The organism is Azospirillum rugosum, from assembly GCF_017876155.1.
GTDB classification, from domain to species: domain Bacteria; phylum Pseudomonadota; class Alphaproteobacteria; order Azospirillales; family Azospirillaceae; genus Azospirillum; species Azospirillum rugosum.
On the sequence record NZ_JAGINP010000035.1, the window covers coordinates 1 to 55,694 of the forward strand.

Annotated in this window: 55 protein-coding genes and 1 pseudogene (1 of these 56 running past the window's edge); 28 read left to right on the forward strand and 28 right to left on the reverse strand. The window is 67.8% G+C overall.

Annotated features, from left to right (window positions below; all coding sequences use genetic code 11):
- Positions 1 to 234 precede the first annotated feature (234 nt).
- Positions 235 to 381: a RebB family R body protein gene (locus J2851_RS36780; protein ID WP_209772304.1), complete on the forward strand. Its 147-nt coding sequence runs from the start codon at positions 235 to 237 to the stop codon at positions 379 to 381.
- Positions 382 to 466: 85 nt separating this feature from the next.
- On the opposite strand, the gene J2851_RS32620 is transcribed toward J2851_RS36780, so the two are convergent.
- The 3 genes from J2851_RS32620 to J2851_RS32630 are packed head-to-tail and all read right to left on the reverse strand — an operon-like array spanning position 467 to position 2,081.
- Positions 467 to 703, reverse strand: a complete 237-nt coding sequence (locus J2851_RS32620; RefSeq protein WP_209772307.1) for a thioredoxin family protein — start codon at positions 701 to 703, stop codon at positions 467 to 469.
- Between the two features lie 14 nt (positions 704 to 717).
- A complete protein-coding gene (locus tag J2851_RS32625; RefSeq protein WP_209772310.1) occupies positions 718 to 1,782 on the reverse strand; it encodes a permease in 1,065 nt (354 codons plus the stop codon).
- Entirely contained in the window at positions 1,779 to 2,081 is a 303-nt protein-coding gene (locus J2851_RS32630; protein WP_209772312.1) for an ArsR/SmtB family transcription factor, read from the reverse strand. The genes J2851_RS32625 and J2851_RS32630 overlap by 4 nt, the downstream gene beginning before the upstream one ends.
- Before the next feature lie 314 nt (positions 2,082 to 2,395).
- Between J2851_RS32630 and J2851_RS32635 the strand changes: the two genes are divergently transcribed.
- From J2851_RS32635 to J2851_RS32665, 7 genes are all read left to right on the forward strand, one after another.
- On the forward strand, positions 2,396 to 4,651 hold the full coding sequence (locus tag J2851_RS32635; protein WP_209772314.1) for a PBP1A family penicillin-binding protein: 2,256 nt from the start codon (positions 2,396 to 2,398) through the stop codon (positions 4,649 to 4,651).
- A 36-nt stretch (positions 4,652 to 4,687) separates the two neighbouring features.
- Positions 4,688 to 5,062: a hypothetical protein gene (locus J2851_RS32640; protein WP_209772317.1), complete on the forward strand. Its 375-nt coding sequence runs from the start codon at positions 4,688 to 4,690 to the stop codon at positions 5,060 to 5,062.
- Between the two features lie 210 nt (positions 5,063 to 5,272).
- Entirely contained in the window at positions 5,273 to 7,726 is a 2,454-nt protein-coding gene (ppsA, locus tag J2851_RS32645) for a phosphoenolpyruvate synthase (RefSeq protein ID WP_209772320.1), read from the forward strand.
- Positions 7,723 to 8,301, forward strand: a complete 579-nt coding sequence (locus tag J2851_RS32650; RefSeq protein ID WP_209772323.1) for an NAD(P)H-dependent oxidoreductase — start codon at positions 7,723 to 7,725, stop codon at positions 8,299 to 8,301. Before ppsA ends, J2851_RS32650 begins: the two co-directional genes overlap by 4 nt.
- 255 nt (positions 8,302 to 8,556) lie before the next feature.
- The gene (locus J2851_RS32655; protein WP_209772326.1) at positions 8,557 to 9,117 is read left to right on the forward strand and encodes a BCAM0308 family protein; all 561 of its coding nucleotides are present in this window, start codon (positions 8,557 to 8,559) and stop codon (positions 9,115 to 9,117) included.
- Positions 9,118 to 9,211: 94 nt separating this feature from the next.
- Entirely contained in the window at positions 9,212 to 9,445 is a 234-nt protein-coding gene (locus J2851_RS32660) for a DUF2188 domain-containing protein (RefSeq protein WP_209772341.1), read from the forward strand.
- Between the two features lie 26 nt (positions 9,446 to 9,471).
- On the forward strand, positions 9,472 to 10,458 hold the full coding sequence (locus tag J2851_RS32665; protein WP_209772343.1) for a ribose-phosphate diphosphokinase: 987 nt from the start codon (positions 9,472 to 9,474) through the stop codon (positions 10,456 to 10,458).
- Here J2851_RS32665 and J2851_RS32670 read toward each other — a convergent pair.
- From J2851_RS32670 to J2851_RS32680, 3 genes are all read right to left on the reverse strand, one after another.
- On the reverse strand, positions 10,436 to 12,175 hold the full coding sequence (locus J2851_RS32670) for a long-chain-fatty-acid--CoA ligase (RefSeq protein WP_209772345.1): 1,740 nt from the start codon (positions 12,173 to 12,175) through the stop codon (positions 10,436 to 10,438). The genes J2851_RS32665 and J2851_RS32670 overlap by 23 nt on opposite strands.
- Before the next feature lie 113 nt (positions 12,176 to 12,288).
- Positions 12,289 to 12,825, reverse strand: a complete 537-nt coding sequence (locus tag J2851_RS32675; RefSeq protein ID WP_209772347.1) for a hypothetical protein — start codon at positions 12,823 to 12,825, stop codon at positions 12,289 to 12,291.
- Between the two features lie 77 nt (positions 12,826 to 12,902).
- A complete protein-coding gene (locus tag J2851_RS32680; RefSeq protein WP_209772349.1) occupies positions 12,903 to 13,703 on the reverse strand; it encodes a universal stress protein in 801 nt (266 codons plus the stop codon).
- Between the two features lie 321 nt (positions 13,704 to 14,024).
- Between J2851_RS32680 and J2851_RS32685 the strand changes: the two genes are divergently transcribed.
- The 3 genes from J2851_RS32685 to J2851_RS32695 all read left to right on the forward strand — a co-directional run bounded on the left by J2851_RS32685 (position 14,025) and on the right by J2851_RS32695 (position 17,090).
- Positions 14,025 to 14,726, forward strand: a complete 702-nt coding sequence (locus tag J2851_RS32685; protein ID WP_209772351.1) for a DUF3313 domain-containing protein — start codon at positions 14,025 to 14,027, stop codon at positions 14,724 to 14,726.
- Positions 14,727 to 14,823: 97 nt separating this feature from the next.
- On the forward strand, positions 14,824 to 15,339 hold the full coding sequence (locus J2851_RS32690) for a hypothetical protein (RefSeq protein ID WP_209772353.1): 516 nt from the start codon (positions 14,824 to 14,826) through the stop codon (positions 15,337 to 15,339).
- Positions 15,340 to 15,404: 65 nt separating this feature from the next.
- Complete coding sequence (locus J2851_RS32695) at positions 15,405 to 17,090, forward strand: mechanosensitive ion channel family protein (RefSeq protein WP_209772356.1); 1,686 nt, start codon at positions 15,405 to 15,407, stop codon at positions 17,088 to 17,090.
- A gap of 10 nt (positions 17,091 to 17,100) precedes the next feature.
- Here J2851_RS32695 and J2851_RS32700 read toward each other — a convergent pair whose 3' ends face one another.
- The 6 genes from J2851_RS32700 to J2851_RS32725 form a co-directional block, all read right to left on the reverse strand.
- Positions 17,101 to 18,402 carry a paraquat-inducible protein A gene (locus tag J2851_RS32700; RefSeq protein ID WP_209772358.1) on the reverse strand — a complete coding sequence of 434 codons (1,302 nt, stop codon included), beginning with the start codon at positions 18,400 to 18,402 and terminating at the stop codon, positions 17,101 to 17,103.
- Positions 18,399 to 19,094, reverse strand: coding sequence for a PqiC family protein (locus J2851_RS32705; RefSeq protein WP_209772360.1), 696 nt, complete (start codon positions 19,092 to 19,094; stop codon positions 18,399 to 18,401). Before J2851_RS32705 ends, J2851_RS32700 begins: the two co-directional genes overlap by 4 nt.
- Positions 19,091 to 20,815 (reverse strand): PqiB family protein, encoded by a 1,725-nt coding sequence (locus J2851_RS32710; RefSeq protein ID WP_209772363.1) that lies wholly within the window; start codon positions 20,813 to 20,815, stop codon positions 19,091 to 19,093. The genes J2851_RS32705 and J2851_RS32710 overlap by 4 nt, the downstream gene beginning before the upstream one ends.
- 413 nt (positions 20,816 to 21,228) lie before the next feature.
- A complete protein-coding gene (locus J2851_RS32715; protein WP_209772365.1) occupies positions 21,229 to 21,561 on the reverse strand; it encodes a hypothetical protein in 333 nt (110 codons plus the stop codon).
- Positions 21,562 to 21,593: 32 nt separating this feature from the next.
- Positions 21,594 to 23,030 (reverse strand): DUF1254 domain-containing protein, encoded by a 1,437-nt coding sequence (locus tag J2851_RS32720; RefSeq protein ID WP_209772367.1) that lies wholly within the window; start codon positions 23,028 to 23,030, stop codon positions 21,594 to 21,596.
- 143 nt (positions 23,031 to 23,173) lie between these two features.
- Complete coding sequence (locus J2851_RS32725) at positions 23,174 to 23,806, reverse strand: hypothetical protein (RefSeq protein WP_209772370.1); 633 nt, start codon at positions 23,804 to 23,806, stop codon at positions 23,174 to 23,176.
- Positions 23,807 to 25,314: 1,508 nt separating this feature from the next.
- On the opposite strand from J2851_RS32725, the gene J2851_RS36470 reads away from it, so the two are divergent.
- On the forward strand, positions 25,315 to 25,872 hold the full coding sequence (locus tag J2851_RS36470) for an OmpA family protein (protein ID WP_209772373.1): 558 nt from the start codon (positions 25,315 to 25,317) through the stop codon (positions 25,870 to 25,872).
- Between the two features lie 106 nt (positions 25,873 to 25,978).
- Here the strand turns inward: J2851_RS36470 and J2851_RS32735 are convergent, their stop codons facing one another.
- Complete coding sequence (locus tag J2851_RS32735; RefSeq protein WP_307420819.1) at positions 25,979 to 26,935, reverse strand: F0F1 ATP synthase subunit beta; 957 nt, start codon at positions 26,933 to 26,935, stop codon at positions 25,979 to 25,981.
- Positions 26,936 to 27,025: 90 nt separating this feature from the next.
- A complete protein-coding gene (locus tag J2851_RS32740) occupies positions 27,026 to 27,937 on the reverse strand; it encodes a universal stress protein (RefSeq protein ID WP_209772379.1) in 912 nt (303 codons plus the stop codon).
- A 146-nt stretch (positions 27,938 to 28,083) separates the two neighbouring features.
- Here J2851_RS32740 and J2851_RS32745 point away from each other — a divergent pair.
- Positions 28,084 to 28,293: pseudogene (locus J2851_RS32745) on the forward strand (IS5/IS1182 family transposase); the annotation flags it as partial.
- A 174-nt stretch (positions 28,294 to 28,467) separates the two neighbouring features.
- On the opposite strand, the gene J2851_RS32750 reads toward J2851_RS32745, so the two are convergent.
- Positions 28,468 to 30,054 (reverse strand): ABC transporter substrate-binding protein, encoded by a 1,587-nt coding sequence (locus J2851_RS32750; protein ID WP_209772380.1) that lies wholly within the window; start codon positions 30,052 to 30,054, stop codon positions 28,468 to 28,470.
- A gap of 677 nt (positions 30,055 to 30,731) precedes the next feature.
- On the opposite strand from J2851_RS32750, the gene J2851_RS32755 reads away from it, so the two are divergent.
- From J2851_RS32755 to J2851_RS32790, 8 genes are all read left to right on the forward strand, one after another.
- Positions 30,732 to 31,700, forward strand: a complete 969-nt coding sequence (locus tag J2851_RS32755; RefSeq protein ID WP_209772381.1) for a LysR family transcriptional regulator — start codon at positions 30,732 to 30,734, stop codon at positions 31,698 to 31,700.
- Between the two features lie 43 nt (positions 31,701 to 31,743).
- Entirely contained in the window at positions 31,744 to 31,908 is a 165-nt protein-coding gene (locus tag J2851_RS32760) for a Rieske 2Fe-2S domain-containing protein (protein ID WP_209772382.1), read from the forward strand.
- Positions 31,865 to 32,053: a Rieske (2Fe-2S) protein gene (locus J2851_RS36800; protein ID WP_209772383.1), complete on the forward strand. Its 189-nt coding sequence runs from the start codon at positions 31,865 to 31,867 to the stop codon at positions 32,051 to 32,053. Before J2851_RS32760 ends, J2851_RS36800 begins: the two co-directional genes overlap by 44 nt.
- Positions 32,054 to 32,090: 37 nt before the next feature.
- Positions 32,091 to 32,666, forward strand: coding sequence for a peptide deformylase (locus tag J2851_RS32770; protein WP_209772384.1), 576 nt, complete (start codon positions 32,091 to 32,093; stop codon positions 32,664 to 32,666).
- 618 nt (positions 32,667 to 33,284) lie between these two features.
- The gene (locus tag J2851_RS32775; RefSeq protein ID WP_209772385.1) at positions 33,285 to 33,725 is read left to right on the forward strand and encodes a DJ-1/PfpI family protein; all 441 of its coding nucleotides are present in this window, start codon (positions 33,285 to 33,287) and stop codon (positions 33,723 to 33,725) included.
- A gap of 18 nt (positions 33,726 to 33,743) precedes the next feature.
- On the forward strand, positions 33,744 to 34,772 hold the full coding sequence (locus J2851_RS32780; protein WP_209772386.1) for a phosphotriesterase family protein: 1,029 nt from the start codon (positions 33,744 to 33,746) through the stop codon (positions 34,770 to 34,772).
- A 53-nt stretch (positions 34,773 to 34,825) separates the two neighbouring features.
- Complete coding sequence (locus J2851_RS32785) at positions 34,826 to 35,500, forward strand: type 1 glutamine amidotransferase domain-containing protein (RefSeq protein ID WP_209772388.1); 675 nt, start codon at positions 34,826 to 34,828, stop codon at positions 35,498 to 35,500.
- 17 nt (positions 35,501 to 35,517) lie between these two features.
- Entirely contained in the window at positions 35,518 to 36,366 is an 849-nt protein-coding gene (locus J2851_RS32790; RefSeq protein ID WP_209772390.1) for an alpha/beta fold hydrolase, read from the forward strand.
- 243 nt (positions 36,367 to 36,609) lie between these two features.
- On the opposite strand, the gene J2851_RS32795 is transcribed toward J2851_RS32790, so the two are convergent.
- The 8 genes from J2851_RS32795 to J2851_RS32830 all read right to left on the reverse strand — a co-directional run bounded on the left by J2851_RS32795 (position 36,610) and on the right by J2851_RS32830 (position 43,450).
- The gene (locus tag J2851_RS32795) at positions 36,610 to 37,104 is read right to left on the reverse strand and encodes a hypothetical protein (protein WP_209772462.1); all 495 of its coding nucleotides are present in this window, start codon (positions 37,102 to 37,104) and stop codon (positions 36,610 to 36,612) included.
- Positions 37,105 to 37,291: 187 nt separating this feature from the next.
- Positions 37,292 to 37,945: an RraA family protein gene (locus J2851_RS32800; RefSeq protein ID WP_209772392.1), complete on the reverse strand. Its 654-nt coding sequence runs from the start codon at positions 37,943 to 37,945 to the stop codon at positions 37,292 to 37,294.
- 68 nt (positions 37,946 to 38,013) lie between these two features.
- Complete coding sequence (locus J2851_RS32805; protein ID WP_209772393.1) at positions 38,014 to 39,039, reverse strand: C-terminal binding protein; 1,026 nt, start codon at positions 39,037 to 39,039, stop codon at positions 38,014 to 38,016.
- Between the two features lie 52 nt (positions 39,040 to 39,091).
- Complete coding sequence (locus J2851_RS32810; RefSeq protein ID WP_209772394.1) at positions 39,092 to 39,847, reverse strand: amino acid ABC transporter ATP-binding protein; 756 nt, start codon at positions 39,845 to 39,847, stop codon at positions 39,092 to 39,094.
- The gene (locus J2851_RS32815) at positions 39,844 to 40,644 is read right to left on the reverse strand and encodes an amino acid ABC transporter permease (protein ID WP_209772396.1); all 801 of its coding nucleotides are present in this window, start codon (positions 40,642 to 40,644) and stop codon (positions 39,844 to 39,846) included. The genes J2851_RS32810 and J2851_RS32815 overlap by 4 nt, the downstream gene beginning before the upstream one ends.
- A 5-nt stretch (positions 40,645 to 40,649) precedes the next feature.
- Complete coding sequence (locus J2851_RS32820) at positions 40,650 to 41,357, reverse strand: amino acid ABC transporter permease (RefSeq protein ID WP_209772398.1); 708 nt, start codon at positions 41,355 to 41,357, stop codon at positions 40,650 to 40,652.
- Complete coding sequence (locus tag J2851_RS32825; protein ID WP_209772400.1) at positions 41,354 to 42,568, reverse strand: alpha-hydroxy acid oxidase; 1,215 nt, start codon at positions 42,566 to 42,568, stop codon at positions 41,354 to 41,356. Before J2851_RS32825 ends, J2851_RS32820 begins: the two co-directional genes overlap by 4 nt.
- A gap of 39 nt (positions 42,569 to 42,607) precedes the next feature.
- Positions 42,608 to 43,450 carry a transporter substrate-binding domain-containing protein gene (locus J2851_RS32830; RefSeq protein ID WP_209772403.1) on the reverse strand — a complete coding sequence of 281 codons (843 nt, stop codon included), beginning with the start codon at positions 43,448 to 43,450 and terminating at the stop codon, positions 42,608 to 42,610.
- Positions 43,451 to 43,584: 134 nt separating this feature from the next.
- On the opposite strand from J2851_RS32830, the gene J2851_RS32835 reads away from it, so the two are divergent.
- From J2851_RS32835 to J2851_RS32850, 4 genes are all read left to right on the forward strand, one after another.
- Positions 43,585 to 44,490: a LysR substrate-binding domain-containing protein gene (locus J2851_RS32835; RefSeq protein WP_209772406.1), complete on the forward strand. Its 906-nt coding sequence runs from the start codon at positions 43,585 to 43,587 to the stop codon at positions 44,488 to 44,490.
- A 31-nt stretch (positions 44,491 to 44,521) separates the two neighbouring features.
- On the forward strand, positions 44,522 to 45,451 hold the full coding sequence (locus J2851_RS32840; protein ID WP_209772409.1) for a LysR substrate-binding domain-containing protein: 930 nt from the start codon (positions 44,522 to 44,524) through the stop codon (positions 45,449 to 45,451).
- A gap of 93 nt (positions 45,452 to 45,544) precedes the next feature.
- The gene (locus J2851_RS32845) at positions 45,545 to 46,888 is read left to right on the forward strand and encodes an acyclic terpene utilization AtuA family protein (RefSeq protein ID WP_209772412.1); all 1,344 of its coding nucleotides are present in this window, start codon (positions 45,545 to 45,547) and stop codon (positions 46,886 to 46,888) included.
- Position 46,889: 1 nt separating this feature from the next.
- Positions 46,890 to 47,213 (forward strand): DUF4387 domain-containing protein, encoded by a 324-nt coding sequence (locus tag J2851_RS32850; protein ID WP_209772414.1) that lies wholly within the window; start codon positions 46,890 to 46,892, stop codon positions 47,211 to 47,213.
- Between the two features lie 68 nt (positions 47,214 to 47,281).
- Here the strand turns inward: J2851_RS32850 and J2851_RS32855 are convergent, their stop codons facing one another.
- The 5 genes from J2851_RS32855 to J2851_RS32875 all read right to left on the reverse strand — a co-directional run bounded on the left by J2851_RS32855 (position 47,282) and on the right by J2851_RS32875 (position 52,686).
- Positions 47,282 to 48,163 (reverse strand): hypothetical protein, encoded by an 882-nt coding sequence (locus J2851_RS32855; RefSeq protein WP_209772416.1) that lies wholly within the window; start codon positions 48,161 to 48,163, stop codon positions 47,282 to 47,284.
- A complete protein-coding gene (locus J2851_RS32860) occupies positions 48,160 to 49,059 on the reverse strand; it encodes a CoA transferase subunit A (RefSeq protein ID WP_209772418.1) in 900 nt (299 codons plus the stop codon). The genes J2851_RS32855 and J2851_RS32860 overlap by 4 nt, the downstream gene beginning before the upstream one ends.
- Before the next feature lie 74 nt (positions 49,060 to 49,133).
- Positions 49,134 to 50,147 carry a substrate-binding domain-containing protein gene (locus J2851_RS32865; protein WP_209772420.1) on the reverse strand — a complete coding sequence of 338 codons (1,014 nt, stop codon included), beginning with the start codon at positions 50,145 to 50,147 and terminating at the stop codon, positions 49,134 to 49,136.
- 29 nt (positions 50,148 to 50,176) lie between these two features.
- On the reverse strand, positions 50,177 to 51,175 hold the full coding sequence (locus tag J2851_RS32870; RefSeq protein ID WP_209772422.1) for an ABC transporter permease: 999 nt from the start codon (positions 51,173 to 51,175) through the stop codon (positions 50,177 to 50,179).
- A complete protein-coding gene (locus J2851_RS32875) occupies positions 51,172 to 52,686 on the reverse strand; it encodes a sugar ABC transporter ATP-binding protein (RefSeq protein WP_209772424.1) in 1,515 nt (504 codons plus the stop codon). The genes J2851_RS32870 and J2851_RS32875 overlap by 4 nt, the downstream gene beginning before the upstream one ends.
- Before the next feature lie 133 nt (positions 52,687 to 52,819).
- On the opposite strand from J2851_RS32875, the gene J2851_RS32880 reads away from it, so the two are divergent.
- The 3 genes from J2851_RS32880 to J2851_RS32890 all read left to right on the forward strand — a co-directional run.
- Complete coding sequence (locus J2851_RS32880) at positions 52,820 to 53,986, forward strand: LacI family DNA-binding transcriptional regulator (protein WP_209772426.1); 1,167 nt, start codon at positions 52,820 to 52,822, stop codon at positions 53,984 to 53,986.
- A 110-nt stretch (positions 53,987 to 54,096) separates the two neighbouring features.
- On the forward strand, positions 54,097 to 55,002 hold the full coding sequence (locus J2851_RS32885) for a CoA transferase subunit A (RefSeq protein ID WP_209772429.1): 906 nt from the start codon (positions 54,097 to 54,099) through the stop codon (positions 55,000 to 55,002).
- Positions 54,995 to 55,694 carry the 5' portion of a CoA-transferase subunit beta gene (locus J2851_RS32890; RefSeq protein WP_209772432.1) on the forward strand. The gene runs 131 nt beyond the window's last position, so 700 of the gene's 831 nt are visible here — the first part of the coding sequence; it begins with the start codon at positions 54,995 to 54,997; its stop codon lies beyond the right edge, outside the window. Before J2851_RS32885 ends, J2851_RS32890 begins: the two co-directional genes overlap by 8 nt.

The following is a 55,694-nucleotide window of genomic DNA, read 5'->3' on the forward strand; positions in this document are numbered from 1 at the left end:
AACTGGATCAGGGCCCAGCGGGCCGGTCCTGGCTATCGATCGGGGCGAGCGGTCGGGCGGGAGAGCCGGCCCTCCGGTCGCCGTGCCGCCATCCACGGGGAAACTTGACTGATTTGCTCGGCCACTCCTTGACGGCGGTCAAGCGCGTGCGTTTGTAACGCTGGCGTGTTGATGGTGCCGTTGCAAAGTTTGACGGTGGTCTGAACCAGCACGCTTTCCCCTGCGCCCGTTCCGTTGTTTCGGCGGGGTACTTTTCACCAGGCCGCTGGGCAGGCGTTCTCGCTGACCATGCAGAATGCAGCCTCCAATCAGCAGAACCTCAACGCGCTGACCCCTTCCCTCGTGGCCAACGCACCAACCCGGATAATTCACCAGAGCTGAAGCCGGGGCGGTGGGCGCTCGGCAGGCTGCATCGAGGATTCCCCCGCGCGCATGTTTTTGAGCGCCAGCGCAATGCGGACGCTGATCACGCCGTCAGCCACTTGGCGATGTCGTCCGCCTTGGGCAGGCCACCGGCATGCACGACCTTGCCGTCGACGACGACACCGGGCGTGGAGGCGATGCCGTACCCGGCGATCGCCGCGTAGTCGGTCACCTTCTCCACATGGACGGAAACGCCCAACCGCTCGGCTTCGGTCCGCACCAGCTGTTCGGTCGCTTGGCAGCGCTTGCATCCAGGACCGAGAATTTTCACGTCCTTCATGGCTTTGCTCCTTCTCAGACGAACAGCGCGTTGAACAGGAAGCCAACGGCGAGGATGCCGAGCCCGACGACACCGACGAACACGGCGATCAGCCGCAGCGTCAGCACCTTGCGCAGGATGATCATTTCCGGCAGCGACAGCGCGATGACCGACATCATAAAGGCGAGCACGGTGCCGAGCGCGGCGCCCTTGCCGATCAGCGCCTCGACGACCGGGATGATCCCGGCGGCGTTCGAGTACATCGGGATGCCCAGCAGCACCGCGGCCGGGACCGACCACCAGGCGTCCCGGCCCATGATGGTGGCGAGGAGGTCGGCTGGCACGTAACCGTGGATGAAGGCCCCGGCCGCGATGCCCGCGATGATCCACACCCAGACCCGGCCGACGACGTCCTTGACCGCCTCGATCCCGGCCTTGATGCGGTCCACGACCGTGACCTCCTCGACCGGCAGGTCGGCGACGCCCGAGCGGAGGTTGCGCACCCACTCCTCCAGCCAGCCCTCCAGGTGCAGACGGCCGATGGCCCAGCCCGCGACGATGGCGACGGCGAGCCCGAAGGCGAGATAGGTCAGCGCCACCTTCCAGCCGAGCAGCGCGAACAGCAGGCCGAGCGCCACCTCGTTGACCATCGGCGCGGCGATCAGGAACGAAAAGGTCACCCCGAGCGGCACGCCCGCCGAGACGAAGCCGATGAACAGCGGCACGGCGGAGCAGGAGCAGAACGGCGTGACGATGCCGAGACCGGCGGCCGCCACGTTCCCCACTCCCTCGCGCCGCCCGGCCAGCACCGCACGCGTCCGCTCGGGCGAGAAGAAGCTCCGCACGATGCCCATGGCGAACACGACCAGGGTGAGCAGCATCAGCACCTTGGGCGTGTCGTAGACGAAGAACCGGATGGCCTCCTCCAGCTGGCTGCCGCGCTCAAGCGGCAGCAGCGCCACAACCCGGTTCGAAACGGGAACGAGTTGGCCGTACAGGGCGAACCAGAGCAGGACGAAGGCTGTCGTTCCGGCAATCCAGGGCCAGGGGCTCAGCCGTTGCGGCCCCGCTTTCGGGGCCACGGAGGTCTCGATGGTCATGCCGCCTCCTTTCGCTCCTCAGCCATCGCGGCGATCACCGCGTCGATGATGGCAGCGATCTGAGGGGCCAGCGCGGGATTGCGGCGGTAACGGACCCATTGGGCGTCGCGGCGATCGACGACAAGGCCGGCACTCTTGAGGGCCGCCATGTGGCGGGACATCCGGGACTGCGTGGCCGCGAGACGGTCCATCAGCTCGCAGACGCAGTGCTCCCGGCCATCCCACAGCAGGCGCACGGCGCCGAGCCGGGTCGGATCGGAGAGAACGGACATCAGGGAGGTCACCGCTTCGGTCTGCATGCGTAGCCCCGCTTATGCGCGTAGGCGCATTATCGCTCCGGGTGAGCAAAGGCCGTCAATCAGCCACCGCTGGGACATCTTGTCGCGGGAAGGCGGAGGCGCGCCCCGTCCGCGTCTCCTCCGTTTCCTCCACGTCCATAAGATTTATGCAATAAACCGCCCCTGTAACAAGTTGCGGCACGACGTGCCGGCGGAGGCCTTTCTGGTCTATGGCTAAGCCCAAGGAATTGCCCGCCGGAGCGTTCGATGTGCTGCGTGTGTCCAACAGCCGGTCCTTCGGGACCGCCCCTTGTCCTGTGTGCCGTGGGCGCATCATGAACATCATGCTGCCGGTTCGGCTCCGGGCGGCGTTGGACCGCGTGCCCCGGGCGCGGGTGCGACGGCTGCTTCCCTATGCGGCCGTCGGCGTGTTGGCGATTTCCGCCGCCGGGCTGACGGTCGCTGCCTACCAGATCGCGTCGCTCCCGTTGCCCGCCGCCTACGACAACCCGAGCCGTGGGGCGACGGTCCTGAAGGCGGCGAGCGGCGAGGTGTTCGCGAGCCGCGGCGCCGCCCGCGGCGGGCACGTCGACCGGAAGGAGCTTCCGAAGCACCTGGTCGATGCCCTGCTGGCCACCGAGGACCGCCGCTTCTACGAGCATGGCGGGCTCGACCTGCGCGGCATCCTGCGCGCGGCGGTCACCAACCTGTTCGCCGGCGGTGTCCGCCAGGGCGGCAGCACGATCACGCAGCAGCTGGTCAAGAACAGCTTCCTGACGCCCGAGCGCACCTTCGGCCGCAAGATCCAGGAAGCGCTGCTCACCGTCTGGCTTGAGCGCCGTCTCACCAAGGACCAGATCCTCGAACGCTACCTCGACACGGTCTACCTGGGAGCCGGCGCCTACGGCGTGGACGCGGCGGCCCGGCGGTACTTCGGCAAGGCCCCCGCCGACCTGACGCTGGCCGAGTCCGCGATGCTGGTCGGCCTGATCCACGCGCCGTCGCGGCTGGCCCCGACGCGCTCGCTGGAGGCGGCCCGCGCCCGCGCCGAGACGGTGCTGGCCGCCATGGTGGAGACCGGCGCCATCACCGAGGCGGAGGCCGCCAAGGCGCGTGCCGAGCCCGCCCGCCTGGCCGTCCCGCCGCGCGACACGCCGGGCAACGGCCATTTCGCCGACTGGGTGGACGCCGAAACGCAGCGCCTGCTCGGCGGCGTGATCGGCGACTTCACCGTCGAGACGACGCTCAACCCCGCTCTCCAGGCCGAAGCCGAGCGTGTCGTCGCCCACTGGCTCGGTTCGCCCGAGGCAAAAGGTGCGTCCGAAGCCGCGCTGGTCGCGATGACGCCGGACGGCGCCGTGCTGGCGATGGTCGGCGGCCGGGATTACGCCGGCAGCCAATTCAACCGCGCCGTCCAGGCGCACCGCCAGCCCGGTTCGCTGTTCAAGCTCTTCGTCTATCTGGCCGCGCTCCAGGCCGGCATGACCCCGGACAGCCCGGTCACCGACGCGCCGGTCAGGATCGGCGATTGGGAGCCCGGCAACTTCGGCGACCGCTACCGCGGGCGGACGACGCTGCGCGCCGCCTTCGCCGAGTCCTTGAACTCGGTGGCGGTGCGGCTGGCCGAGCAGGTCGGGCGCGACAAGGTCATCGCGCTCGCCCGCTCCATGGGCATCGAGTCGCCGTTGGCGCCGGACCCGAGCCTGGCGCTGGGCACCTCCGAGGTCACGCTGCTGGAGATCACCGCCGCTTACGCCGCCGTGGACGCCGGGGTGGCCCGCGTCCAGCCCTACGGGGTGCGCCGCATCGTCGGGCCCGGCGCCGCCTTTGTTGCCCGGGAACCACTCCGTCCGGCCCCGTCCGCGTGGCCGCGGGAGGACATGCTCGACCTGCTCGGGTCGGTGGTGCGCGCGGGCACCGGAAAGGCGGCGGCCCTCGATGCCCCGGTCTTCGGCAAGACGGGCACCACCCAGGAAAGCCGCGACGCCTGGTTCGTCGGCTTCACGCGGGACCTCGTGGTCGGCGTGTGGGTCGGCAACGACGACAACACGCCGATGAACGGCATCACCGGCGGCAGCCTGCCTGCCCGCATCTGGGCGGATTTCGTCCGGGCGGCCAAGCAGGGTCCGCGGGTGGCCGAAGCCGCCGCAACGGAGCCCCAGCCGACGCCGGAACCGGCCCCGCAGCCGATACCCCTTCCGGCGCCCCAGCCGACGCCCCAGCCGATGCCAGCGCCGCCGGTCATCCGCCTGCCCACACCGGCGGTCGAACGGCCCGAGCCGGTGGTCGGCACGCCGATGGTCATCGACACCGGCACGCTGCGGATCGGAGGGCGGATCGTACGGCTCGACGGCGTTCAGGGCGAAGGCGGCCGCTTCGCGCGGGAAATGGCCCTCTACATCGGCGGCCGTGAGGTCGCCTGCGAGCCGACCGGACCGGAGCGCTTCCGGTGCGAGGTCGATGGCTGGGACCTGTCGGAGGCGGTGCTCTTCAACGGCGGGGGCCGGGCCACGCCGGACGCCCGGCCGGATCTCCGCGGCGCGGAAACCAAGGCGCGGGCGCAACGCAAGGGCCTGTGGGCGGGCCGTTGAAGGTCAAGGGGGATGGGGACGATGCGGCGGTGTGCGATGATCGTGAGCGCGCTGATGGTGGCCTGGACGCAGCCGGCAGCCGCGGACCCGTGGAAGCACGGAAAAGGCCATGGGCATCATGGCCATCACCACGCGGACGAGGATGAAGGGGAGGAGGCGTTCCGGGACGGCACCTGCGTGATCGAGCGCAAATGGAAGAAGCATGGGGAGTACAAGGACAAGTGGAAGTGCTTCCGGAGGCCGTCGCGCGTGATCGTGGAGTCCGCGCCCTACGTCATCCTCTCGGAGCCGCCCCGCCTCGCCCCGAGGGCGGTCCCGGCGCCCTTCCCCCGTGTGCCGCAGCCCGCTCCTCAGGCTCCAGCGCCGCCGGAGACGGACGCGCCGTCCGGCGGGTGGGAAAACCCCCGCTGAGACGCGGAAGGGGAAATCCGACCTGGAAATCCGACCTGGAAATCCGACTTGGGGGGGGGGGTGGCGCCGAGCGGATCGGCCCAGCGCTCCGGCTCCCGGGGATCGGGCTGCTCGGTCTGCCGGCCTAACCTGGGTTAAGGTCGGCGTCCCGCCGTCCGGCCATGCTGTGTCGTCGATGAGCTGTGTCGATGGACAATCAGGAGGCCGGCCATGCCGGACACCGCATACATCCGCTGGTTTTCCGACCTCGGCCGCGACGACGTGGCCCTGGTGGGCGGCAAGAACGCATCGCTTGGGGAGCTGTATCGGCACTTGAAGCCGCTGGGGGTCGAGGTGCCGGACGGCTTCGCCCTGACCGCGGCCGCCTTCCGCGACGCGCTGACCGCTGCCAACGCCTGGGATGGTCTGCACGCGCTGCTGGACGGGTTGGACAAGAACGATGTGGAGCGCCTTGCCCGCGCCGGCGCCGGCGCCCGCGACATCGTCTACGCCGCCGGCCTGACGCCGGCCATGGAAGCGCAATTGCGCACGGCCTTCCGTGCCCTGCTGGCCGAGTATGGGGAGGGGCTGACCGTGGCGGTGCGCAGCTCCGCCACCGCGGAGGACCTGCCGAACGCCAGCTTCGCCGGGCAGCACGAGACCTACCTGAACGTGGCGGGAGAGGCGATGCTGCTCGACGCGGTGCGCCGCTGCCACGCCTCGCTGTTCACCGACCGGGCCATTTCCTACCGGATCGACCAGGGCTTCGACCACTTCAAGGTCGCGCTGTCGGTCGGGGTGCAGAAGATGGTGCGCTCCGACCGCGCCTCGGCCGGGGTGATGTTCACGCTCGACACGGAATCGGGATTCCGCGACGCCGTGTTCATCACCGGCGCCTATGGGCTGGGGGAAACGGTCGTCCAGGGGGCGGTCGATCCCGACGAGTTCTACGTGCACAAGCCGACCTTCCGGCAGGGCCACCGCACGGTGCTGCGGCGACGCCTGGGCGAGAAGCAGGTCAAGATGGTCTACCGCCCGGGCCGCACGCGCGAGCCGACGCGCACCGTCTCCACCCCCGACGCCGACCGGGAGCGTTTCTGCCTGACCGACGCGGAGGTGCTGCGGCTTGCCGAACAGGCCATTCGGATCGAGGACCATTACGGCCGGCCCATGGACATCGAATGGGCCAAGGACGGGCTGGACGGCGGTCTTTACATCGTCCAGGCAAGGCCGGAAACGGTCGCCTCCCGGCGCGCGGCGCTGGAGTTGGAGAGCTTCGTCATTGAAGGAGCCGGGCCGGAAGGAAAAGGAGCGGTGCTCGTCTCCGGCCGCGCCGTCGGGGGACGCATGGCCACCGGGGCGGTGCGCGTGGTGACCGACGCTCACGACCTGTCCGCCTTCCGTCCGGGCGAGGTGCTGGTGGCCGACACCACGACGCCCGACTGGGAACCGGTGATGAAGACGGCCGCCGCCATCGTCACCAACCGGGGCGGCCGCACCTGCCACGCCGCCATCGTCGCCCGCGAGCTGGGCATCCCCGCCGTGGTCGGGGCCGAGCGCGCGACGGAGGCCCTGCGCGATGGCCAATCAGTGACGGTCTCCTGCGCGGAGGGCGACACCGGCAAGGTCTATGACGGCGCCGTGCCGTTCCGCGTGGAGCGCCTGGACCTCGGCCAGCTGCCGCGCCCGCAGACGCGCATCATGGTGAACCTCGGCAACCCCGACCAAGCCTTCCAGACCGGCCAGCTGCCGGTGGACGGCGTGGGCCTTGCGCGCATGGAGTTCATCGTCAACGAGGCCATCAAGGTCCACCCGATGGCGCTCGTCCACCCGGAGCGGGTCGAGGACGCCGAGGTGCGCGCCCGCATCGCCCGCCTGACCCGCAACCACCCGGACGGCAGCGCCTATTTCGTGGAGCGCCTGTCCGAGGGGATCGGCACCATCGCGGCGGCCTTTTTCCCGCGCCCGGTCATCGTCCGGCTGTCGGACTTCAAGACCAACGAATACGCCTCCCTGATCGGCGGGCGCTGGTTCGAGCCGGTCGAGGAGAATCCCATGCTCGGCTTCCGGGGCGCGTCGCGCTACGCCCATCCCGCCTACGAGGAGGGGTTCGCGCTCGAATGCCGGGCGCTGGGCCGCGTGCGCGGCGCGATGGGGCTGACCAACGTGAAGGTCATGGTGCCCTTCTGCCGCCGCCTGGAGGAGGCCGACCGGGTGATCGCCGCCATGGCCCGCCACGGGCTGGAACGCGGGCGCGACGGGCTGGAAATCTACGTGATGTGCGAGATCCCCAACAACGTCCTGCTGGTGGATGACTTCGCCCAGCGCTTCGACGGCTTCTCCATCGGATCCAACGACCTGACGCAGCTCACGCTCGGCGTGGACCGCGACAGCCCGCTGGTCGCCTTCGACTTCGACGAGCGCGATCCGGGCGTGCTGGCCTTCCTGCGCCAGGCGGTGGAGGGCGCCCGGCGCAACGGCCGGCCCTGCGGCATCTGCGGGCAGGCGCCCTCGGACTATCCGGAAGTCGCCGAGTTCCTCGTGCAACTCGGCATCACCTCGATCAGCCTCACCCCCGACAGCGTGTTGCGGACGCTGAGCGCCGTCGTGGAGCTGGAGCGGCGGCTCGGCCGCGCCCCGCGCGACCCTGAAATGGGCGACCCTGAGACGGGAGAAGCATCATGAAGCACATCGTCGTTTTCGCGCACCCGCGCTCCGGCAGCTTCATCCGGCAGGCGGCCGGGGCCTATGTGGACGAACTGGAGCAATGCGGGCACGAGGTCGAGGTGCGCGACCTCTACACCATGGGCTTCAACCCGGTCCTCTCGGAGGAGGAGCTGGCCGGGAAGGGACCGCTGCCCGAGGACATCCGGATCGAACAGGATCTTATCACCGCTTCCCAGGCGATCACCTTCCTGTTTCCGATCTGGTGGGCCGGGATGCCCGCCATGCTCAAGGGCTATGTGGACCGGGTCTTTACCCACGGCTTCGCCTGGGAAATGCGCGGCGAGGAACTCGAAGGCAAGCTGCACGGGCGCAAAGGGCTGATCGTCACCAGTTCCGGCGCTCCACTGGCCTATCTGGAATCGGTTGGGGAAATGCAGGCCTTCACGGTCACACAGGACGTCGCGATCATGGGACTGTGCGGCATCCGGGTGGTCGAGCACCTGCATTTCGACGATCTGGGGCCGCACACCACGCCCGAGCGGATCGACGACGACATCCGCCGCATCCGGACCGCCGTGCGCGACCATTTCTGACCCGCATGGCGTGTTTGCGCGCGCTTCCGGGCGGTACCCGTCACGCAGGTCGAGAGAACCCCCGGCAACAGGAGTGGCGCTACCTCCTCTTCGCTTGGCTTCCGCCTGGAGCCTGCTTGATCCAGGTTAACGTGCCCACGCGGTATCGGGTCGACAAAGGAAACGGCACACCGAGACGCACGGAGCCCGAGACGCACGGAACCATTGAGTGCCGGCCGCTGCCGGCACTTCCCTTCTTTCATCGGTAGGTTTCCCATGGGCGAGCACATCCACGAACCGCGTTCCCACGATCAGCGTCCCCAAAGCCAACGTCCGCAGCCGCCGCGCCGCGACCGGCTGATCCAGGAGCATGTCCACGACCCGTACAAGCGGGCGGCCAAGCTGTCCGATCCGACGGTCTGCCCGCAGTGCGGCGCCGTCTACCACCACGGGCGGTGGAGCTGGGGGCTGCCTGCCGTCGATGCCGTTGAGGAGCTGTGTCAAGCCTGCCACCGCACCAACGACGGCTACCCCGCCGGCACCCTGACGCTGTCCGGCGGCTTCGTCGCCCCGCACCGCGACGAGATCCTGGCGGCCGTCCGCCACCAGGAGAGCCTTGAGAAGGCTGAACACCCCCTGCACCGGATCATGGACATCAAAGGGCATGACGACAAAGAGGGAGGCGGTAAAGAGGAGGGCGGCATGACCGTCACGACCACGGACATTCATCTGCCCCGCCGCATCGGCGAGGCCCTGCACCGCGCCTATGGGGGCGACCTCGACCTTCACTACGACGAGGGTGCCTATTACGCCCGCGTCGACTGGCGGCGCGACTGAACCGGGAGGCGGACCGGACGGTCGATGCGAGGCGAAACAGAGTCACGGCTGAACGGATGGGCTGAACGGATGGGCTGAACGGATGGATGGTGTCATGGATTCGTGTTTGCACCTGAGATACATCGTGGAGCGGCAGCGGGAGGCATGGACTGTGCGCATGCAGGGTGGCGACTGCGCCGGGGCCTTCCCGTCCCGGCGCGATGCCCTGAAGGCGGCGGTTCGCGATGCGGACCGCGTGTGCGATCTCGGTCATCATGTGGAAGTGTTCGCCCGCCGGGCGGACGGCAGCCTGAAGCAGATCGCCGACCGCTCCACCGCCCGGTCATAAGCCGCTCCAGGTCGGAGGGGATGCCCATGGAAAAGGATGGCCTCGTGCTGTTCGATCTGGATCCGGCCTGGGGGCAGGGGGCACGGATCGCCGAGCATCTGGAGGTGCCGCTGAGCCCCCATGAGGAGCGGAGCTTCGAGGACGGCGAACTCAAGGTCCGCCCGCTGGTGGGCGTGCGCAACAAGGACGTCTACGTGGTGCAGTCCCTGCAGGGCGATGCCGAGCGCAGCGTGCACGACAAGCTGTGCCGGCTGCTGTTCTTCGCCGGCGCGGTGAAGGACGCCTCCGCGGCGCGCGTGACCGTCGTCGCCCCCTATCTGGCCTACGCGCGCAAGGACCGGCGGACCAAGCCGCGCGATCCGGTGACGCTGCGCTATCTGGCCAGCCTGATGGAGGCGGTCGGCGTGGACCGGGTCGTCACGGTCGATGTCCACAACCAGGCGGCCTTCGAGAACGCCTTTCGATGCCGGACGGAGCACCTGGAGGCGCGCAAACTGTTCGTGGCGCATCTGGCGCCGCTGATCGGCGAGCGTGCGGTGAGCATCGTCTCCCCGGATGTGGGCGGCGTGAAGCGCGCCGAACGGCTTCGCGAATCCCTGGAGCACGCCTTGGGTCGCGCTGTCGGTCTGGCCTTCATGGAAAAGACGCGCAGCGGCGGTGTCGTCCGCGGCGAGACGCTGGTCGGCGACGTCCGCGACCGGATGGTGGTGATCGTCGATGACCTGATCAGCACGGGCACCACCATGATGCGAGCGGCGTCGGCCAGCCGCATGGCGGGCTGCGGTCCCATCCATGTCGCCGCGACGCACGGGGTGTTCGTCGGTGGCGCCCCGGCGGTCGTTGCGTCGCCGCTCTTCGACCGGGTCGTCGTCACCGACACGCTGCCGCCGTTCCGCCTGCCGGAGAGGCTGGTGGCCCACCACGTGACCGTCCTGGGCACGGCCCCGCTGCTCGCGGAGGCCATCGTCCGCATTCACCGCGGCGGGTCCGTCAGCGAGTTGCTGGCCGACTGATCTCCCGGTCATCGCTCCCCGGCTTCTCGGGGGGCCGCTCGGGGATGAGGTCGCGTTTCAGGATTTTGCCGATCGTCGAGGTCGGCAACGCCGTGCGGAACTCGATCCGCTGCGGCTGCTCGAAGCGCGACAGGCGGTCGGCGAGGAAGGCGCGCAGTTCCGCCTCCGACAGCGTGGATCCGGGCTGCGGGACGACGAAGGCCCGGATCGTCTGCCCGCGCACCGGGTCGGGCTCGCCGACCACGGCGGCGTCGGCGATCAGGGGGTGCCGCTTGATGACGGCCTCGACGGCGCGCGGATAGACGTGCTGCCCACCGGCAACGATCAGGTCCTTCAGCCGGTCCACGATGTGCAGGTAGCCGTCCTCGTCGAGAAAGCCGATGTCGCCGGTGTGAAGATGCCCGCCGGCCATCGCCTCGGCGGTCGCCGCCGCGTCCTTCCAGTAGCCGGCCATGACCTGCGGCCCGCTCACGCAGATCTCTCCGACGCGGCCCTGCGGCTGCGGCGTGCACCGGTCGTCCAGCGAGACGATCTCCACCATGGTCCCCGGCAGGGGCGGCCCCGCCGAGCCCGGCTTGTTCAGCCCGTCGAACGGGTTGCAGGTCACCACCGGCGAGGCTTCGGTCAGGCCGTAGCCTTCGGCCAGATAGGCCCCGGTGAGCTTCTGGAAGCGCTCCAGCAGCAGCGGCGGCAGGCTGTCGCCCCCCGACACGCACAGGCGCAGCGACGACAGGTCGTACCGGCTCAGCCGGGGAAAGCCGACGATGGCCTGGAACAGGCGCGGCACGCCGCTGAAGATGGTCGGGCGCTTGCGCTGGACGGTGTCCAGGATCTCGCGCACGTCCACCCGCGGCAGCAGGATCAGCTCCGCGCCCAGCGCGAGGGCGAAGTTCATCACGCCGGTCATGCCGAACACGTGGAAGAAGGGCAGCACCGCCAGCACCCGCTCGCGGCCCGGGTCGGCCCCGGTGAACCACCGGCGGCACTGCATCGTGTTGGCGTAGAGGCCGGCGTGGGTCAGGACGGTGCCCTTGGGAACGCCGGTCGTCCCCCCGGTGTATTGCAGCACCGCGGCGTCGGCGCGCGGCTCCACCGCGACGGGCCGGGGATCGCCGCGGTTGGCGAGCAGCCGGCGGAAGGGCACATGGCGCTCGTCCTCGGGGAAGCGCGCCACGTCCCGGCGCTTGAGCAGCGGATAGAGCCAATTTTTCGGGAAGGGCAGGGCGTCGGCCATGCGCGCCACTACGACCGCCCGCAGGCGGCCCGGCCACCCGATCTGGGCGAGCTTGTCCCGGAACGGAACGAGGTCGAGCGTCACCAGCAGTTCGGTCTCGGAATCGTCGATCTGGTGCGCCAACTCGGCCGCCGGGGCGAGCGGGTTGAGGTTGACCACGGTGCCCCCGGCCTTGAGGATCGCGTGGAACGCGATCACCGAATAGGGGCAGTTCGGCAGCAGAAGCGCGACCTTGCAGCCCTTGCCCACACCACGGTCCTGGAGTCCGCGCGCCGCCCGGTCGATCAGCCGGGCGACCTGCCGGTAGGTCGTCCGCCTCCCGTAGAAGTCGAGGCAGGGGTGGTGGGGAAAGGCGGCGCACGCCTCGTCGACCAGGCTGTGCAGTGGCCGTTCGGGCACAGGCGTGCGCCAGTCCAGCCCCGCCGGATAGGACGCATCCCAGGGCAGGTCCCCGCGGACCGCCGGCGTGGTCGAACCGTCCATGGCGCTGCTCCCATCCCAATCGACCGCAACCGGGCCAGTGTAGTGGCCAGTGTGACGCCCAATCGACGGACGGCCTTAACCTGCGATAAGCGGCCGGAGCCGCGCCGGTGCCGTCACATCATGTCCTCCGCTGGCGTGTCCCCGTTGAAGGGGTTGATGCCCCGATGCCGTCGCGGCTTGCCCGTTGCGCAGTCGAGCAGGGCCGGAATGGCCGTGCGCGTTCCCGTCAACAGAATGGACACCGTGCTGCGCCGCCCGTGGACGGACAAGGTCGATCCATGCATGAGCGCATTGAGCACGTCGCGCGTGAGCGGCAGCGCAAGGTTGAACATGTCCGGCGCGGCGACCTCGACGCCGCCCCGTCCGGTCCAGCGCTCGTCGACGCTGACGGCAACGTTGTAGACGCCCCCGACGGTCAGGTCGAAGTCCGTGCGGAGGACGTGCAGTCGGACCATGCTGAAGTCGACCGTCACCGACATCGCGATGGCCGCCTCAACCTCCGGATGCCCGTCAACCCGGTATTCCGAAAAGATCAGGCAGCGGCCGGCACCGTCGCTCTCCAGGCTCCAGCCGACCACCCGGTCCCTGCCGAGGGCCAGGTCCGGAGCAAGGCACGCCGCGGTTATCGCCAGAACAAGGATGCGCCACATCGCTCCGTTCTCCCTGGCCGGCTGTTCCCATCCCGCATTCCCGCCGACCGGGCGCTGGTGCAGGGGGCCGCCACGGCTCAATGCACCATCAGGACCGGCAGCTCGGCGGTCTCCAGCACCTGCTGCGTGGCGCCCCCCAGCGCTTGTTCGAACACACGGGCGTGGCCGTAGGCCCCCATGACGAGGAGATCCACCTCCAGCACGCGGGCCTGGGCGAGGATCGCGCCGGGGGCTTCGAACGCCGTCGCGAAGTTGATCCGCGCGTCCGCGCGGATGTGGTGCGCCTCCAGATAGGCCAGGGCGCGGCGGTCGGGTGCGTCGTCGAACCCCGGCGGGTGCACGGTGAGCAGGATGGTCTCCTTGGCCCGGCGCAGGAACGGCAGCGCGCCGTGCAAGGCGCGGCCGGCCTCGCGGCGCTCGTTCCAGGCGACGAGCACGCGCCGCGGCTGGAACGGCCCCTCCGGCCCCGGCGGGACGACCAGCAGCGGCGCGCTGGCGCTGAGCACCAATTGGCCGAGCGCGCGCGGGGAGAGCCCGCCTCCGTCCCCGCCGCCACGCCCCGCCACGATCAGGTCGGCGTAGCGGCTGTAGAAGGCCAGCCGCTCGGGAAGGGAGCCCTGGTCAACGACCCAGTCGCAGCTCAGGCAGGCCGCGCTGCAACGGGCGATGAAGCTCTGCTCCGCCTCGGCCGATGACATGTCCGGCGCCGGGGGGATGGCCACCGGTGCCCCGACGTACCAGGGCAGGGCGGCCTCGGTCGGGCAGTGGAGGCCGGTGATGCGCCCTCCCGTCAGGTGGGCCACCGCGATGGCCGTTTCCAGGCCGGCGCTGGAGCGCAGGTCCTTGCCGCAGGGCACGAGGATCGACGTGATGTCCATGATGGCCTTCCTCCCTTGGTCCCGTTTTTCTTGGGTGCGGAGGGCAGTTTCGGCGCCGTCCATGGGGCGCGCCTTAACCAGAGTTAAAGCCAAGGGAAGAAAGGTGCGGCGTCGCACCGATCGGCTGGGTGTCCTTCGTGCGCGCAACAGCCTTCACCGATCCGCCCGGGCGTGCCCCGTTCGACGCGCGTTCGCTGGGATGCTGCGCGGCGTTACCGTAACTCGGGCGAACACACGCGCTTGCTACTTCACGACCGGCGCCCGGATTCGGCTGAATGGCCTGTGGATCCACCGACCAGAATCCGACCGGAGAAAACCGCCATGCATTCGAAGGACACCGCCATGGGTTCGCTGCTCCGCGGCTTGGCCATTCTGACCGGCGTTTTATCCCTCGGCACGCTGGCGGGGTGCACGTCGTCCCAATCCGTCGATAAGCCGACCAATCTGCCGGAATCCGCCAGGTTGCGTGAGGACCCCAACCAGCCGGGCGCCTGGGTCTACCGCGCTCCGAACGTCGACTTTGGAAAGTACACCCGCTTCATCGTTAATCCGGTTCAAATCTACCGTGGCCCCGACGCGGACTTTGCCGGCTTGAGCGATGCACAAGTTTACGAACTTGCGCAGCTGATGACCAGCGAGGCACGCCGTGCCCTCGGCGGTGCCAACCTGCTTGCGTCCAGCCCTGGGCCGAACACCGCGCGCATCGTCATCAAGGTCGTCCGTGTCGAACCGACCACCCCCGGGGCGGCGACTGTGTCACGCCTTCTGCCGGTCGGTGCGGTCGCCAACGTGGTCCAAGGCGCGGAAGGTGGCAGCGGCACGTTCACCGGTGCCGCGGTCCTGTCGGCCGAATTCTACGACTCCAAGACGTCGAAGCTGCTCGGCGCCGCGGTGCGTCGCTACCACCCGGCGACGTTCAACATGCAAGCGACGCTGTCGACCATGGACACGGCGCGCGCGGCCGTGCAACAGGCGGCGCAGGACCTGCTGTCAAGCCTTCAGCGCGCCCAAGCGAACCGTTGAACGCCCCGCCGAACGAGTGGTCGAACGAGTGGTCGAACGAGTGGTCGAACGAGTCGTCGAACAGGGGGGCGAACGGTTGAACGTGAGGCGCCAAAGCATGGACGCAGACCATCGACAGCCACGCTTCGGACGGCAGAGACTGGCCCATGAGCTGGAGGAGTATGCGATCGTCGCCGCGTACCTCTGTGTCTGCTTCGGGGCCATCCTGCTCTACAAGGCTTCGGTGCTGGAGGACCATGGCGTCGTCGTCCCCTATTACGGTGTCGGCCTTGCCAAGGCGTTGATCCTCGGCAAGTTCATGCTCATCGGGCAGGCGTTCCACCTTGGCGAGCGGTACCGGGACAGGCCGCTGATTCTGGCGGTCCTCTTTCAATCGGCCATCTTCCTGGTGGTGCTGGCCGCTTTGACGTACGGGGAGGAGCTCCTCGTCGGTGCGATGCGCGGGCGAACGGTGGCGCAATCGGTCTCCGACATCGCCGATGGAAAATGGCAGGAGATCGCCGCGACCTGCTTCCTTCTGTGGCTGATCCTGCTGCCGTACTTCGGCGTGCGGCAGATCGGCCGGGCGCTGGGGGACGGTGTCTTGCGTCGCATGCTCTTCGGCAAGCGGTAAGGGCGAACGGGATGCTCCATGGGTGTCGCCGTCCCTTCTTTCCCGAAGTCCTTTTCGCCAAGGCCTTGCTCCTGAAGGCTTGCGCGGCGGTTCTGCTCGTCCTTGGGGGATTGTGGCTGCCGTGGGCGGCGCCCGCCACGGCCCGCGACGTCAATCCGCTCGAACCGATCGACACCTCCAGCCCGCGAAGCACGCTTCAGGGCTTCCTCGACTTCACGAACAAGGCGTCGGAATCCGCGTACGAGCGCCTGACGAGCTATCTGGCCTCGTCGGCGCTTTTCTTGTCACCGGACGAGGTTTCCGCCATCCGCGGGGCCATCCATTATCTGGAGGCGGCCGAGCGGACCCTCGACGTGAGCGCCCTGCCGCCGGCCACGGAGCGGGAGTCGGCGCGCCGGCTCGTCATCCAGCTCAAGGAGGTGCTCGATCGCATCGACGTGCCGTCCTTGCCGTCCGTTCCGGACGCGGAAGCCATGGCCAAGGGCGAGTTCAAGCGCTGGACGCTGCCCGGAACCGAGATCCGCATCACCCGGGTCGAGACGGGACCACGGTCCGGGGACTATCTGTTCGACCCGGATACGGTCGCGCGCCTGCCGGAGTTCCACGCCAAGGTCGCGCACTTGCCCCCCAAGAGCGGGGCGACACCGGGTTGGTACGAGTTTTCCGCCTACAGGCCGAGCGGCGTCGCGCTTGTCCTCCATCGCGTCGTGCCGCCGCGCTGGATCCTGGACGTGCCCGGATGGGCCCAGGTGCGGTTGCTCGACCAGCCGGCGTGGCGCTGGGTCGGCATCGTGGCACTGCTGGCGGTCGGCCTCGCCGTCGTGCGGCTGTGTGTCCGCCTCAGCCGCTCCTGGGCCAGGCGAAGGCCGTCCGCGGCACGCTGGGCGGACGTGCTGCCGCCCCTCGGCCTCGCCATCGTGGCGCCCCTTGGCGCGTCGATCCTGGCCGACGTGCTGCGGGTGTCCGGCGACGTCTACCAAGTGCTGACGCTGTCGATGTGGGCCCTCTATTACGGGGCGCTGACCTGGGCCACGTGGGTTGCCGGAGGTGCCCTGGCCGAAAGCCTGATCTTCGTGGACCGGCTGCGCGCGGGCAGCATCGACAGCCAGCTCATCCGCATGGTCCTGCGGCTGCTGACGCTCGTCGTCGCGATCGCCATCCTCGTCGCGGGCGCCGACCAGATCGGGCTGCCCGCCTATTCGGTGGTCGCGGGCCTGGGCATCAGCGGCTTTGCCGTCGCCCTGGGCGCGCAGCAGACGCTCGCCAACCTGATCGGCTCCATCATCATCATGGTCGAGAAGCCCTTCACCATCGGGAACGCGATCAAGGTCGGCGGCCTGGAAGGGCAGGTGGAAAGCGTCGGCTTCCGCAGCACGCGCATCCGCACCTCATACAATTCCCTCGCGACCATCCCCAGCAGCCTGGTGGTGAACAGCACCATCGACAACATGGCGGTGCGCGACTACTGCCAGATCAGCGCAACGCTGAAGCTCGCCTGCGACACGCCGGCGGCGCTGGTCGAAGATTTCGTCCAGACCATCGGGCAGGTGCTGCGCCGCCACCCGGACGTCTCCCCGGACAGCGTTCAGGCGACCCTGTACGACGTGGGACCGCAAGGCCTGACGGTCACGCTGAACGCCTTCATCAAAGCCTCCGCCGCGGCGAGCGAACTGGCCACGCGGGAGCGGATCCTCCTGGACGTCCTGCGCCTGGCGGAATCCAAGGGGATACGGTTCGCCCCGCCGGCGTAGGCGCCGCTCCTCAGGCCGCGGCTGGCGCGGCGGCGTGCCGGCCGGCCGCATCCCACATCAGCCGGGGGTCGAAGGTCTCCGCCGCGAACATGGTCAGGATCACCACGCCGCAGAAGGCGACCGCGCCGATGCCGGGCTCGATCGTGACCACCGAGCCGAACTTCACCAGGGCCCCGAGCAAGGCCTCCATGAAGATGTCGATCATCGACCAGCGGCCGATCCAGCGCACGACGTGGTAGAGCCGCGTCCGGTCGCGCAGCCAGCCGGTCCGGCCGGTCTGCGTCGAGACCAGCATGACGGACAGCCCGACGAGCTTCAGCATCGGGACGGCGACGCTGGCGAAGAAGACGAGCGCCGCCAGCGGATACATGCGGGACGCGACCAGCTCCTCCACGCCGCCCAGGATCGTGCTGGGCGCACCGGCGCCCAGCTGCATCACGGTCAGGACCGGGAAGTAGTTGGCCGGGATGTAGAGCGCCGCCGCCGCGATCACCAGGGCCCAGGTGCGGGCCACGCTGTCCGGCTTGCGCGGGTGCAGGGCGGAGCCGCATCGGGGGCAGCGGTGCCGCGCGCCGGCCTCCATGGGACCATCCACGCCGCTGACCAGCCCGCAGACCTCGCAACCTGCGATCTCCACGGCCGCGATCTCCACGGCCTGGCGGTCCGGCGGCGCGCAACGCCCCCGGGCGTCGCCGCGCCGGTCCAGCCGGTCCCAGACCGCCTCGCGGTCCAAGGCGCTGTCGGCCCAGATGAGAACCACAGTCAGGGCGAGCAGCGCGTACACCCCGACGTCGAGCGTGATCTTCACGAGGTCGCCGAGCTTTACGTAGGCGACGAACACCCCGAAGACGAAGACCTCGATCATCGACCAGGGGCCGAGCCGCTCGACCAGGGCGAAGACGCGGCAGAGATGGCGCGGCGGGGCAGCCTCGCGCAGCCGCAGCAGCACGTAGAGCGTGCCGAGCAGCTTGAACAGCGGCGCCACCACGGTGACGAACAGCACCGCCACCGCGAGTTCCGCCATGTCCCGGCGCACCAGTTCGGCCGGCCCGGAGAAGAGGCGCGCGCTGAGCGAAATGCCCGCCTTCTGCACCGTCATCAGCGTCGTGCTGCACATGATGACCAGCAGGACCAACGCGGTGAGGTTCAGCGCGACGCTGTGACCGATCGGGTGGCGCGTGGCGCGCTCCAGGCTGGTGGAGCAGCGCGGGCACTGGGCGGTCATGCCCGGCGCCAAGGCGGGAACCGTCTGGAACAGCCCGCAGCCCGGACACTCGCGCAGCCGCTCCGCGGGGTGGGGCTGGTTCCTCATGGTCGCCCCGCGATTCCGGTGACGGGTGCCGCGGCAGGCCCCGAACCGTGTCCCGCGCCCAGCATCGACGCGAGGCCGTCGGCCAGCTGCCCGACCGCCGTGCTGGTGGCCGCGACCTGGCCGGCAACGCCCGGCTTCGGCGGCGGAACCGCGATCCGGAAGCTGCGCAGGCTGGGCTCCGCCCGCTTCCGGCCGGTCACGCTCGCCTGGGCCTGGAGGACGAGGGTGCCGGACGCGTCCTCGTCGAGGCGCTGGACGTCCACCTCGACGGTCGCGTCGGGGTTGGCGGAGACGGTGCCGGCCTCGCTGACGACCACCGACCGGGACAGGCGCTGCCGCAGCTCATCCGCCAGCACGCGGCCCAGCATCTCGCCCAGCGGCTCACCCCACCAGTCGTTCTCCATCACCTCCAGCCGGTAGTTCTCGGACGAGCGGACGATCTGCGGCCGCTCCAGGTAGCGGGCGATCCCCACCTGACGCAGCAGGACGACCTTGGGCCCGGCGGCGTTCGATGCCGACGCGCCCGAAACGGACGTGTTCGCTGCCGGCGCTCCAGATACGGGCGCGCCAGATACGGGCGCGCCAGATACAGGCGCGATGGTGTACAGGTTGGGCGTCGGGGACGAGCAGGCGGCGAGAAGGACCGCGAAGCCGGCCGCGGCCGGCCGGTATGATCGCAACGGGCGGATCACTCCACACCTCCGGCGGGACGGCCTTTGATCAGGGCTTCCGGGTGGCGCGCGAGCATGTCCGCGAGCGTGCGGATGGAGCGCGCCGCTTCGTTGAGCTGCGCCAGCAGGCGATCGAGGTCGCGGTTGAAGCGCGTGTTGTCGCCATAGCTGTTGTCGAGCGACAGGATCAACCGGTTGGCGTTGCCGAGCGCCTTCTGCAACGCCGTCGAGGTGCCCGACAACTCCTTCAAGGTGGGCGCCACGCCGCTGTCCAGGTGCTGGAGGAGGGTGTTCGCGCTCGCGACGGCGGTCGACAGCTCCGCCACGGTCTGCCGCAGCTGGGGATCGCCGGCCAGATCGTTCATCTTGCCCAGGATGCCGTCCAGGTTGTCGCCGATCTGCTTGAAGGGAATGGCGTTCACCTTGTCGAGCAGCGCCGCCGCGGAGGCCTGCAGGTCGCTCAGGTTGCCGCTTTCGGTGGTGGGCAGCACGAAATCGGTTCCCTCCTTGGTGACGGAGACGGGCGGCGCGTCGGCGACGAAGTCGAGCGCCACCATCTGCTGCCCGGTGATCAGGTTCGCGCTCTGCAACGTCGCGCGCAGGCCCCGCCTCACCAGCACATCCGCCGCTTCCTCCGTCGTGCTGAAGACGGCCTTCCCGCCCACCCCGAGGATGCGCTCGGGCTCGATCTCATAGCGGACCGGCGCCACGACTCTGTCGTTGGCGCGGTCGGGCGCGAGGCGGACGTCGGTGACATGACCGACCACAAGGCCATGCATCGTCACCTCGGAGCCCGGACCAAGGCCGCGGACGGAGCCCGGGAAGTAGGACAGGACGGGAACCTTGCGGCTGTAGGAGGCGGCGTTCGCGGTGTCGCGGTCGGGGAACAGCGGAAATACGTGGTTCTCGGGGCTGACGCCCGCCTGGCGATGCTCGTCCGGGGTGTCGAAGGCGATCCCGCCGAGCAGAAGCGCGCGCACGGACTCCAGTTGGAGATCGACGCCGGCGCCGCCGAGCTTCAGCGACACGCCAGACGCGTTCCAGAAGCGCGTCTCGTCGCGGACATAGGCGTCGAAGGGCGTGCGCACGAAAACGCGGATGGTGGCGCTCTCGGCCATCTCCGCAATGTCCCAGCCCAGCACCTCGCCCACCTCCAAATCCCGGAAGAACACCGGCGAGCCCAGCGAAATGGACCCGAGCCGCTTGGCCTTCAGCTGGAAGGTGCGGCCCGGAACGTTCGCTTCGAGAACCGGCGGGTCTTCCTGGCCGACGAACTCCCGCTGCGCCCTGCCTTCGGTCGGGGCCTCGGACTGGGGTGGGCGCATGCCGACGTAGGAGCCGGAGAGCAGCGTCTCCAGGCCGGAAACGCTGCCGGCGAACAGCCGCGGCTTGACGACCCAGAACACGGTCTGATCGGTCAGCAGCGGTTCGGCTTCGCGGGTCGTCGCGATCGTGACCAGGACGCGGGCGCGGTCGGCGGTCAGCGTCAGGCCCTGCACCGTCCCGAACACGATGTCCTTGTAGCGAAGCTGCGACTGGCCGGCCTGCAGTCCTTCGGCGCTGGCAAAGGTGATCGTGATCGTGGGGCCCTGCTTCGACAGCGTGTGCCAGACGAGCCAGCCGCCGACAAGGACCGCGGCCAGCGGGATCAGCCAGATGGCGGAGATCCGCCGCGACCGCCGGGTCACGGCGCGCGCGGTCACCGGCCGCTCGGCCACCTGATCCATGGCGACGTCATCCATGGCGCCCCCGCTCCGCCCCCGCGAGGGGCCGCGATGCCGTAGCGGTCCCAGTATGAGCCCCGGTATGGAGAGTGATGTCGCGGTCCGTAGCAGAAGGCCGGCGTGGCGGGCGGCTCATGCGAAGGCTCCTCCGGCGGCTGCCGCGCGGCAGTCCCGCCATGTGCGATCAAGGCACGACCAAGCACCGTGTTTGGAAGCAGGGCTTGGAGGCCCTTTGGGCAATCCGCCCACACCGCTAAAGCGGATTTCCATCCGCTTTAGATTCACATGGCCTCATTTGCCGGCCGGGCTTCGGCCGCATGTGCGGCCGGGACTGCGGTCGCAGTCCAAAGCGGATCGCAATCCGCTTTAAGCCGCTGAAAACAGGCCATCAAGACGGCGCGCGAATCTCTGCCCATCTGGCCTGTGCCCAATCAGGGCGGCAGTGCCTGCCCGCCCCGGGAATCGGCGGCGAAACAGGACGGTGAACCGATCTGGCAGACGACGACATACACCGCCTTCTTGTCGCAGCCGGAAACGCCGACGGTGTATTCCGCGCGCTCCAACCCGCGCCACATGGCCGGCTGGAGCAGGTTGCGCGAGAGGATCGAGCCGGTCGCCTGCTGGCATCCCATTTCGAATTGCGCCCGCCGCAGCGCCGTCTGCGTGGCCATTGCCTCGTCGTCGTTCAGGACGTCGTTCTGGCTCTGACAACCGGCCGCCGCGATGGCCGCGGCGGCGGTCAGCACCATGCCCAGTCTACCCATAGCCTTCCTCCCGTCCGTTCGTTCAGGGCCGCTCAGCTCTCCACCCTCGTGACCGGCGGAATCGTCCAGGTGCCGTCGAGGATCGACGGGTCGTTCTCGTCCGGCCAATAGATCCGCATCATCAGACAGAATTTGCCGGACGGAGCCGGCAGCCAGTTCGACTCCATCTCCGGCCCGGGGGAATCCTTCTGGATGTAGAGAACCACCGACCCGTCGGCGTTTCGCTTCAAGTTCTGCCGTTCGCTGATCGAATAGCGGTTGATCGGGTTGGCGACGAAGAAGAAGTCGGCGTCGTACATGGTGAGCGACCAGAACCCCTGCGCCGGGGGCGTCTGTCCAGGAGCAAAGCGGATGACATATTTGTTCGCCCCGTCATAGTCGTTGTCGCTGGCGTCCTTGAGCGACGTCGGGTACACGGCGTCCTGAGGAAGGTTGGCGCCAAGGCCGATGGCCGTGACGAGCGCCCTCATCAGGTAGTCGGTGCCGTAAGCCCCCGCCTTTGTTGTATAGCTCCAGCCGTTGATGCGCTTCATCTCATCGTTGATTTTGAACTGAAGCATGATCCGGTCGTACGCGATGGGCGGAATGCGGCCGACGAAGTCGGCGTTGAGCTTGCTCGCATCGAAATCCTGGCCCGGCACCAGGCCGATCCTGGCAAACCGTGCAAGTGCGGGCGCGTCCGCAGGGGCGGGCGGGTTGGTCTTCATCAACTGCGCGAGAAGCGTGAAGTAGGCGACGGCGTCCAACCGGTTCACCTGGTTGCGCACGGCCGTCTTCATGTCGATGGACGGATCAACCCTGCCCGGTGGCGGCGTGTACGGCTTCCCGTAAGCGCTCAACGGGAACAGCTTGACCTGGTCCTGCAGGGCGTGCACCTCGGCATAGTCCTCGGGCGTGCCGGTGCAATACATGCGGCCCAACAGCCAGACCATGTTGGTGGGCGACTTGTACTCCGCGACGCCGGGCGGCAGCGTGCCCTTCCATTCCGGCCCGGTGATCACGTAGGTCTGCGCGCCGGTTCCCGTCGCGCGCTTGCCCGGGGACTGGAACACGGTGGTCCACCCGTCCAGGAGCGGCATGAGGAAATAGCGGTCCTTCATGTCGGGGATGCTGAGCACCCACGGCTCGCTGCCGACGTCGAAGAACGCGACCGTGTAGAGGGTGTCCGCGTTGGGCGCCGTGACGTCGCGGAACGAGGCATTTGGATACTGGCGCAGCTTGATCAGCTGGCCCATCGGCGCACGGCTGCCTTCCGGGGCCGCGACGTTGGTCACGACCCGGCGGGTCATTTCCATGGTCACCAGCGGGTATCCGAAAATATAGGCGTCCGTGGCGAGCCAGAAGTCTTCCAGGCCCTCGATCGGACTCATCAGGGCTTCGCCGAAATGCGCAAGGGCCGCTGGGCTCAGCGACGTACCGGCCAGCAGGCCCAATCCGCCAACCGTGACGGCACGGCGCGTGATGGTCATGGCTCTGTCTCCTGGGGGACGCGGTGGGGGGCTGCGTTGGAGGCCGTGTAAGCGCCTGCGCGCTGAAGGTCATGCCCGGCGCGCCTTCTCCAGGCGGGGGTGACGCGCTGATGTCTGGGTAAAAGGCGCGCCGGACGAACGGCCTAACCAAACAGGCCCTTCTTCGCGGGCTGGACGGACACGGCGAGCGCTTCGCTGATCACCGCGGTGATCGTGTCGCCGACCTTCAGCATGGGCAGCTTCGCCTGCCGCTCGGGATTGGTCACCTTGATGGTGAAGACTTGGCCACCCTCCGGATTGACGAGATCCACGCTGTGCGCGCTGAGGTCGATTCCGACCACCAGCCCGCTGACGCGCGTCACCTTCATGCCGATGCCGCCCGGCGCATCGATCGGCCGCGCCAGCGCCTGCTGGATCTCGTCTTCGGGAGCCGTGGCCCCGGGCTGGGACACCACGAAAGCCACGGAGCGGTAATATTGCGCGTCGACGATATCCCCGACCTTCAGCATCTCCAGGCGAATGTTCGGCCCGGCGGTCACCGTGACGGGCGCGCCCGACCGGCCGGTGAGCGTCACCTTCCGGGTGGCGGGGTCGAGCGCGGTGATTTTGGCATGGATCGTGACCGCCTCGCTTTCCGGCACGGCGTTGGTCAGGACGGGCCTGCCTTGCGCCGCCGCCTGCGGCACAACCGCCGGCAACAGGAGCGCGCCACCGATCAGCGCCGCCACAGCGGTGGCCTTCGGGGAGACAGCCGGGAAGACGGCGCGACGGGTCATGATTTCCTCCTGTTTTGTCCTGGGGTAACGCCGTTGCACGGACAAGGACGCAGGATGGCGTCTCCGCGCGGCGGCTGTCGGACCACGGACGACACTTGCCGCCCGACACGCTTGCGGAAAGCGACTGTGAGAGAAGCGGCGTCCGCGGACGGCTTCCGTTTAGTCCGGACGGGCCATGCTGGGAAGGACTCTACGGTAACATCCCGCTCCCCGACGCTCACGATCCGCTGCGGGGCAAGCGCTCCAATTGTCGATTTTCAAAAGTGATTCTGCATCGTAAAATCTTTGAGCTCACCTAAAAAGCATAACATAAACGCTTTTTACGTGTTTCTTTATTGCGCAAACAGGCCCGGGAGCGCCATTCTGTATTCATGAAATGATAGATGGCCCGGTTTCAACCTACGAAAGGCCGTATTAAATCAACCATATCCTGAGTCTGTATTCGGAAATCTATGGATGCCGTTGCAGGATACGGTAACAACACCCGAACACGTGCCACGGTGCGGCAATCGACGGAGCGTGAAGCGTGCCAACGAGGCGACGAGCGGGGCTAAGACAGCGACCAGGTTACCGTACCAACCTTAACCGAAACCTGACTCTACGGTAGAACACGGAGCAAACCCAGGATTTGCAAGCGCAGCCGATACAATATGACACACAGCTTGGCAGTTCGATAGACACGGCACGGCAAAGCGACACCACCCCAAGAGGCCCTTCGGTCGATTGCAGCCCGCATCCTTTCTAGACCGCATTTCCACAGAGCATGATCACGAAGAGGGCAGATCCTTCGGCACGCGTTCCAAATCCCTCCCAAGAAAGATCGTTATCCGTACGTTCAAGTAATCTTTCCTTGGCAAACAGGCGTGGGCCTGACGCACCGTGTGCGCGTGAACGGCGTCTGGATGGACGCGACCACCGGGTCGACAACGCGGACTGCTCGCCCCGGCAGATGTACGCGAGGGACGGCGCCCACATGCCCGAACCGTCGGGTTGATGGGCGCTTTTGCGGCGACGGACGGTGGAGCGTAAGGCGGCCCGGCCAGCTGAGACGCACGTTGGCCGACAAAAGACTTTCGGGGCATGCCCCTGGGCATCGGCAGCCCCGCATGACGACCCGGAAAGGAGACGACAATGCGACGATCCACGATCGCCGGAGCCTTGATGCTGGCGTTGGGAGGCTTGGCGGGGTGCTCGGACACGAACTCCTGGTTTGGCTCCAGCCCGGAGGCAACGACCGGAGAAGCCGGCACGGTCCCGTCTGGTACGAGCGGCACGTCAACGGAGGACACCGGCGCCAACGCGTCCGGAGCGAGCACGGCCCAACCGACCACCGGACCGACCGAGACACCGAGGGCGCGGAGCGGAGCGGGGGACGACGGAGTGCGCGTCTTTCCGGGCACGATAACGACACCATGAGTTCGGCGCGGCCCAATCATGCTGGGCCCAACCATGCTGGGCGGCAGACCGCGTTTCTCCCCTGACGAAACCACGAAAGAAAGGCCTGCAAGATGCTGAAGATCTCGCCGCGTCCCCGGTTGATTGCCGGATTGGTGCTGTCGCCCCTGGTGCTGGGCGGATGCGTGTCCCAAAGCGCCTACGACCAGCTGCAAGCCGAGAACCGACAACTGCAATCGCAGAACCAGCAACTCCGACAGCAGGTTGCCGCTCGTCAGGAACAGGTCTCCCGGCTGCAGGGGGCCATCGCCTACACGGTGAACACCGACCTGCTCTTCAATCCCGGCAGTTGGCAGATGACCAAGAGGGGCGAGAACATCATTGCCGACTTTGCCAAGAAGCTGGCGGCGGAGCAGCAGAGCAAGCTGGTGGTGAACGGCTACACCGACGACAAGCCGATCGGTCCCGAACTCAAGCGCCAGGGGATTGCCAGCAACCAGGAACTGTCGCAAAAGCGCGCCGAAGAGGTGATGCGATACATGATCTCGCAGGGCGTGAATCCGGATATGATTCAGGCGCGGGGATACGGCGACGCCAACCCGATCGCGCCGAACGACACGCCGCAAGGTCGGGCGAAGAACCGCCGTGTGGAGGTGACCACCGCCAGTTGACCCATGGTCCGCCGAACTCGAAGCGCAGCCGGCCGGACAGCGGGCCGCCGCGACGGCAACGGTGGCCTTGTGGTGATTGAATCGCCCCGGGATTTCCGCCGGTCATTTAGCCTGAGTCCTGCCTTGGCCGCGTGACGTCCGATGGCCGGTCACGGAGCGCTTCGGTTCCGGAAGCGAGTTCGATCAGTTCCGTGGTGATCTGTTCCTGCCGCAGGCGGCGGATCTCGCCGGACAGCTCCTCCAGCTCGGCGATCTCGCCGGCCAGCGTCGGCTGGTAGCCGACGCGCGACGGCAGCCGGCCGAGCAGGCCGGACACCTCCGCCCCCGCCTGCACGAAGCGGAAGACGTTGTCCATCAGCAGAAGGACGTCGCGGTGGGACTCGTCGCGGAAATGCTCGGCGATGGTCAGCGCCGTCAGGCCGACCCGCCAGCGCGCGCCGGGGGGCTCGTTCATCTGTCCGAAGACCAGCGCCGTGCGGCCCAGCATGCCGGAGCGGCTCATCTCCTCCCACAGCTCCTGGCCCTCGCGGGACCGCTCGCCGACGCCGGCGAAGACCGAGATGCCGGTGTAGCGCTCCACCATGCCGCGGATCAGCTCCATGACCAGCTCCGTCTTGCCGACGCCCGCCCCGCCGAACGTCGCCGCCTTGCCGCCGCGCGCCAGCGGGGCCAGCAGGTCGATCACCTTGATGCCGGTCTCGAACGGTTCCCGCGTCGGGTTGTGGTCGGAAAGCGAGGGTGGCGCGCGGTGGATCGACCGCCGCGGGACGTCGCCGGGCAACGGCGGTCCGCCGTCCCGCGTTGACCCCATGACGTCGAGCAGGCGGCCGAGCACGGCGTCGCCCACCGGCGCCGTCAGCGGTTCCCCCAGGCGCCGCGCCGGCGTGCCGCGCGCGAGCCCGGAGGTGTCCTGCAGCGCAATGGCGCGCACCGTCCGGTCGTCGCGGTGCAGTTGCACCTCCGCGATCAGCCGCTCCGGCCGGTCCCAGGATATTTCGACGGCTTCATGGAGCGCCGGCAGAGCCTCCGCGGGAAAGGCGATGTCGAGGACGGAGCCGCGCACCGCCACCACCAAACCCGTTGGCGAACCCGTCGGGGTGGCGGAACGGCGGGGATTGGCGCTGGGCGTCATCGCTGCACCCGGTCCGGCTGGTCAGTGCACCAGCAACACCGCACAGTCGACGGGATGCGTCAGCACGTGGCGCGTGGCGCCGCCCAGCACGATCTCCCGCATCCGGCTGTGCCCGTACCCGCCCATGACCAGCAACCCGGCGTTCAGGTCGCGTGCCGCCTCGGCCAGGGCCGTGCCGACCGGCCGGCCCTCCCGTCCAACGTGGCGGATGATGGCCTGGACGCCGTGCCAGGCGAGATGGTCGACCAGCCGTTCCGGTTGCGGCTGCGCCCGTCCGCCCAGCACGCCGACCACGGCGTCCATGGGGCCTTCGTCCGCGACCAGGATGGACACCGTGCGCGCCCGGGTGATGAAACCCATGGCGCCGGCCACCGCGCGCACCGACGACAGGCTGCCGTTCCAGGCGATGGCGACGCTGTCCAGCCGCTCCATGGCACCACAGGCCAGCAGCACGGGACGGCCCGACTCAAACAGGGCGCCCTGCACGACCTCCAGGTCCAGGGCCGGGCCCAGCGACTCTCCGCTCGGGCGGGCCAGCACCGTCAGGTCGGCGAACCGCGCCCGCGCCGCCAGGGTCCGGGCGGTCGGGCCGGTCGCCTCGCGCCAGGACGCCGTGACGCCGATCCCCTCGGTGGGTCCATCCGCCGCAGGCCTGTCCGCCACGACGACGGAAGCGCCGGCCACCGCGTCGCCGAACATCCGGCGGGCTGCCGCCGCGGTCGTCCGCGCGTTGCGCTCGGCCTCGTCGACGACCTCCTGAAGGATTTCGGCGGAGAAGCCCTCGCCGTACAGAGGCAGGTCGTTGCGCGGATCGCGCCGGATGTGCAGGACCTCGACATGCGCGGAGAAGGGGCGTGCCAACGCGAAGACCTTCTCCAGCAACACGGCGTCGGTGGGAAGGCCGCCGACCGGAACGAGAATGTGCTTGATCATGGGAGGCCTCCCGGTTCTTTTCGGCGAATATGGGCAAAGACCGGAAGATCCTGCGTCACCGCTGCGGTGATGCCTTATCCCAGGTTAAGGGCCTCCCTTTCGCAGACGACGTTGACGGTGATGTTGCGTCTGGCGTTCGGTCGGCCATGGCGGACGGGGCCTACGACGGCGAGCCCGTCTATCGTGCCATTGCCGAGCGTGCACCGGCCGCCGAGGTGATCATCCCACCGCGTGCGACCGCGGTGGTGAGCGGCGCCGCCGAGACTGCCCCCAGCCAACGCGACCGCCATATCCAGGTGATCGCGGAGCGTGGTCGGCGGTGCTGGCAGCGAGCCGTCCAATACGGCAGGAGATCGACTTCCCGGAGGGTCGCCTGATCTCCATCGCCTCCGGGCGAAATCCGTCCTCAGGCCGAGTTCTGAACCAAAGTCGTGTCAGCGATCTCCCCGGTCCATACACGAGTGGAGCGGGCGGAAGACGCCGGGTGCGGGGCGCGGCCCGAACCGCGCTCCACACCCGACGCGGACGCGTCAGGCCAGCCAGCAGCGTTCGGCGATTCGGCAGCCCGCCAACTCCATGTTGGGGGCTGTCAGTTCGCCTTTCACGGTGTCACGCACGCCATCCAGGAAGTTGTTGAACATCGGCACCAGGGCGCCGCCGTCGTCCTGCATGATGGCCTGCATCTCGGCGTACATGCCGGCGCGCTTGGCCTCGTCCAGCTCCGTCCGGGCGGCCAGCAGCAGGGCGTCGAAGCTGTCGTTGCGCCAGTGGGTGTCGTTCCAGGCGGCCTTCGAGTAATAGGCCGTGGTGAAGATCTGGTCGGGCACCGCGCGGCCGGTCCAGTAAGAGATCATGAACTCCTTGGACCGCCAGACATTCTCCCAATAGCCGTCCTGCGGCTCGCGCACGACGTTGATGTCGATGCCGGCCTCCGCCGCCTGCATCTTCAGCAGCACCGCCATGTCGATGGCGCTGGAGAAGGCCGCGGTGGAGGTGCGCAGGTCGATGGAGCCGCTGTGCCCGGACTTCTTGAAGTGGAACTTCGCCTTGTCCAGGTCCTGCGTGCGCTGCGGCAGCTTGGCGTCGAAGAAGGGCATGCTCTTGGCGATGGGGTGGTCGTTGCCGACCGTGCCGTAGCCGCGCAGCAGGCGGTCCAGCATCTGCTCGCGGTTGATGGCGTATTTCAGCGCCAGCCGCAGGTCCTTGTTGTCGAACGGCGCGCGGTCGGCGCGCATGTTGATGACGTAGTAGGCCGTGCCGGCGGAGTTGATGATGCGCAGCCCCGGCACCCGGCCGAGCAGCGCGACCGTCTTCGGGTCCAGGCGATTGATGCCGTGCACCTCGCCGGACTGGAGCGCGCTGAGCCGTGCCGCGTCGTCGTTGACCACGACGAACTCCACCTCGTCGACGTGGGCGCGGCCCTCCTTCCAGTAGTTCGGGTTGCGCTTGGCGACGAAGCGGACGCCCGGCTCGTAGCTTTGCAGGACGTAGCCGCCCGTGCCGACGCCGTCCACCGTCTCGATCCCGTTCGGGACGATGGCGAGGTGGTAGTCGGACAGAATATAGTGCAGGTCGGCATTGCCGGTGGCGTGCTGGACCCGGATCTGGTGTTTGTCCGTCGCTTCGATGGATTCGATTTCCTTGAGGATGCCGGCGGCGCCTGACTTGGTGCCGGCGCCCATATGTCGCTTCAGGGAGAAGACCACATCCTCCGCGGTCATCTCCTTCCCGTTGTGGAAGGTGACGCCCTTGCGGATGTTGAAGACCCAGGACTTGGCGCCGGGCCCGATGTCCCAGCTCTCCGCGATCTCCGGAACCGCCTTGCCGTCCGGGCCGATCTCGACCAGGGTGTTGTAGAGCGTATAGTTGACGGTCCGTTCGACCGGCGACCCGTAGGCGCCGCGCGCCTGATCGAGCCCGTTCGTGGTCTGGCCGCCGGCCAAGCCGAGCTTAAGCCGGCCGCCCTTCTTCGGCACCTCCGCCGCTTGGGCCGACAGGCCGGGCAACAGGGCCGATGCGCCGATCCCCAGGCCCATGGCCGCGCCGCTTTTCAAAAGCTCGCGGCGGCCAATACCGCCCGGCTGGTCCGGGCTCAATCCAAAGCCACTGGTCTTCATCGTCTCTCCTCCGTTCGCGTGTAAGGCCCCTGTCATCTTCGGCGCGGTCATCCTGCCGGCGGTCGTGCCGCTCGGATTCCTTGCTCTCATGCTGTTTTCAGAACGGCTGTCGCTACCCAGTGCCCGTTCACTGACCTCTTTCGGTCGCTGTCACGGGGTGAGCGCCCCACAGCGCGGAGGTCCAGGTGTCGCAGGTGATCGAGCAGGCGAGATCGTAGAGGTGATCGCCGGCGCCACCGACGATGGAGCGTGGATAGCCGCCATCGGTCCGGGGCGGGGGGATGTCGGGAACCACATTCTCCGGCGCGTTCGCCAAGATGGACCAACGGCCATGGGAGACCGAAAGGCACTCCAAGTATTCATGCGCGCATGTCCTTGCAATATATACTAGCCCATAGCCATGCGGCTCCGCTATAGAATGTCCGCAGCCTGCAACATCGGAAATAAGACCGTCAATGTGCCGCAGCGCATCCGGGTGAAGTCTTTGGTTTCTGGAATCAAGAAACCTTGACGTCTGATTTTGGTCCTGCTTGGCGGAAAAGACGATGCGCATCCTTTGTGCAAGCCCCCGCCTTTGTTGAAGACCTGGACAAGTTTGCGCGGATATGCCACTATTGATCAAATAGATTTTCATTATCTATGCATAAATGCGCTTTATGCTTCATAGAGGGCCATCCATGCTGATGAAAACACCCCTCGCTCGCTCTCTCGACTGGAATCTTCTTAGGGTCTTTCACGTCATCGTTGAGGAACGCAGCATTTCCAAGGCGGCGAACACGCTGAACCGGACCCAGCCAGCGGTCAGCACGGCGCTGAAGCGGCTGGAGGAGCAGCTCGGAACGCAGTTGGTGGTGCGCAACGCAACCACCTTCCGGCTCACCGACAATGGCCGGTTGCTGCACCGGGAATGCAGCGAGGTCTTCAACACGATCGGCCATATCCCCAGCCTGATCGCGGAAACCACCGAATCCCTGGCGGGGACGCTGTCGCTGACGATGGCCAGCCACATGGTCAGCAACCTCATCGACGAGGCGCTGGCCCTCTTCCATGAACGCCACCCCAACGTGTCGGTGGACATCACCCTTCTGACCAGCGCCAGCGTCATCGAGCAGGTGCTGAACCGGTCCATCAACTTTGGCGTTTGCCTGGCGGTCCGGCCGGTTCCCGGCGTCGACTACCTACAATTGTACCGGGAGCATTTCGGCTTCTTCTGCGGTCCCCGGCACCGCTTTTTCGGTCGGCGCGACCTGACGCTGGCGGACCTGCAAGGCGAAAGCGCGGTCACCTTACGCCTGTTCGCGGCGTCGGAGGTGATCCAGGCTATCACCGCCATGTACCGGCACGCCAACATGGCCATGCCCTTCGCCGGTATCTCCGACAACTTGGAGGAAATCCGGCGCATGATCATCGCCGGGTTGGGGATCGGCGCCATGCCCATCCACGTCATGCAGCGCGATGTCCGCGACGGGCTGCTGTGGCAACTGCCGCCCTACCAACGCCCGACCCCGATCGACGTCTATCTGGTGAGCAACCAGAAGGCGCAGCTGGGCCGAATCGAAAGCGCCTTCATGGGCCTCGTGCAGGAAATCGTGAAGGCAAAGCCCATTGAGGAACGCACCTACCCTCGGCAACCCTCGTCCCCCTGAGCGTTCGGCGCGGGCCGTATTCCACACCATGAAAGAGCACTGCATGCCCTGGCACACCGCCTCATCCGTCGAATTCCGGTCCGAAGGAAGCGTTGTCGGCGTCGCGATCACCGGCCAAGACATCGCCGTCGATCTCCTGGAAGGTGCCTACTGCGCCACCGCCGATGCCTGCACGCACCAGCACGCCCACATGTCCGACGGCTATTGAGGACGGCTGCATCACATGCCCGCTTCATCAGGCGCTGTTCGATATCCGGACCGGCGCGCTGGTGGATGGGCCGACCAAAACCTTCCTGGCCGTCTATCCCACATGGGTCGAAGGCTCCGGCATGCACGTCGAACCGCCGGACTGAGCCCCGCCGTGCCAACCCACCATCAAGGAACAACAACATGGCCATACGCGACATCCTGCGGATGGGCAATCCGCTGCTGCTGCGTCCCTCCGCCCCCGTCGACGATCCCACCGCCCCCGGCATCCGGGACCTGGTGAAGGACATGCGCGACACGCTGGAGAGCGTTTCCGGCATCGGGCTGGCCGCCCCGCAGATCGGCGTGCCCGTGCGCGTCGTCCTCTATTGCCTGCCGGAAAACCGCATCCCACCCGGCGCCGGAACGCGGCCGATTCCCTGGACGGCGATGATCAACCCGGTCGTCGAACCGCTGGGCAACGAAAGCGTCGGGCTGTGGGAGCGCTGCCTGTCCCTGCCGGGACTCTACGCCCGCGTGCCGCGCTTTTCCCGCATCGCCATACACTACCGGACGTTGGACGGCGCGTCGGTGACCGAACGCTGGACCGGCTACGTCGCCGCGCTCCTCCAGCACGAATGCGACCATCTGGACGGCGTACTCTACCCAATGCGCATGAAGGACGCGACGGCCCTCGCCTACGCCAGCGAGGTCTGCGGGGAGGGCGCGGTGTACCAGTACGCGGCGGCGGATTTCGACGGAGCACCGACCTCGGCGTGACCAGTGTCCCTGCGGCACTCCGGAAGCGGCCGGCATCATACCCGGCCCAATTCGTCACTTTGCGCTTCGGCCGGGAAAGGTGATGCCGGCGAGTGGCGTAGATGCTGAAGAGCATCGGTGGATCTCAAGGGCGGCCGGAGGACGATGCCTACGGAATCCCCCGTATCCGTGCAACAACCCGCCTCCATACACCATAGCTTTGCGGCGGACATGCTCGTCGATCAGCCGGACGGCAGGCGCGGCGCCCTGTCCATTCATAAATACAATTAATACATGAATAACAACTAGTAATTTGATTTAAGAAACTCCGCTAGCGCACTATTTTCCCGGGAAGGCAAGGTAACGGCGAGAGGGCTTCGCATAAATTCCCTTTTTCCTGTCACTGAGGGGGCGTCGAGGCGCCCGATTTCCAATGGCCGGTCCGTTCTATTTCGAACCGGACAAGCCCACTCAAACAATGTGCCTGTTTGTGCCGGGGTGCAACTGGTGGGGGCATGCGGAGAATTTCCCGTGGCCGTGTACCGCGCCGGTGAGGGTCGGGAACGCCGTGCCCCGAAGGGCGGATTTCCGGCACCACCGTTCCGCCGACGCCGAGACTTTGAAGGGAGTGGCGCAAGAATGAGCGCAAAGCATCATGTCGTGGTCCTGGTGGCCGACGGCTATCAGGAACTGGAGTTCTGGTACCCGCTGCTTCGCCTGCGCGAGGAACGGATCGCCGTCGACGTCGTCGGGCTGGAGGAGGACCGGACCTATCTCAGCCGACTCGGCTACCCGGTGATCCCGGACCACGCGGTGTCCTCAGTTTCGGCCAGCGGCTACACCGGCGTGGTCGTTCCGGGTGGGTCCGCCGGCTCCGCCATCGCCAGGACCCCCGAACTGGTCCGTTTCGTCGCGGACGCGGCGGCGTCGGGCGCCGTGGTCGGTGTCGTCTCCCAGGCGGCGGAGGTTCTGGACGCCGCGCGGATCACCGCGACCGCGCACGTCGCGGGCCGGGACGCCGACGATCTGCCCAGCTTTTTCAATCGATTCATGAACGCCTTGACCGAAGCCGCGCGCTGACGGCGGAAAGGGGTGGAGATGGCAAAGATCAGAACCGTGCTGGGGGACATCGCCCCGGAAGAGGCCGGCCCGACGCTGACCCACGAGCATCTGCGCTACGCCTACACCGGGTGGCAAAGCGACCACAATTGCGTCTGGGACATGCGGGAATCGGCTGCCCAGATCGCCCAGGTCGTCAGGGACGGCGTCGAGCGCTACGGCTTCAAGACCATCGTCGACATGACGCCGCCGGAGATCGGGCGTCACCCGGAGCTGATGGCCGAGGTCTCGCGGCAGAGCGGCGCCCACATCATCGCCATCGCCGGTTTCTTCCCGGAAGTCGAGGGCATGGGAATCCCCTACCACTGGCGCCGCCAGTCGGTCGAGTACATCGCCGACGCCATGGTGCGCGACCTGACCGAAGGCATGGTCTACGAAGGCCGCCTGACACCCTACAAGGCCGGCATGCTCAAGGCCGCCACCGGGGGAAGTTCGGTCAAGGTGGCCCGGATGGGCGTCAACGGCCGGCACATCGGCCCCTACGAGGACCGGGTGATCCGGGGCATCGCCCGCGCCCAGCGCCGGACCGGCTGCTCCATCAACACACACACCCAGCCGATGGAGTACAAGGCCTACAATCCGGGGCTGGAACTCCTCGACCTGCTGGAGGAGGAAGGGGCCGACCCGACCCGCGTCATCATCGGCCATGCCTTCGTCCATCCCGACATCGATCAGCTGAAGGCGATCTGCGAACGGGGCGCCTGCCTCCAGATCGACCACATCGGCATCCCCTGGCAGAACGACAGCGCCGAGGCGCTCGACGAGCTGATCGCCAACGCCGTCTGCGCCCTCGCCGACGCCGGTTACCTGGACCGCCTCGTCTTCTCCTACGACCGGTTCTTCACCTACGTGCGCGGCCCCGCCGGCCTGCCCGATCTGGAAAACGAATCGGTGCCCATCGGCTACATGGTCGAGCAGTTCGTCCCGCGGCTGGAGCGCAAGGGTTTCGGCCGGGACGAAATGCATAAGGTCATGGTGGAGAACCCTGCGCGCCTGCTGGCCTTTTGACGCCGCGCCGCACGCGCCTGCCCACAACACGCCGCTTCATGAGGAGCAAGGACATGAATCTCGCCGATGCCCAAGTCGCCGTCCTGGCGGAGAACCTGTATCAGGAACTGGAGCTTTGGTACCCGGTGCTCCGCCTGCGGGAGGCGGGGGCGAACGTCGTCGTCGTGGCACCCACCGCCGACCAGCCCTACGCCAGCAAGCTCGGCTACCCGGTGACGGCCGACCGCGCGGTGGCTGATGTTACGGCGGAGGACTTCGACGCCGTTGTCATTCCCGGTGGTTTCGCGCCGGAAGGAATCCGCCGCAACAAGGCGATGGTCGATCTGGTGCGCGCCGTCCATGACCAAGGCGGCTTGGTCGCTGCCGTCTGCCACGCGGGCTGGGTGCTGGCCTCGGCCGGGATCGCCCGCGGACGCACGCTGACCTGCGTCTCGCTGATCAAGGACGACGTCGTCAACGCCGGGGCCAACTATGTGGACGAGCCGGTGGTGCGGGACGGCAACATCATCACCTCCCGCCTGCCGAGCGACCTTCCCGTCTTCGCGCGGGAAATCGTCGCGTACTTGGAGGAGACGCCGTCGCGGCGGAGCAACGGACGGATGCTCATGCCGGCCAACGGGCGGGCGTCATCGTCCGCCGCCTTCACCACGCCGGTTGAATTGGTCATGGGGCCGCGCGGCAAGGCGTCCGCCAACTACGTGTCCGTCGTCGTCGAAGCCAAGGCGTGATGGGGGAGTGAGGTCGCATGCAGGTTCGCTACTGCACGCTCAACGGCGAGAAGTCCCGCTATTACGAGGCGGGGTCCGGCCCGCCCATCCTGCTGCTGCACGGCGTCGGATCATCGGCCGATTCCTGGATCCGCACCGCCGAAGCGTTGTCCGGGGTGGCGAGGGTTATCGCTCCAGACCTGCCGGGCCACGGCTTCACTCCGGCGCGGCCCTATGAGGGAGCGCCGCAGGGCGCCATGATGGAGCACATCCTGGCGCTGATCGACCATCTGGAACTGCGCCGCTTTTCCGTCGGCGGCAGTTCCTTCGGTGCGATGCTGGCCTTGCTCACCTACTTCGCGCGCAAGGAGTCTGTCGAGCGCATCGTGCTGACGAGCAGCGCGACGGCGACGCTGCCCGACGAGGAACGGCTGGCCGGGCTGAAGCAGGCCTACAACGCCAGCATCGCCGCCTATCGCGCGCCGAGCCTGGAAAGCGTCATCGGCCGGTCGCGCAATCTGTTCTTCGACCCGGACAAGGTTTCGCGCGAACTGGCGCTGCTTCAGCTCAACATCTTCGCCCAGCCCGGCATGGAGGCGAACTTCGAAAAGCTGCTGCGCGGGCTTATGGACATGGAGGCCGTGCGCCCCTACCGGGTCGATCACCGGTTCGGCGAGATCGCCGTGCCGCTGCTGATGATCTGGGGCCTGCAAGACCGGCAGGTCAACGTCCACCGCGCTATCGAAGCGGCAAGGCAGGCGGCCGAAGCCTATTTCGTCGGGATGGAGAACTGCGGCCACGTTCCGCATCTCGAACATCCGGAGCGGGTCCATGAGTTGATGGCCGCGTTCCTGTCCGGCGAAAGTCTGGCGCAATATCGCGTGTAGCCGGCGAGACGAAGGACCCGAGGGGCGGTGCGGCCGTTCGTTGATCGGCCACGGATCGCCTCCGGGCACCGTTCTTTTAGAGGCTGTTCGTGGAAATCAGGCGCTGACAGCATGGGCAGCCAGCCGGTTCGCCCGCCCTCGCGCGCGACAATCAATTCCAACCCGATTGACGCTCCGCGACAGGACGCTTGAAACCCTTCCGCTTCAGCGTCAATCATGTCCGTACCGCGACGCCGGACCTTCTCATCCAGATTGTCGCGCCATAGCAGTAGTAGCCCCGATATTCCTGGCCCCAGCGGTCGCGAAAAGGATCGTGGTAAAAGTTGCGCCGGATCCCGCGGTGGATCGGAGCGCGTGCCACCGCTGACCTTGCGTCGTGTGACGGGGGAGCGGATGTCGATTTCCGAGCCGTTGGTGTGCAGGGGGATGTCGCGCTGTCCGGTAGGTCTTCAGGTCGGCGTAGAACCACCAGATCAAGGCGCGGATACGCTGCTGGGCGGCGTACTGGGCCGGGGTGAAGGTATCGAGCTTGTGCACCAGACGTTCGGCGTGCACCCAGCACAACGCGTGCCGGCCGACATCGAACTGCCCGGCGTCGTCGCTGACGATCACCGTGTGGGGCAGCAGGCCGTGCTCCTGGATGCTGCCCCACACCGCCGCCTCGGTGGCCAGCCGCTTGGCACGTCGCCGTTCCGGCGCACAGGCGACAGGAAGAACCGTCCGTTCGAAGAACGACATCGCCGCTGCGCCGAGTCCCACGACCCGTCGGAATGGAAGTAGACGTCGCCCAGGCGCACGGTGGAGGACCCGCCAGAATGCAGGAACAGATCGCCGTCCCGTAAACGTGGCCCGCCACCTTGATGAGGCTGTATTCAAATCACGATACCGGCACGAAGTCTGACGGAACCCTACAAACATATTCTGGTCACTTGACGCTCGGAAACTCGAAGATCGTCGGGATTGGAACGCCGCGCCGGATGTCCCGGACCCAGCCTTCCTCCTTGAGCAGATGGGCCTGCGCCGCGGCCAGCACCGCATCGGCCTGTTCCAAAGGGACAACGACCACCCCGTCGTCGTTGCCGAGCACAATGTCGCCCGACCGCACCGGAACCCCAGCAACCGAAACCAAGCCATCCACCGTGCCGCCGAAGCCGTGGTGAGGGCCGCGCGGCACCACCGACCGGCAGAACATGGCAAACCCCGCCTTGCGCATGTCGGCGACGTCGCGGACGGCGCCGTCGATCACGGCACCGCCCAGACGGCGGTGAACGGCCTCTTCCGTCATCACACCGCCCCACACCGCGGTGTCTTCGACCCCGCCGGCATCGACCATTACGATCTCGCCGGGGCGGGCGGCGCTGATGAGGGCACAGATCGGCCCGCAATCGCCGACCATGGTCGTCACCGTGCGGGCTTGGCCGCACAGGCTTTGGCCTTCGCGGATCGGCTTGATCGCGGCGCTCATCACCTGGGTGCGGTTCATGCAGTCCGACGCGACCGCCGGCGGGATCGCCCGCCACGCGTCGAGTTCCTCGTCGCTGAGCACCCGGAACGGGGTGTCCTGTTGAAGGAGGGCCATGGCGTGTTCCTGATTCCTGTGTTGCGGGGCCGGCGTTTCAGCGAGTCTTGGGTTCAGAGAGCCCCGGTTCAGAGCGCGTGGGCGTCCCAGCCGGGGTTGACGTTGTTCCGCAGCCGCCCCTCGAAGAGGTAGTCGAGCAGGATTTCCGCGGAGAAGGTCCGCATGTCGAGATAGCCGGCCTCGGAATAGAAGGCCGCGTGCGGCGTCACGACGAACCGCCCGGCGAGCCACGGCTCGTCCCGCTGCCACGCGGCGAGCAACGGTGGCGCCGGCACCGGCGGTTCCTTGGGCAGCACGTCAAGGCCGGCGGCAGCAAGATGGCCGCTCTTCAAGGCGTCATGGACCGCGTCCACGTCGACCAGTCCGCCGCGGGCGATGTTGAGCAGGATGCCGCCGGGCTTCATCCGCGCCAGCTCGTCCCGGCCGATCATGTTGCGGGTCTCCGCCGACAGGGGCACATGCAGGCTGACGACGTCGGAGCGGGACAGCAGGTCGGACAGCGTCCTCACCCGCTCGATCCCCAGACCCAGGTCGTGCCCCTCCGGCAGGTAAGGGTCGACGTAGATCACCTTCATGTCGAAGGCCGCGGCGCGGCGCATGATCGCGGTGCCGATGCGCCCCATGCCGATCGCCCCGAAAGTGGCGCCGCGGATCCGGCGGACGACGGGCACGTCCTCCGCCCGGAAGCCGGCCGCAAGGTCGGCCTTAAGCCGCGCCTGGTAGGTGCCGATGCCGCGCACGAGGTGCAGGAGCATCGCCAGGGCATGGTCGGCCACCTCCGTGGTGCCGTAGTTCGGCACGTTGGACAGCGGAATGCCGCGCGCGCGGCAGGCCGCGCCGTCGACGTTGTCGAAGCCGACGCCGACGCGGACGATCAGGCGGCAGTGATCGAGCTTGGCGACGACCTCCGGCGTGATCCGCATGCGGTGCCAGACCAGGATGGCGTCGCACGACCGCCAGGCGTCGTCGGGAATGGCCGCCGGGTCGGTTTCATCGAAGACCATGTAGTCGATCCGGTCGCCGGTGACGCCGCGCTCGACGTCGAGGTCGCGCAGATGGGCGTCGGGGACCAGAACCTTGAGGGGCTTCGTCATCGTGTTCCTTGGGAGTTTGCCTGTCTTCAGGTCGGCACTCGGGATTGGCCGGTCACAGGACCTTGTCGAGGAAGGCCTTCAGGCGCGGGTCGTTCGGGCTCTTGAAGAGCCGGGCGGGCGGGCCGTGCTCCACGATCACGCCTTTGTCGGTGAAGAAGATTTCGTCCGCGACCTCCTGGGCGAAACGCATCTCGTGCGTGACCAGCACGCAGGTCATGCCTTCGCGGGCCAGCTCGCGGATCACGTTCAGGACCTCGCTGACCATCTCCGGGTCCAGGGCGGCGGTCACCTCGTCGAACAGGATGACGCGCGGCTGCATGGCCAGCGCGCGGGCGATGGCGACGCGCTGCTGCTGCCCGCCGGACAGCTCGCCCGGATAGGCGTTCTCCTTCCCGGTCAGCCGCACCTTGGCGAGCAGGGCCAACGCCCGCTCGCGAACCACCGCCGGCTTCTCGCCCAGCACCTGGACGGGCGCCATGGTCAGGTTCTGCAGCACCGTGCGGTGCGGAAAGAGATTGTACTGCTGGAACACCATGGCGACCTCATGCCGGAGCGGCACAAGGTGCTTATCCTTGGTCAGCGTCTCCACCGCGAAGGAGCCGACCCGGACGGTGCCGCGGTCGATGGTGATCAGGCCGTTGATGCAGCGCAGGATCGTCGATTTGCCCGAGCCGGACGGTCCGATGATGCACACGACGCCACCGTCGCGGACGGACATCGACACGCCCTTGAGCACCTCGATGGAGCCGAAGGACTTGTGGACGTCCCGCAATTCGATGAGCGGGGCGGATGGTTGGACTTGGGTCATTTGCGCACTCGCACCCGTTGCTCCAGCCAACGCGTCAGGATGGCGATGGGAAAGCAGAAGAGAAAGAAGAGGTAGAGGATGTAGAGGTACACCGCGGTCGCCACGTGGTCGCCGTCGCTGGCGATGACCGTGCGGGCGACCGACAGCACGTCGTGCGTCCCCGTGACCACGACCAGGCTGGAGCCGATGAACAGCATCGCGTAGGTCGTCATCAGGTTCGGTGTCATGATCGGGATCGCCTGGGGAACCACCACGCGCCGCAGGATCTGGAGCCGGCGGTAGCCGAGCGCGCGCGCCGACTCCCACTGGCCGGTGGGCACGGACTCCACGCCGCCGCGGAACACCTCCGCGATGTTGGCCGTGACCGGCAGCGCCAAGCCGATGGTCGCCTTGATCATCGGGGAGATCTCGATGAACCGGCCGAAGATCCGCACCTCGAAGGGCAGCAGGTAGAGCATTGCGTAGAGCACGACCAGCCAGGGCGAGTTCCGCAGCAGGTTCATGACCAGGACTGACGGGCCGCGGATCACCGCCGACTGCGAGATCATCCCGACGCCAAGCGCCGTGCCGGCGACCGCGGCCAGCGCCATCGCCCACAGGCTGATGACGATGTTGGCGGCGAAGCCACCCTCAAACGCCGAGAAATCGGCCGAACCGCTGAGCAGCAGCGGCGTCCGCCCCGCCACGTCACGCAGGATGGCGCCGCTGTCCGCGCCATAGACCGCGACGAACAGCGCCACGAGGACCAGCGTGACGCCCAGCACGCCGACCAGGAAGATTTTGACGTGTGCGTTCATGGCCGTCACGACCCGTAGCCGGGGATGCGGACGGCGGCGGCGATCCGGCGGACGATCAGCACGGCCACGCCGGTGATCACCAGGTAGACCACCCAGATCAGCAGCATGACCTCAAGGTTGCGGAACGTCTCCAGCATGATTTGCGTGGCTCCGTACATCACGTCCGCCACGGCGACGAGCACCGCCTGGGACGATGTCTTGATCAGGCTGACGATGTTGCTCGCCATCGGCGGGATGCACAGCCGGAGGCCGATCGGCAGCTCGACGTGGCGGAAGGTTTGCAACCGGGTGTAGCCGAGCGCGCGGGCGCCCTCCACGGTCTGCGACGGCACGGCGAGCAGGCCCGAGCGGATGATCTCGACCGCGATCGCGCCGTTGTAGAGGCCGAGCGAGAGCACCACGCAGGTGAAGCCGGTGAACAGCGGGATGCTCCGTCCCGTCGCCGGATCGGTGAGCGTCAGCCCGATGTCCGACAGCATGAAGTACAGGAAGAACAGCTGGACCAGCGGCGGCGTGTTGCGGAACAGTTCCACGAAGATGGTCGTCGGCGTTTGCAGGTAGCGCACGTTGAGATGAAGGAAGGCGGCGCCGATGATGCCGATGACGAACATCAGCACGATGCCGAGCAGGCTGAGAAGGACCGTGGTGCTGATTCCGTTCAGCAGCCAGCGCTGGTAGAGCGGGTCGAGCAGCCAGGCGTAATCGAGGGTCATGCGTCAGCCTCGACCGTCGTGCCTCGACCGTCGTGAAGGAGGGCGACCTTGTCGAACTCGTCCAGGCGGGTGATGCCCAGAAGCGCCATGGTCCGGCCGATGTCGTCCTTCATCAGCGACAGGGCGTGATCCAGCGCCACCTTCTCGCCCGCCGCCGCGGCGAGGAGGAGCGGCCGGCCGACGAAGACGAAGCGGGCGCCGAGCTTGATCGCCTTCAGCACGTCGCTGCCGCGGCGCACCCCGCCGTCGTACATCACAGTCAGGCCGTCCACCTGGTCGGCGATCCGCTCCAGCAGGTCGAGCGCGCCGGCCGCGCAGTCGATCTGCCGGCCGCCATGGTTGGACACGATGATGCCGTCCACGCCCGCCTTCTCCGCCATCCGGGCGTCGGCGGCCGACATCACGCCCTTGAGGACCAGCCGCCCGGTCCAGCGCTTGCGGATCCGCTCGATGTGCGTCCAGGACAGGCCGGCCCGCCGGCCGATGTCGCGGACGAGCGTCCGGGAGAAGACCGGCGGTCCCCGCTCCGCGTCCATGTTCTCGAAATGCGGTGCGTTGCCCGACAGAAAGCTGCGCAGCAGCACCCGCCACAGCCACCCCGGCCGGGTCGCCCCCTGCCACGCCAGATCGAGGCTCGGCTGGACCGGGGAGCGGAAGCCGTGGCGCGCGGCCAGCTCGTGCTGCCCGTGCACCGCCGTGTCGACGGTCACCACCAGCGTGTCGAACCCGGCCCGCTCCACCCGCTCGACCATCGGGCGGATGCGGTCCTCGTCGCCGGGGATGTAGGCCTGGAACCAGCTGGTCGGGCCGGCCTGCCGCACCTCCTCCAGCCGGGTCAGCGACGCGCCGCTGAGGATGAAGGGAAGCCCGGCCTGCGCCGCCGAGCGGGCGAACAGGACGTCGCAGTCCGGCGCCACCAGCCGGCTGAACCCCATCGGCGCGATGCCGAACGGGCTTGCGTAGTCGACCCCGAACAGCCGGGTGGTCGTGTCGACGCCCGACACGTCGACCAGCACGTTCGGGACGAAGGCCCGCTCGGCAAAGGCCCGGAGGTTGCGGCGGTGGGTCGCCCCATCCTCGGAATAGCCGGACACGTATTTGAAGATCGCCCGCGGCAGCGTCCGTTCGGCCATCGGTTCGAAGTCGTTCAGGCACAGCGCCTGTTCCATCACCCGCGGCAGGCGCCGCGGGGTGACCTCACGTTCGTGCATGATGAAGGTCCGATCAGGCGAAGGTTGGCGACGGCGGCATCACTTGGCGGCCACCTTCACCTTGGCCTCCTCGGCCCGCTTCGTCACGTAGTCGCTGACGCCGAGGTTGTACTTCACCTCGCCGCCCGTCATCAGGCCGGCGGCCTCGGCGCGGATGATGGCCTTGTTCACGGCGGCCAGGAAGGCCGGCTCGTTCTTGCGGACGCCGCCGCCGATGGGGACGTATTCGAAGGCGCCGAGCGCCACCTTGTACTTGTCCTTCCACCCCTCCTCGTTCACCTTCATGTTGACGTTCGGACCGTCGTAGGCGACGGCGTCGCACCGGTTGTCCTGGAACGCCTTGTAAATCTCGGCGGTCCCGGTGAAGAGGACGAGCTGGGCGCCGTATTTCTCGATCAGCATCCGGTTGTACAGGTTGCCCTGGCTTCCGCAGATCTTGCGGCCGCGGATGTCGTCCCACGACGTGTAGGTCGCGTCCTTCGGCGCCATCAGGACCATGCCGGCCATCGAGTAATAGGCTTCGGTGTAGTCGAGGACCTTCTCGCGCTCCGCCGTCTTGCCCAGCGTCGCGAAGATCACGTCGATGCGCCCGGCGTTCAGCAGCTCGATGCGGTTCGACGCGACGACCGGCACCATTTCGATGGCCGTCTCGGACCCGAGGAGATCCTTGGCCACGGACCGGGCCAGATCGACCTCGAAGCCGGTGAGCTGGCCCGCGGAGTCCAAATAGCCGAAGGGTACGTAATCGTTGCGGATGCCCACGATCAGCTTGCCGCGTTCCTTGACGCGATCGAGCTGGTCGGCCTGCGCCTGCGCGCAGAAGGCGACGCCCGCCGCCAGGAGAGAAAGGAAGGCGAAAGGCTTGGCAAATCGCTGCTTCATGAAAAACCCCCTGTCGTGTGAGCGCGCGTCTTTTCATGGTTTATGGCGCTCTGGCGGTCATGATCGCGTTGAATCTCATAATTTCATAATAGATAATTCGCCTCTCACAATAAGCGGAGCTTATGGACCGCCCGATGAACGTGCGTCAGATCGAGGCCTTCCAGGCAGTGATGGCGACCGGAAGCGTGACGCGCGCCGGCGAGCGGCTGAGCATCTCGCAGCCCGCCGTCAGCCAGCTGATCGCCCAGCTGGAACGCAGCTGCGGTTTCCCGCTGTTCCACCGGCAGGGCGGCAAGATCACCCCGACCCGCGAGGCGGAGGCGCTCTACAACGAGGTCCAGCGCATGTTCATCGGCGTGGGCCAGATCGCGCGTGTGGCGACGGCCCTGCGGGAGCAGAACTGGGGATCGGTCAGCCTCGCCGCCTTTCCGGCGATCACCCGCCGCGTCCTGCCCGACATCGTCTGGAGCTTCTGCAAGGCGCACCCCGACACGCGCTTCCGCCTGGAAAGCATGCGCTCGCGCAGCCTGATCGACGCGGTGGCCGCGCAGCACGTCGATTTCGGCCTGAGCATCCTGCCGGGCGACCGGCCGGAGGTGGTCAGCGCCCTGCTGCACCGGCTGCGCGGCGTGTGCATCCTGCCCGCCGGCCATCACCTGGCCGACCAGCCGACCATCTATGCCCGCGATCTCGCCGACGAGGATTTCGTGTCGCTCGGCCCGCAGGACCATTCGCGCTACATGATCGACCGGGTGTTCGACGAGCTGAAGGTGTCCCGGCGCAGCCGGATCGAAGCGGGACAGTCGGAGACCGCCTTTTCCTTCGTCGCGGCGCGGGCCGGCGTCGCCGTGGTCGATCCGATCAGCGCCTTCAACAACGAGGACCCGCGGATCGTCGTCCGCCGCTTCGAACCCGCCGTTCAGTTCGACATCTGGCTGATCCGGCCGAAGGCGGCGCGCACCTTCAACCTCGTCGACAACTTCGTCGCCTACACGCTGGAGCGGCTCGACCGGTTCGCCGCGTCGCTGAACGGCGGCTGACGGGCGGTGCGCGCCGCGGTAGCCTGGGGTCATGAACATACGGCAGCTTGAGGCCTTCAAGGCCATCGTCGAACTGGGCAGCTTCACCAAGGCGGCCGAACGGCTGCACCTGTCGCAACCCGCGGTCAGCAAGCTGGTCCAGCTTCTGGAGCGCGCCTGCGGCTTTCCCCTGTTCCACCGGCAGAAGAACGGCGTCGTCCCGACAGCGGAAGGCACCATGCTCTACGCCGAGGTCGAACGGGTGTTCCTCAGTGTCGATTCCGTGGCGGCGCGGGCGCGGGCGATCCGCCAGTTCGAACACGGGGAGATCGAGGTGGTGGCCTTCCCGTCGCTCGCCACCCGCCTCCTCCCGCCGATCCTGGCGGCGTTCCTCAAGGCACGGCCGGGCCTGCGGGTCACTCTGTCCAGCCGCAATTCCTGGCTCCTCGTGGAGCGCGTGGCGACCCAAGGCGTCGACATCGGGTTCGGCATGGTCGCCACGGACCGGCCGGGTGTCCAATTCGAGCGGCTCTGCACCATGGACGCGGTCTGCGTCCTGCCGCCCGGCCATCCCTTGGCCGACCGCCCGTTGATCGATGCCCGCGACCTGGATGGCGAGCGCTTCGTCGCGATGGCCGAAGAGGACCGCGCCCAGCTGAAGGTCGATCAGGCGTTCGCCGCCTGCGGTGCCACGCGCGACATCGTGCTGAAGGCGCAGCTGACCGAGGCCTGCTGCTCCTTCGTCGCAGCCGGCATGGGCGTCGCCGTGGTGGACCCGTTGAGCGCGATCGATTTCGGCCCGGAGCGGCTGGTGGTGCGCCCCTTCCGGCCGCGGGTGACCTACGACATCTGGGTCGTCACGCCGAGCTTCCGCGAAATCCCGCTGAGCGCGCGGGCCATGATCGCGCATGTCCGGAGCCTCCTGACGGAACGCATCGCCGAACTGGAGCGCGGAATCCAGAGCCTGACCCAGGACCCATAACCGCCGGTTATGGCAGGCGGCCGACAAGCGATTTGACCGGGGCCGCGACCTGCCCGTCAAATTCGCCGGTTCCTGGACCACACGAGAGAAGCAATGGCCGCCATCACAGTGCTCACCCCCACGGGGACGCTCGGATACGGGTTCGGTGACGAGGCTCTGGCCCGCGGCATGGCGCTGGGGCCGGCCGTCATCGCGGTCGATGCCGGATCGACCGACCCGGGACCGTATTATCTCGGCTCCGGCAAGCCGCTGGTGTCGGACGTCAGCATCAAGCGCGAGCTGACCGCGCTCATCCGCGCCGGCCGGCAGGCGGGCATCCCGGTGATCGTCGGCAGCGCCGGCGGCGCCGGATCCGGGGTGCAGGTCGATCGGACGGCCGCGCTGGTCCGCGCCATCGCCCACGAGGAGGGCCTGAGCTTCCGGCTGGCGACCATCCGCTCGGACATCCCGGTCGAGCGCGCCAAGCGGGCCGTCGCCGCCGGCGAGATCGTCGATTTCGAGGCCGGTGTCCCATTGACCGGGGAGATGCTGGACGAGACCGTCGCGCTGGTCGCGCAGATGGGGCACGAACCGATCTGCGCGGCTCTGGAGGGCGGTGCCGACGTCATCATCGCCGGCCGGGCTTGCGACGATTCGGTGATCGCCGCCTTTCCGATCTGGCGCGGCGCCGACCCGGCCCTGGCGATCCACATGGGGAAGATCCTCGAATGCGGCGCCTTCTCGGCCGAACCCTTCGCCATGGACGTGATGCTCGGCACATTGGACGGCGACGGTTTCCTGCTGGAGCCCGGCAGCTTGGCGCGGCGCGCCTCGGTCAAGTCGGTGGCCGCCCATTCGCTGTACGAGCGCGAGAATCCCTTCCGGCAATCAGGGCCAGGACACGAGATCGATCTCTCCGGCTGCCGTTTCGAGCAGGTCGGTGACCGGCAGGTGCGGGTGCGCGGGGCGCGGCTGGTCGAGACGGCCGATTATCGCGTGAAGCTGGAAGGGGCGCGGCTCGCCGGATACCGATCCATCGCGATCGCCGGAATCCGCTGCCCGACCACCATCCGGGCGCTCGACGGCATCCTTGCCGACGTGCGGGAGAAGGCGCTGGCCTATTTCGCTCCCGCCCCGCTCGGCGTGGTCTTCCACGTCTACGGCCGCGACGGCGTGATGAAGGAACTGGAGCCGGAGACGGCGGTGCAGCGCGAGGTCGGGCTGGTGATCGAGGTGACCGCCGGCGACCAGGAACTGGCCCATGCCGCCTGTCACCAGATCAGCGGCGCCATGCTGCACTACCACTATCCGGGCGTGGTCAACACGTCGGGAAACCTCGCCTTCCCCTATTCGCCGTCCGACCTGGACCTCGGCCCCGTCTACGAGTTCAGCGCCTATCACCTGATGAAGGCCGACAGCCCGACGGAGCTGTTCCCCATCGCGTATGAGGATCTCTGAGATGACCGACCGCCTCCTCAAGGACTTGGCCGACATCGTGCGCAGCAAGAACGCCGGCCCCTACCGCATCACCTTCGATATCCTGTTCAAGGACCGTGAACGCTACGAGGCCGTCCGCAGCACCGGGGTCATCCGCCCGGAAACGGTGGCTGCGGCCTACGGCATCGCCGTGTCGGAGGTGTCATCCTTCTTCGAGATCGACATGGCCAACGCCATCAAGATCACCATCCGGCGCCCGCGCGCCCAGGGTTCCAGCGGCGACGGCGACATGTACGGCTGCCAGCATCACGTTCCGCTGATGCTCATCCGCGTGCCGGTGGCCTGAAGGGCACTGCCAATGCAACAGTGCCGCTGCGCGCCGATTTGTGCGTCAAGGTCTCGTCAGAGGGACCGTCAGAGGGACCGTGCCGTCCGGCGCCCCAGCAGGATGCCGTTTGGATCAACGTGGCGGCGCAACAAGTCCAGCTCGTCCTTGGTGGGAGCGGCGGTCAATGGAGCGTTCCTGGCGTCCACGGCAAAGCCGGTGTGCTCGGCAAGGTCCATGCGGTCGCTCGCGCGATGGACGGACTTCACGCGGATGCGCCCGGCCTCCTTGTCGAAGTCGAACACGCATTTCGGGGTCACCACCCATTCCGGCCCGCCGTGGTTCAGGCCGAGGCGCCGACGTCCCTCCAGCCCACCCGGGTAGCCGACGCCGGACACGTAGTCCACCTTCTCCACGAAGTTGCGGCGCGCGTGGTGGGGCATCATCACGTATTCGCGCCCGAACAGGGTCATGTGCTCCGGCTGGAGGATCGGGCCGACGAGGCGGACCTTGGGCTTGGCCGGATCGCCGATGCAGACGCTGTTGATGCTGCCCACCGCATCGACCTGCACGCCGGAGCTGAAGCCGAAGTCGATATCGCCGCGCTTGATCGCCCAGGGGCCCGGGTAGGTCAGCATCTGCGCGTCGCAGGGAAGGTCGCGCAGGACGGAATCGAACTCCGAATCCGGCATGACGGACAGGGAGCCCAAATCCGGGTTGTGCGACCAACCAGCCAGCAGGATGGTCAGGTTCGGCGCGTGCATCGCCTGCGCCAGCGACATGGCGGCGAGTGGAATGGACGTGCCGAACAGCGCCGCCGCCCCGCCGGTGACGAGGCCGGTGAAGCCGACCTCCCCGTCGGCGAAGGAGCGGGCAAGGTTGACCGCGATGGTCTCCGCCAGCGTCGCGCCGTCCGGGCTGCCGTCGAGCGGGGTGTCGTTGACGGCCGTGTTGTTGAGGTTGGCGCTCATAGCGTGTCGAACTCCGTCAGGCTGCCCAGCCGCCCGGCGCCGACCGCGTCGAGATAGGCCTGGTGGTCGGCAGGGCCGTGCACGTAGCGGTCGAGATAGGCGGCGAAGCCGTCCGCGCTGGCCGAGGCGGCCACATAGTCGCGGAAATGCGCGTCGTCGGTGGCGTAGCGGCCGAGCAGGGCGGTCGGGTGAGCGCCCCAAGGCGCCTCCACCACCAGCGTCGTCTTGTAGGAGGGGATCTGCACCTGCGCTGCGTGGCGGCGGATCATGCTCTGCGGCACGATCTTCTCCACCGTCACGATCACCGTGTCGCAGCCACGCGCCATGATGACGTCCAGCCCCTGCGGCAGCAGGTGGCGCTGCGGCAGGATGACGTTGCCCCGCTCGTCGGCGGCGATGGCGTGCAGGACCACCACCTCCGGGTCGGCGGGCGGCACGGCGTGCAGCGTCCGGCCGGTCGCCGGGCAGGTGAAGGGCTTGATGTCCGGGTTGCGGGCCAGCACGTCGGTGCCGCCCAGATAATCGCAGGGCCAGAAGGTGAAGTTTTCCTGGCTGGCGCGGAAGCGGTCGAAGCTCAGCACCTCCGGATAGTCCACGACCTCGACCCGGCCCTCCTCCACCGCGCGGCGGAAGTTGGGGGCGAGGCCGTATTTCTCCAGCCCGACGTAGGAGGTCTCGACCCGCTTCACGCAGCCGGCGCCGACGAGCAGGTCCACCTCGTTGCCGTTCACCGTGCCGACGATGGTCAGGTCGCGGCGGCCGGCGCGGATCAGCGCGCGGACGACCGCCATGGGATGCTGGTAGATGGCGAAGCCGCCGATCGCCAGCCGCGTCCCGTCGGGGATCAGGGCGACGGCGTCGGCGATGCTGCCGACCTTGGAAGTCTTGTTCGTCACGTCGAACCGTCCAATGCGGTGTGTGTCACCCTCTCCCAGCGGGGCTGGGAGAGGGGAGGGCGGCGTTCCGGGCCTCAGAGCGACAGGCGCGACGGCAAAACGCGGCGCTTGCGCTCCGCCGGGTCGTACCACTCCAGGACGTTGTCCTTGGTGATCATCGGCGAATCGAAGGCGATGGTCTTCGGGATCGGCTTCTTCTGGAGGATGCGGATCGCGGCCTCCACGCCCTCCACGCCGAAGGGCAGGTATTCCCACACGGCGTCCAGCGTGCCGTTGTGAATGGCCTCCAGCGCCTCCGGGGTCAGGCCGTCGTAGCCGGTGAAGAACATCTCCTTGTTGCGGCCGAACTCCGTCGCGGCGCGCACCGCGCCCAGCGCCATGTCGTCGTTGTGGCAGTAGACGGCGTCGATCTTGCCGTTGGCCTGGAGCGCGTCCTCCATGCCGCGGATCGCCTGGGTGCGGTCGTAGTTGGCGACGACGTGCGAGACGACCTTGATGCCCGGGGTCTTGTCGATCACCTCGCGCCAGCCGCTGCCGCGCTGCTGGTTGACCAGCGAGCCCGGCTTGCCGTCGATCTGCACGACGTTGCCCTGTCCGTTCAGCTTCTTCACGTAATACTCGCCGGCCTTGCGGGCGGTGCCGACCATGTCGGTGGACAGCAGGACGTTGAAATCGGCCCCGGCCGGCAGCGGCGAGCTGAGCACCACGATGGGAATGCCGGCGCGGTTGATCTCCTGCACCGCCGGGCGGATCGCCTCGGCGTAGTAGGTGGAGATGATGATGACGTCCACGTTGCGGACGATCAGGTCCTCGATGTCGCGGATCTGCTTGGTCGGCTGGTCGTTGGCGTCATAGACGACCGTGTTCATGCCGTACTTCTTGGCGGTGTCCACGACGCCGCGCTGCATCTGCTTGATCCACTCGGTGTTCGAGAAGGACATCGTGAAGCCGATGGTCTTCCCCTCCACCCCGGTCTCGCCCCAGGCGGTGCGTTGGATGAAGGGCAGCCCGGCGGCGGCGAGGCCGCCCGCGGCACCCAGCTTCAGGACATGGCGGCGGCTCGGGGTCCAAAGATCGTTCTTGGCCATGATGCGTTTCCTCAGCAAATGTCTTTTGGTTATTTGCGCTTCCGCCACTCGCTGACGACGACCGCCAGGACGATGATCACGCCCTTCAGCAGCATCTGCGAGTAGGGGGAGATGTTCAGCAGGTTCAGCACGTTCGACAGGAAGGCCAGGATCAGGATGCCCAGCACCGTGCCGTGCACGCTGCCCACGCCGCCGTCGAAGGTCGTGCCGCCGATCAGCACCGCGGCGATGGCGTCCAGCTCGTACAGCGTGCCGCCGTTCGGCTCGCCCACCGTCAGTCGGCTGGCCATCACAACGCCGGCGAAGGCCGCCAGCACGCCGCTGATGCAGTAGACCAGGATCTTGTTGCGGTCGGCGTTGATGCCGGACAGCCGCGCCGCCTCCTCGTTGGCGCCCACCGCGTAGATGGAGCGGCCGAACACCGTGTAGCGCAGCACCCAGGCGGCCACCGCCCAGATGGCGATGAACACGATCACCGGCACGGGGATCGGCCCGATGTAGCCCGACCCCAGGAAGGAGAAGGCGTCGGTCGGGCTTTCCACCACGATGTTGCTGCCGCCCGTGTAGACGAAGACGAGGCCGCGCGCGAAGATCATCATGCCCAGCGTGGCGATGAAGGGCTGCAAGCGCAGCCCCGTGATCATCAGCCCGTTGACGAGCCCGAGCGCCAGGCCCGACGCCAGCCCGATGGAGGCGGCGACCAGGATGCCGTGATGCGCAAAGGAGGCGGTGAGCGCCGCCGACAGGCCGACCAGCGAGCCGACCGACAGGTCGATGCCGCGGTTTAGGATGACGTAGGTCATGCCCACGGCGACGATGCCGACCATGGTCGCGCCGCGCAGCACGTTGAAGATGTTGCGCGAGGAGAAGAAGTAGGGCGACAGGATCGACGCCACCACCAGGATGGCGACCAATGCCAGGACGTTGCTGTACTGGACCAGATAGCCCGTCCAGTTGACGGACCGGGGGGAGGAGGCCGAGGCCGCGCCCGCTCCGGGGCCGGCGATCGGGGGGGACTGTTCGGTCATGGCTGCAACTCGTGGGAAGGGGTGTTGGTCGGAAGGGCGAGCGCCAGGAGGTTTTCCTCGGTCGCTTCGTGCCCATCGACCTCGCCGCTCAGGCGCCCGCGCTCCATGACGAGGACACGGTCGCTCATGCCGAGGATTTCCGGCAGTTCGGACGAGATCAGGATGACGGCCTTGCCTTCGCTGGCCAGCTGGTCGATCAGGCGGTAGATCTCGGTCTTCGCGCCGACGTCGATTCCGCGCGTCGGCTCGTCGAAGATGATCGTCTGCACGCCCTTGATGATCCAGCGCGCCAGGATGCATTTCTGCTGGTTGCCGCCGCTGAGGAAGCGGATCTGCTGCTCCCCGCTCGGCGTGCGGATATTCAAACGTTTTATGTAGTCGAGCGCGATGGACTTCTGCGTGCGCTCCCGGATGACTCCGTTGGTGGCGATGGCCTCCGGCGCGACGACGGTGATGTTCTCGCGCACCGGCAGCGGCATGAACAGCCCGTCGCGCCGGTCCTCCGCGATGTAGGCGACGCCGAGGCGGATGGCGTCCGCCGGGTTGCGGATGGCGGCGGGCTTGCCGTCCACCAGGATCTCGCCGCCCTTGACGGGATCGGCGCCGAAGATGGCGCGCGCCAGTTCGGTGCGGCCGGCGCCGACCAGACCGGCGATGCCCACCACCTCGCCCTTGTGGACGCGGAAGGACACGTTGCGGAAGCCACGCCCCGTCAGGTTGCGCACCTCCAGCGCCGGGGCGCCGGGCCGGCGACCCTTGGCCGGGAAGCGATTGCCGATGTCGCGCCCGACCATCAGGGAGAGCAGTTCCTCCTTCGTCGTCTCCGACACCCTGCGGTCGGCGACCTTGCGGCCGTCCTTCAGCACGGACACCGATTGGGCGATCCGGAAGATCTCCTCCAGATGGTGGGAGATGTAGATGAAGCTGACACCGCCCGCCTGGAGGTCGCGGACGATGCCGAACAGCACGTCCACCTCCACCGGGGTCAGGCTGGCGGTCGGCTCGTCCAGCACGATCAGGCGCGAGTCCGAGGCCAGCGCCTTGGCGATCTGCAACTGCTGCCGCTCGGCGATCGACAGGCGTTCGGTCGGTGTTGTCGGCTCAACACGCATGCCGACACGGCTCAGCAGCTCCCGTGTGCGCTCATGCGCTTGGCGCCAGTCGATCGCGCCGAAGCGGCCCTTTGGGAGCCTGCCAATTAAAACGTTTTCGGTAACGCTGAGCGCGAGGCACAGCTTCGGCTCTTGGTGGACCATGCTGACCCCGCGCGACAAGGCCGCGTGCGGGGTCGGGAAGGAGACGGGCGCGCCGTCCAGCGCGATCTCGCCGCCGTCGGGCTGGTAGATCCCGTTGAGGATCTTCATCAGCGTCGACTTGCCGGCCCCGTTTTCTCCAATCAATGCAACGACTTCACCGGCGCCGACCGTCAGGTCCACCCCATCCAGGGCACGCACGCCGGGAAAGCTTTTCGAAATCGCCGTCAGGCGCAACAGGGGCGCAGAATCGCGCATCGCTTCCCATCCCCCCTTGTAAATCCGTTCGTTTGGCTTCGCCGGCTTGGTTCGAGGCGCCGACTGTTTTTTCCGCTTGCAGTCCCGAGCTAAAACGTTTTTACTCCGTCCTGCAAGCATTTTTTGGTGTGGCATGAGCAGAAATCGACTCCCCCAGGAAGAGGCCAACGGCGGCACGGACGCCGGCCAAGGCTCGCCGGCTCGGCCGACCATCCTCGATCTCGCGGCGCTCTGCGGCGTGTCGCCGGCCACCGTCTCCAACGCGCTGGCCGGCAAGCCGAACGTAAAGGCCCAGACGCGGGACCTCGTGCTCCGCAAGGCGCGGGAGATCGGCTACCACGCCTCTTCCACCGCGCGCGGCCTGCGGATGGGGCGCAGCTGGTCGATCGGCCTCGTCGTCGGCGACATCGCCAACCCCTTCGTGCCGGACGTCGTTCGCGGCGTGGAGGACGTGGTGTGGCGGGAGCGCAAGAACCTCATCCTCTGCAACACGGACTTCCAGGCGGAGAAGAAGACCGCCTACGTCCGCTCCCTGCTGGACAAACAGATCGACGGCATGATCGTCCTGTCGCAGATCCTGGACGACCAGGACATGGAGCGGGTCGAGGCCGCCGGCATCCCGCTGGTCACGGTCAACCGCCGGGCGCCGGGCCATTCCTGCGACTATGTCGGGATCGACAACCAGGCCGGCGTGCGGATGGCGATGGACTACCTCGTCAGCCTGGGGCACCGGCGGATCGGCTTCATCAAGGGCCTGTTCCGCTCCAGCTCCGCCGACGACCGCCTGGCCGCCTACCAGGAGGCGGTGGCCGCCCACGGGCTGGACAGCGACCCGTCGCTGGTCGTCCAGGGCGACTACAGCATGGAATCCGGCGACAGCGCCACCCGCAACCTGATGGCGGCGCAGCGCCCGACCGCCCGCCCGACCGCCATCGTCGCGGCGAACGACCTGATGGCGCTGGGCGCGCTCGGCGCCCTGCACGACCTGGGCATCAAGGTGCCGTCCGACGTCTCGGTCGTCGGCTTCGACAACATTCAGTTGGCCGAGCACCCGCTGCTCAACCTCACCACAATCAACCACCCGAAGCGGGAAACCGGCGACAGCGCGGCGCGCCTGCTGCTGCAGCGCATCGCCGGCGACCGCGGGGATCCGCCGCGGTCGGTGATCCTGAAGCCGTCGCTGATCGTGCGCGGCACCTCGGCCCCGCCCTCGGCGGCGGCCGTCGCAAAGCCGCGCCGCCGCAGCGCTTCCCAGCCTGAGAAGAACCAGGCCGAGAAGAAACAGGCCGCCGGAACCTGACCTTGACCTGACGTTCCAGCGGGCCGCGGCCCAGCGCCGCTCCCGCCCCGCACGACCGACCCCCGACCGATATCCTCGGCCGGAACCCCCACCCACGCGAGTGATCAACCGTGAAAGAAAAACTGGTATCGCTGGAGGACGCGCTTGCCCCCGTCACATCGGGCAGCACCATCGCCATCGGCGGCAGCCTGCTGCGCCGCCAGCCGAACGCGGCGATCCGCTCCCTGATCCGGCGCGGCGTCACCGACCTGACCGTGCAGACCTGGGCGGCGACCACCGCCACCGACATGCTGGCCGCCGCCGGCGCCTTGCGCCGGTACGAGGGCATCTACACCGGCATGTTCAGCTACGGCCTTGCCCCCAACTTCCGCCGCGCGGTGGAGAGCGGCGCCATCGAGGTGCGCGACTTCTCCGAGACGGCCATGGTCGCCCGCTTCCGCGCCGCGACCCAGGGGCTGGCCTTCCTGCCGATCAAGACGCTGCTGGGATCCGACATCGCCAACAAGAACCCGGAGCAGTTCCGTCCCTTCTCCTGCCCCTTCACGGGGGAGAAGTTGCAGGCCGTCGCCGCCGCGACGTCCGACTTCACGATCATCCACGGCTATGCCGGCGATAAATACGGCAACGTGCAGTGGCCGGTCGTGCGCGACAGCGACGACATCGACCAGATGATCGCCAGCGCCGGCAAGCGCGTGATCGTGACGGTGGAGAAGATCATCCCGCATGAAGAGGTCAAGAAGCGCCCGACGCTGACCTACATCCCCGGCAACTGGGTGGAGGCGATCGTCGAGGTGCCCTACGGCGCCCACCCCGTGTCCGTCGACGCCATGTACGACGAGGACGACGCCCACCTCACCGATTACCTGGAGCGCAGCCGCAGCGCCGAGGGTGCCGCGGCCTACCTGGACGAGTATGCGCGGGCGATCCCCAGCCACAGCGCCTACATCGCCAAGGTCGGCGGCCTCGCCGCGCTGAACCGTCTCGACGTCCAGCCCAACGAGCTGAACCATGTCTGAAAATAAAATCGTTTCAGTTGCCGACGCGCCCGCCACCACCAACGAGTTGGTCACCGCTGTCATCGCCCGCGAGATCCGCGACGGCGACCTCGCCTTCGTCGGCGTCGGCACCAACGGCCGCGCCTTCACGCTGGCGGTCGGCATTCCGCTGACCGCGGTGCGCCTCGCCCAGATGCTGCACGCCCCGTCCGCCGCGGTCTATTGGGGCAACCTGCTGGAGCCGGACCTGTCCAACGTCCCGGCCGACCTGAAGCAGGACAGCTTCACGCGCTGGCAGGCCGCGTCCTCCCCGTCGGACACCGGCGTGAAGTGCGACATGCTGGCCCGCCGCGCCTTCGACGTCTGCTTCGACTCCGCCGCCCAGGTCGACCGCTTCGGCAACCTGAACATCACGGCCATCGGCGACTATCGCAAGCCGAAGGTCCGGCTGGTCGGCTGCCTGGCGCAGCCCGAGCATTTCGCCTTCGTGCCGCGTCCGATCGTCGTGGTCGACCTCGACCGCCGGGTGTTCGTGGAGAAGGTGGACTTCATCACCAGCGTCGGCCACCTGCACGGCGGCCGCTCGCGCGAGGAGGCCGGCCTGAAGCCCGGCGGCCCGCACCTCGTCGTCACCGACAAGGCGATCTTCGACTTCGAGCCGGAGAGCAAGCTGATGCGCGTCCGCTCCCTCCACCCCGGCGTGACGCTGGAGG

Bases quoted from the DNA above. Each gene is read 5' to 3' on its own strand.
- J2851_RS32700 (WP_209772358.1), bottom strand. From the start codon at position 18,402: ATGAGGAACCAGCCCCACCCCGCGGAGCGGCTGCGCGAGTGTCCGGGC.
- J2851_RS32820 (WP_209772398.1), bottom strand. From the start codon at position 41,357: ATGACCCTCGATTACGCCTGGCTGCTCGACCCGCTCTACCAGCGCTGG.
- J2851_RS32785 (WP_209772388.1), top strand. From the start codon at position 34,826: ATGAATCTCGCCGATGCCCAAGTCGCCGTCCTGGCGGAGAACCTGTAT.
- J2851_RS32810 (WP_209772394.1), bottom strand. From the start codon at position 39,847: ATGACCCAAGTCCAACCATCCGCCCCGCTCATCGAATTGCGGGACGTC.
- J2851_RS32800 (WP_209772392.1), bottom strand. From the start codon at position 37,945: ATGGCCCTCCTTCAACAGGACACCCCGTTCCGGGTGCTCAGCGACGAG.
- J2851_RS32690 (WP_209772353.1), top strand. From the start codon at position 14,824: ATGGACGCAGACCATCGACAGCCACGCTTCGGACGGCAGAGACTGGCC.
- J2851_RS32880 (WP_209772426.1), top strand. From the start codon at position 52,820: ATGAGCAGAAATCGACTCCCCCAGGAAGAGGCCAACGGCGGCACGGAC.
- J2851_RS32635 (WP_209772314.1), top strand. From the start codon at position 2,396: ATGAACATCATGCTGCCGGTTCGGCTCCGGGCGGCGTTGGACCGCGTG.
- J2851_RS32755 (WP_209772381.1), top strand. From the start codon at position 30,732: ATGCTGATGAAAACACCCCTCGCTCGCTCTCTCGACTGGAATCTTCTT.
- J2851_RS32830 (WP_209772403.1), bottom strand. From the start codon at position 43,450: ATGAAGCAGCGATTTGCCAAGCCTTTCGCCTTCCTTTCTCTCCTGGCG.
- J2851_RS32640 (WP_209772317.1), top strand. From the start codon at position 4,688: ATGATCGTGAGCGCGCTGATGGTGGCCTGGACGCAGCCGGCAGCCGCG.
- J2851_RS32865 (WP_209772420.1), bottom strand. From the start codon at position 50,147: ATGGCCAAGAACGATCTTTGGACCCCGAGCCGCCGCCATGTCCTGAAG.
- ppsA (WP_209772320.1), top strand. From the start codon at position 5,273: ATGCCGGACACCGCATACATCCGCTGGTTTTCCGACCTCGGCCGCGAC.
- J2851_RS32760 (WP_209772382.1), top strand. From the start codon at position 31,744: ATGCCCTGGCACACCGCCTCATCCGTCGAATTCCGGTCCGAAGGAAGC.
- J2851_RS32710 (WP_209772363.1), bottom strand. From the start codon at position 20,815: ATGGATGACGTCGCCATGGATCAGGTGGCCGAGCGGCCGGTGACCGCG.
- J2851_RS32835 (WP_209772406.1), top strand. From the start codon at position 43,585: ATGAACGTGCGTCAGATCGAGGCCTTCCAGGCAGTGATGGCGACCGGA.
- J2851_RS32850 (WP_209772414.1), top strand. From the start codon at position 46,890: ATGACCGACCGCCTCCTCAAGGACTTGGCCGACATCGTGCGCAGCAAG.
- J2851_RS32815 (WP_209772396.1), bottom strand. From the start codon at position 40,644: ATGAACGCACACGTCAAAATCTTCCTGGTCGGCGTGCTGGGCGTCACG.
- J2851_RS32775 (WP_209772385.1), top strand. From the start codon at position 33,285: ATGAGCGCAAAGCATCATGTCGTGGTCCTGGTGGCCGACGGCTATCAG.
- J2851_RS32750 (WP_209772380.1), bottom strand. From the start codon at position 30,054: ATGAAGACCAGTGGCTTTGGATTGAGCCCGGACCAGCCGGGCGGTATT.
- J2851_RS32715 (WP_209772365.1), bottom strand. From the start codon at position 21,561: ATGGGTAGACTGGGCATGGTGCTGACCGCCGCCGCGGCCATCGCGGCG.
- J2851_RS32665 (WP_209772343.1), top strand. From the start codon at position 9,472: ATGGAAAAGGATGGCCTCGTGCTGTTCGATCTGGATCCGGCCTGGGGG.
- J2851_RS32845 (WP_209772412.1), top strand. From the start codon at position 45,545: ATGGCCGCCATCACAGTGCTCACCCCCACGGGGACGCTCGGATACGGG.
- J2851_RS32805 (WP_209772393.1), bottom strand. From the start codon at position 39,039: ATGACGAAGCCCCTCAAGGTTCTGGTCCCCGACGCCCATCTGCGCGAC.
- J2851_RS32790 (WP_209772390.1), top strand. From the start codon at position 35,518: ATGCAGGTTCGCTACTGCACGCTCAACGGCGAGAAGTCCCGCTATTAC.
- J2851_RS32670 (WP_209772345.1), bottom strand. From the start codon at position 12,175: ATGGACGGTTCGACCACGCCGGCGGTCCGCGGGGACCTGCCCTGGGAT.
- J2851_RS36800 (WP_209772383.1), top strand. From the start codon at position 31,865: ATGCCTGCACGCACCAGCACGCCCACATGTCCGACGGCTATTGAGGAC.
- J2851_RS32875 (WP_209772424.1), bottom strand. From the start codon at position 52,686: ATGCGCGATTCTGCGCCCCTGTTGCGCCTGACGGCGATTTCGAAAAGC.
- J2851_RS32725 (WP_209772370.1), bottom strand. From the start codon at position 23,806: ATGACCCGTCGCGCCGTCTTCCCGGCTGTCTCCCCGAAGGCCACCGCT.
- J2851_RS32685 (WP_209772351.1), top strand. From the start codon at position 14,025: ATGCATTCGAAGGACACCGCCATGGGTTCGCTGCTCCGCGGCTTGGCC.
- J2851_RS32680 (WP_209772349.1), bottom strand. From the start codon at position 13,703: ATGGACATCACGTCGATCCTCGTGCCCTGCGGCAAGGACCTGCGCTCC.
- J2851_RS32655 (WP_209772326.1), top strand. From the start codon at position 8,557: ATGGGCGAGCACATCCACGAACCGCGTTCCCACGATCAGCGTCCCCAA.
- J2851_RS32795 (WP_209772462.1), bottom strand. From the start codon at position 37,104: ATGTCGTTCTTCGAACGGACGGTTCTTCCTGTCGCCTGTGCGCCGGAA.
- J2851_RS32870 (WP_209772422.1), bottom strand. From the start codon at position 51,175: ATGACCGAACAGTCCCCCCCGATCGCCGGCCCCGGAGCGGGCGCGGCC.
- J2851_RS32825 (WP_209772400.1), bottom strand. From the start codon at position 42,568: ATGCACGAACGTGAGGTCACCCCGCGGCGCCTGCCGCGGGTGATGGAA.
- J2851_RS32660 (WP_209772341.1), top strand. From the start codon at position 9,212: ATGGATTCGTGTTTGCACCTGAGATACATCGTGGAGCGGCAGCGGGAG.
- J2851_RS32740 (WP_209772379.1), bottom strand. From the start codon at position 27,937: ATGATCAAGCACATTCTCGTTCCGGTCGGCGGCCTTCCCACCGACGCC.
- J2851_RS32770 (WP_209772384.1), top strand. From the start codon at position 32,091: ATGGCCATACGCGACATCCTGCGGATGGGCAATCCGCTGCTGCTGCGT.
- J2851_RS36470 (WP_209772373.1), top strand. From the start codon at position 25,315: ATGCTGAAGATCTCGCCGCGTCCCCGGTTGATTGCCGGATTGGTGCTG.
- J2851_RS32675 (WP_209772347.1), bottom strand. From the start codon at position 12,825: ATGTGGCGCATCCTTGTTCTGGCGATAACCGCGGCGTGCCTTGCTCCG.
- J2851_RS32780 (WP_209772386.1), top strand. From the start codon at position 33,744: ATGGCAAAGATCAGAACCGTGCTGGGGGACATCGCCCCGGAAGAGGCC.
- J2851_RS32620 (WP_209772307.1), bottom strand. From the start codon at position 703: ATGAAGGACGTGAAAATTCTCGGTCCTGGATGCAAGCGCTGCCAAGCG.
- J2851_RS32720 (WP_209772367.1), bottom strand. From the start codon at position 23,030: ATGACCATCACGCGCCGTGCCGTCACGGTTGGCGGATTGGGCCTGCTG.
- J2851_RS32630 (WP_209772312.1), bottom strand. From the start codon at position 2,081: ATGCAGACCGAAGCGGTGACCTCCCTGATGTCCGTTCTCTCCGATCCG.
- J2851_RS32625 (WP_209772310.1), bottom strand. From the start codon at position 1,782: ATGACCATCGAGACCTCCGTGGCCCCGAAAGCGGGGCCGCAACGGCTG.
- J2851_RS32650 (WP_209772323.1), top strand. From the start codon at position 7,723: ATGAAGCACATCGTCGTTTTCGCGCACCCGCGCTCCGGCAGCTTCATC.
- J2851_RS32840 (WP_209772409.1), top strand. From the start codon at position 44,522: ATGAACATACGGCAGCTTGAGGCCTTCAAGGCCATCGTCGAACTGGGC.
- J2851_RS32855 (WP_209772416.1), bottom strand. From the start codon at position 48,163: ATGAGCGCCAACCTCAACAACACGGCCGTCAACGACACCCCGCTCGAC.